Below are 57354 nucleotides of genomic sequence, written 5' to 3' on the forward strand. Positions count from 1 at the left end.
TGTTATTGGGCCTACCTCCTTAGAGGTAGACGGGCTAAGCATAGGCCAATACCCCCCAGGCGGACGTTGATCTGGGTCAAGTTCCTGGAGGGCCTCGCCCCTAACCTGCGCTCATGGAATCACTTCTGGGAGCGCAAACCGTGACTCAACCCCGTGTAAGACAGGGCCTGGTGCTGGGCATGAGTACACTGGCCTTCACCGTGTGCTTTATGGTCTGGATGATGTTCGCCGTCCTCGGCGTGCCGATCAAAGAGCTGCTGCAACTCAACGAAACCCAGTTCGGCCTGCTGGCCGCCACCCCGGTACTGACCGGCTCCCTGGTGCGCCTGCCCCTGGGCCTGCTGACTGACCGCTTCGGCGGGCGCATCGTGTTCTTTGTCTTGATGCTCACCTGCGTGCTGCCGCTGTACCTGATCACCTACGCCACCGCCTTCTGGCAATTCCTTGTGCTGGGGCTGTTTGTCGGCCTGGCCGGCGGCTCGTTCTCGGTGGGTATCGCCTACGTCGCCAAGTGGTTCGACAAAGACAACCAGGGCTTTGCCATGGGCGTGTTCGGCGCCGGCAACGCGGGGGCTGCAGTCACCAAGTTTCTGGCGCCGGCCCTGATTGCCCTGGGGACCTGGCACCTGGTGCCGAAAGTGTTCAGCGCGATCCTGTTTATCACCGCGCTGCTGTTCTGGTTCCTCACCAGCGAGAACAAGGCCCACCGCAGTTCCGGCGGCGCGACCTTGCGCGAGCAACTGCTGTGCCTCAAGGACCCGGCCGTGTGGCGCTACTGCCAGTACTACTCGATTGTGTTCGGCGGCTACGTGGCCCTGGCGCTGTGGGCGACTAAGTACTACGTGCAGGAATACGGCTTCAGCCTGCAAAGCGCCGCGCTGTTGGCTGCGTGCTTTTCCCTGCCCGGTGGCGTGCTGCGCGCTGTGGGTGGCTGGATGTCCGACCGCTGGGGCGCACAGAGCGTGACCTGGTGGGTGCTGTGGGTCAGCTGGATCTGCCTGTTCCTGCTCAGCTACCCGCAGACCCAGTTGCAGGTGCAAACCGTCAATGGCCCGCTGGACTTCCATATCGGCCTCAACGCCACCCTGTTCACCGTGCTGCTGTTTGTGATGGGCATCGCCTTCGCCTTCGGCAAGGCCTCGGTGTTCAAGTACATCGCCAATGACTATCCGCAAAACATGGGCGCGGTGTCCGGCATCGTCGGCCTGGCGGGCGGCCTTGGCGGCTTTGTCCTGCCAATCATGTTCGGCGCCCTGGTGGACCTCACCGGCGTGCGCTCCTCCTGCTTCATGTTGATGTACGGCGTGGTCTGGGTATCCCTGACCTGGATGTACTTCAGCGAAATCCGCAAGCAACCGCTGCTTGGTAAAGCGGCGGCCCAGCCTCTCCAAGGAGAATCCGCATGACTATCGCGCAAAAGCCCAACTCGGGCCCGGTGATCCACGACTGGCGCCCTGAAGACCCGGCGTTCTGGGGCGCCAGCGGCAAGCAGACCGCGACCCGCAACCTGTGGATCTCGATCCCGGCGCTGCTGTTGGCCTTCGCCGTGTGGATGGTGTGGAGCACGGTGATCGTGCGCCTGAACGCCATCGGCTTCAGCTTCACCACAGACCAGTTGTTCTGGCTGGCGGCGTTGCCCGGCCTGTCTGGCGCCACCTTGCGCGTGTTCTATTCGTTCATGGTGCCGATCTTCGGTGGCCGCCGCTGGACGGCCCTGAGCACCGCGTCGCTGCTGATTCCGTCACTGTGGATGGGCTTCGCGGTACAAGACCCGAGCACCTCCTACAGCGTGTTTGTATTGATCGCGCTGCTGTGCGGCTTCGGCGGCGGCAACTTCGCCTCGAGCATGTCCAACATCAGCTTCTTCTATCCCAAGTCCCAGCAAGGCACGGCCCTGGGCCTGAACGCCGGCCTGGGTAACCTGGGGGTGTCGGTGATGCAGTTCTGCGTGCCGCTGGTGATTACCTTCGGTGTGTTCGGCCTGATTGGCGGCCAGCCCCAGACCCTGGAAGACGGCAGCCAGTTGTGGCTGCAGAACGCCGGGTTTATCTGGGTACCGTTCATCATCACCGTGACCCTGTTTGCCTGGTTCGGCATGAATGACCTGTCCAGCGCCCGCGCTTCGTTCAGCGAGCAGGCGGTGATCTTCAAGCGCAAGCACAACTGGCTGATGTGCTGGTTGTACCTGGCCACCTTCGGCTCGTTCATTGGCTTCTCGGCCGCCTTCCCGATGCTGATCAAGACCTCGTTCCCAGACGTCAACGCCTTGAAATTCGCCTTCCTCGGCCCGCTGGTAGGTGCCCTGGTACGCCCATTGGGTGGCTGGCTGGCCGACAAACTGGGCGGTGCGCGGGTGACCTTGTGGAACTTCGTGCTGATGATCGTGATGGTGTTCGGCGTCCTGCACTTTTTGCCCCTGAACGGCGAGGGCGGCAGCTTCTACGGCTTCCTCGGCATGTTCATGCTGCTGTTCATCACCACCGGCATCGGCAATGGCTCCACCTTCCGCATGATCCCGGTGATCTTCCGCACCCAGCATGAAAAGGCCAGCGCCGGCGAACCTGCCGCCGTGCGTGAGCAAGCCCTCAAGGATGCCAGCAAGGAGTCGGCAGCAGTGCTGGGTTTCAGCTCGGCAATGGGCGCCTTCGGTGCGTTCTTCATCCCCAAGACCTTTGGCTCGTCCATGGCCTACACCGGCAGCCCGGCCATGGCGTTCTACATGTTTGTCGGCTTCTACCTGACCTGCATCGTCGTGACCTGGTGGTGGTATGCGCGCAAAGGCGCCGAGACCCCCTGCTGAGTCGACCCCGAATTCAAACCTTGCGTGGGCGGGGCACAGAACCCCGCAGCAAGCCTGAGAGGAAAGCACCATGAGTCATTTACTGGATCAACTGCGGTTCTTCAATCGCAAGCAAGACGAGTTCTCCGAAGGTCACGGCGAGACCCGCAAGGAGTCCCGCGACTGGGAAAACGTCTACCGTTCGCGCTGGCAGTACGACAAGATCGTGCGCTCCACCCACGGGGTGAACTGCACCGGCTCGTGCTCGTGGAAGATCTACGTGAAGAACGGCCTGATCACCTGGGAAACCCAGCAGACCGACTACCCGCGCACCCGTAACGACCTGCCCAACCACGAGCCGCGCGGCTGCCCCCGTGGTGCCAGCTACAGCTGGTACATCTACAGCGCCAACCGCCTGAAGTACCCGAAGATCCGCAAGCCATTGCTCAAACTGTGGCGCGAGGCGCGCCTGACCCTGTCGCCGGTCGAGGCCTGGGCGAGCATTGTCGAGGACAAGGTCAAGGCCGACTCCTATAAAAGCAAGCGTGGCATGGGGGGCTTCATCCGTTCCAACTGGGATGAAGTCAACGAGATCATCGCCGCGTCCAACGTCTACACCATCAAGCAATATGGCCCGGACCGCATCGTCGGCTTCTCGCCGATCCCGGCCATGTCCATGGTCAGCTACGCCGCAGGTTCGCGTTACCTGTCGCTGATCGGCGGTGTGTGCCTGAGCTTCTATGACTGGTACTGCGACCTGCCGCCAGCCTCGCCGATGGTCTGGGGCGAGCAGACCGACGTGCCGGAATCGGCCGACTGGTACAACTCCAACTACATCATTGCCTGGGGTTCCAACGTTCCGCAGACCCGTACCCCGGACGCGCACTTCTTCACCGAGGTGCGCTACAAGGGCACCAAGACCGTGGCGATCACGCCTGACTATTCGGAAGTGGCCAAGCTCACCGACCTGTGGCTCAACCCCAAGCAGGGCACCGACGCGGCACTGGCCCAGGCCTTCAACCATGTGATCTTCAAGGAATTTCACCTGGATAAACCGAGCGCCTACTTCACCGAATACGCCAAGCGCTATACCGACTTGCCGGTGCTGGTAATGCTCAAGCCGATGACCGGTTTTGCGCCGGGTGCAGGCTTCCAGCCGGACCGCTTCCTGCGCGCCTCGGACCTGGTCGACAACCTGGGCCAGGACAACAACCCGGAATGGAAAACCATCGCCCTCGACGAAAGCGGCGAGCTGGTTTCGCCACAAGGTTCCATCGGCTATCGCTGGGGCGAGAAGGGCAAGTGGAACATCCTGGCCAAAGAAGGCGGTGAAGGTCGCGAGATCGACCTGAAACTGAGCCTGATCGGCGATGACGTCGCCGAAGTGGCGTTCCCGTATTTTGCCGGTGAAGCCCACGACTACTTCCAGCACGTGGCCGGCGATGCCGTGCAATTTCGCCGGGTACCGGTACACAGCGTGACCCTGGCCGATGGCACGGTGGCCAAAGTGGCGACGGTGTTCGACCTGTCGGCGGCCAACCTGGCCATCGACCGTGGCCTGGGCGGCAACAACGTGGCCAAGGACTACAACGACGCCAGCGTACCGGGCACGCCAGCCTGGCAGGAGGCAATCACCGGGGTCAGCCGCGAGAAGGCCATCCAGATCGCCCGGGAGTTTGCCGACAACGCCGACAAGACCCGTGGTCGCTCGATGATCATCGTCGGCGCGGCGATGAACCACTGGTACCACATGGACATGAACTACCGCGGGCTGATCAATATGCTCATGCTCTGCGGTTGTGTCGGCCAGACCGGCGGCGGTTGGGCGCACTACGTGGGCCAGGAAAAACTGCGTCCGCAATGCGGCTGGCTGCCCCTGGCATTCGGCCTGGACTGGAACCGTCCGCCACGCCAGATGAACGGCACCAGCTTCTTCTACGGCCACAGCTCGCAATGGCGCCACGAGAAGATGAGCATGCACGACATCCTCTCGCCGCTGGCCGACAAGTCGCAGTTCCCGGAGCACGCCCTGGACTACAACATCCGTGCCGAACGCGCCGGTTGGTTGCCCAGCGCGCCACAACTCAATACCAACCCGCTGCATATCTGCCGTGATGCGGCGGCTGCCGGTATGGACCCCAAAGACTACGTGGTCAAATCCTGGCAGGACGGCACCCTGCGCTTTGCCTGCGAGCAGCCGGACAGCCCGGTGAACTTCCCGCGCAACATGTTTATCTGGCGCTCCAACCTGCTCGGCTCGTCGGGAAAGGGCCACGAGTACATGCTCAAGTACCTGCTCGGCACCAAGAACGGGGTGATGAACGAAGACATCGGCCACAGCACCGAATGCAAGCCAACCGAGGCCGAATGGGTCGAAGACGGCGCCATCGGCAAGCTGGACCTGGTGACCACCCTGGACTTCCGCATGTCCTCGACTTGCGTGTATTCCGACATCGTCTTGCCGACCGCGACCTGGTACGAAAAAGACGACATGAACACCTCGGACATGCACCCGTTCATTCACCCGCTGTCGGCGGCGATTGATCCGGCGTGGGAATCGCGTTCGGACTGGGAAATCTACAAAGGCATCGCCAAGGCGTTCTCGGCCATGTCGGTCGGCCACCTGGGTGTGGAACAAGACCTGGTCACCGTGCCGTTGATGCATGACAGCGTGGGTGAACTGGCCCAGCCGTTTGGCGGCACTGACTGGAAAAGCGCCGGTGTGGCGCCGGTACCGGGCAAGAATGCGCCGAACATGGCGGTGGTGGAACGGGACTACCCGAACATCTACAAACAGTTCTCGTCCCTCGGCCCGATGCTGGAAAAACTCGGCAACGGCGGCAAGGGCATCAACTGGAACACCGATGAAGAAGTGCAGTTCCTCGGTGAACTCAACCACCACGAAGGCGACGCGGGCATCAGCCACGGCCGGCCAAAAATCGACACGGCGATTGACGCGGCCGAGGTGATTCTGTCCCTGGCTCCGGAAACCAACGGCAAGGTCGCCTTGAAAGCCTGGGCGGCGCTGTCGGAATTCACCGGCATCGACCACAGCCACCTGGCGATTTCCAAGGCCCACGAAGCAATCCGCTTCCGCGATATCCAGGCACAGCCGCGCAAGATCATCTCCAGTCCCACCTGGTCGGGCCTCGAAGACGAACACGTGAGCTACAACGCCGGCTACACCAACGTCCATGAAAACATCCCATGGCGCACCATCACCGGTCGCCAGCAGTTCTACCAGGATCACCCGTGGATGCAGGCGTTCGGCGAGCAGTTGATGAGCTACCGGCCACCGGTCAACACCCGCACCATCGAAGGCGTGAAGGGCAAGCGCAGCAATGGCGAGACCGAGATCGTCCTGAACTGGATCACGCCGCATCAGAAATGGGGGATTCACAGCACTTACAGCGACAACCTGCTGATGCTCACCTTAAGCCGTGGCGGCCCGATTGTGTGGCTCTCGGAAATCGACGCCAAGCGCGCCGGGATCGAGGACAACGACTGGATCGAATGCTTCAACGTCAACGGCGCGCTGACCGCCCGTGCGGTGGTCAGCCAGCGGGTCAAGGAAGGCATGGTGATGATGTACCACGCCCAGGAACGCATCGTGAACGTACCGGGTTCGGAAACCACCAAGACCCGCGGCGGCCACCACAACTCGGTCACCCGTGTGGTGCTCAAGCCGACCCATATGATCGGCGGCTATGCCCAGCAGGCCTACGGTTTCAACTATTACGGCACGGTCGGCTGCAACCGCGATGAATTCGTGGTGGTGCGCAAGATGGTCAAGGTCGATTGGCTCGATGGCTCCAGCGGTGATGATCTGCCGCGTCCATTGCCGACCGATATCGAGGAGAACTGAGATGAAGATCCGCTCACAAATCGGCATGGTCCTGAACCTGGACAAATGCATCGGCTGCCACACCTGCTCGATCACCTGCAAAAACGTGTGGACCAGCCGTGAAGGCATGGAATACGCCTGGTTCAACAACGTCGAATCCAAGCCCGGGATCGGCTACCCGAAAGAATGGGAAAACCAGGACAAGTGGAAGGGCGGCTGGATCCGCAACGCCAACGGCTCGATCAACCCACGCATCGGCGGCAAGTTCCGCGTGTTGGCGAACATCTTCGCCAACCCCGACCTGCCGAGCCTGGACGACTACTACGAACCGTTCGACTTCGATTACCAGCACCTGCACACCGCGCCTTTGGGCGAGCACCAACCGACCGCGCGGCCGCGCTCGGTGGTGTCCGGCAAGCGCATGGAAAAAATCGAGTGGGGCCCCAACTGGGAGGAAATCCTCGGCACCGAGTTCGCCAAGCGCCGCAAGGACAAGAACTTCGACCAGATCCAGGCCGACATTTATGGCGAGTACGAAAACACCTTCATGATGTACCTGCCGCGCCTGTGCGAGCACTGCCTGAACCCGGCGTGCGCGGCGTCGTGCCCCAGCGGCGCGATCTACAAGCGTGAAGAAGACGGCATCGTGCTGATCGACCAGGAAAAATGCCGTGGCTGGCGCATGTGCATCAGCGGCTGCCCGTACAAGAAAATCTACTTCAACTGGAAGAGCGGCAAGTCCGAGAAGTGCATCTTCTGCTACCCACGGATCGAAGCTGGCATGCCTACCGTTTGCGCGGAGACCTGCGTCGGGCGTATCCGCTACCTCGGCGTGCTGCTGTATGACGCCGACCGCATCAGCGAAGTGGCCAGCACCGCCAACGAGCACGACCTGTACGAGAAGCAGCTGGAAATCTTCCTCGACCCGAACGACCCGGCGGTGATCCGCCAGGCCCTGGCCGATGGTGTACCGCAGTCAGTGATCGACTCGGCCCAGCGTTCGCCGGTGTACAAAATGGCCGTGGACTGGAAGCTCGCGCTGCCGCTGCACCCGGAATACCGCACCTTGCCGATGGTCTGGTACGTGCCGCCACTCTCGCCGATCCAGAACGCGGCCGCCGCTGGCACCGTGGGCATGAACGGGGTGATCCCGGATGTCGACAGCCTGCGTATCCCCCTGCGTTACCTGGCCAATATGCTCACAGCCGGTGACGAAAAACCGGTCAAGCGTGCCCTGAAACGCCTGCTGGCCATGCGCGCTTTCAAGCGTTCGCAGCAAGTGGATGGGGTTGAAGATCTGCAAGTGCTGGCCGACGTGGACCTGAGCGTGGCCCAGGTGGAAGAGATGTACCGCTACCTGGCGATTGCCAACTACGAAGACCGTTTTGTGGTGCCCAGCGCCCACCGTGAAGACGCGATGAGCGATGCGTTTGCCGAGCGTTCCGGCTGTGGTTTCAGCTTCGGCAGCGGCTGCAGTGGCAGCTCCGACACCAATATGTTCGGCGCCAAAAAGGCTAACCGCCGCGACGTGTTGAAAACCGTCCAGATCTGGGAGGACTGAGCCATGCGCATTCTTAAAGTGATCTCGTTGCTGCTGGACTATCCCACCCAAATCCTGGTCGACGGCCATGATGAGCTGGAAAAGGCGATTATCGAATCGCGGGAAATCAGCCCCAAGCAGCGCGGTGCGCTGTTTGAGCTGCTCGAACTGATCTGCAGCAATGACCTGATGGACGGCCAGGAGCACTACGGCGCGCTGTTTGGCCGTGGCCGCTCGCTGTCGCTGCTGTTGTTCGAACACGTGCATGGCGAGTCGCGGGACCGTGGCCAGGCCATGGTCGACATGATGGCCCAGTACCAGGAAGCCGGGTTTGCCATCGGCGTCAAGGAGCTGCCGGACTACATCCCGCTGTACCTGGAGTTCTTGTCCACCCGCGAAGACATTGAGGCCCGCGAGGGCCTGGCGGATGTGGCGCACTTGCTGGCCCTGCTGGCGGCGCGCCTGGACGAGCGCGAAAGCGCTTACGCCAGTTGCTTCCGTGCGCTGTTGCAGATCAGCGGCGCCGAGCCGCACCAGGCCATCGCCGAGTTGCGTGCCCAGGTCGCCGCTGAAGTCCGCGACGACTCCCTCGAAGCCCTGGACAAGGTCTGGGAAGAGGAGGCCGTGGACTTTATGCAGGCCGAGCAGCAGGACCGTTGCAGCTCGATGCCCAGCGCACCGGGCAAGGCCCGCGAAGAAAGTGCGGTGCCCTTGCACTGGGTGGATTTTCAGCACGAAGGGCTGGCCGCTGTGCCAGCCAAGGAGGTGGGTAATGTCTAAGTGGAATTTGTTGGTATTTGGCGTGTATCCGTATGTCGCCCTGGCCATTTGCCTGTTGGGCAGTTGGGCGCGGTTTGACCTGTCCCAGTACACCTGGAAGGCTGGCTCCAGCCAGATGCTCAGTAACCGTGGCATGCGCGTGGCGAGCAACTTCTTCCATATCGGTGTGCTGTTCGTGCTGGCCGGGCATTTTGTCGGTCTGCTGACCCCGGCGTCGATCTACCACCATGTGATCAGCACTGAGCACAAGCAACTGCTGGCGATGGTTTCCGGTGGTTTCTTCGGCCTGCTGTGCCTGGTGGGCCTGCTGATGCTGGTCAAGCGCCGCCTCACCGATCCACGGGTACGGGCCACGTCGAGCCCGTCGGACATCTTGATCCTGCTGGTGTTGCTGGCGCAGCTGGTGCTGGGCTTGCTGACCATCGTCGCCTCCACCGGGCATATGGACGGTTCGGTGATGGTGATGCTCGCGGACTGGGCGCAGAACGTCGTGCTGCTGCGACCTGTGGAAGCGGCCGCCGCGATTGCCCCGGTGAGTCTGATCTACAAGTTGCACGTGGCGCTGGGTTTGACCCTGTTTGTGCTGTTCCCGTTTACCCGTCTGGTGCATATGGTCAGCGCACCGATCTGGTACCTGGGGCGTCGTTATCAAATCGTGCGGCAGAAGTGAGGAGAACGTCATGACTACAGGATGCGGATGTGGTGGCGGCGGTGCGGGCGGTGGCGGTTGCAGTTCTTCGGCCAAGGCTGTGGACGTTGTGGTACCCGAAGTCGAGGTGGCGGTTGAGCCGCAACTGATCGCCAGTAGCGAGCAGGAATGGCCGATTGTCAGCGTCAACGGGGTGGTGATCACCCCGGAAAACATGGCCCAGGAGTTGCAATATCACCCGGCTGAAAGCCGCGAGGAGGCGGTCTTCCTCGCTGCCCGCGCGCTGGTGATCCGTGAGCTGTTGCAGCAGCGGATTCGCGAGTTGGGTGTGCAACTGGAAGTCGGCGCCGGCGAGAACGAAGAGGAGGCGGCGACCCGCCTGTTGCTGGAGCGCGAAGTCCAGGTGCCGGACTGCGACGAGGCCACTTGTGTGCGCTACTTCGAGAGCAATCGCGGGCGCTTTCACAGCGCGCCGTTGCTGGCGGTGCGCCACATCCTGCTGGAGTGCGCGCCGGATGATGCTGAGGCGCGTCATCAGGCCCATGCCCAGGCCGAGGTGCTGTTGCAGAGCCTGGAAGAGTCGCCCGGCCGCTTTGCCGAGCTGGCGCTGCAGTATTCGGCGTGCCCCTCCAAGGCCCAGGGCGGCTCCCTGGGGCAGGTCAGCAAAGGCCAGACCGTGCCGGAGCTGGAGCGCCAGTTGTTCACCCTGGCCCCGGGCCTGGCCGGCAAACCCCTGGAAAGCCGCTACGGCTGGCATGTGATCTGCGTCGATCAACGCATCGAAGGCCAGGCGCTGCCATACGAGGCGGTGGCCACGGCGATCCGCACCCAGTTGCAGCAAGGGGTATGGCAGAAGGCACTGGTGCAATACCTGCAAACCCTGATTGGCGCGGCCGATGTGCGTGGCATCGCGCTGCAGGGCGCCGACTCGCCGTTGGTGCAGTGACATGAGCCTGGTGGATGGTGTGGGCCGTTCCATTGACTACCTGCGGTTGTCGGTGACCGATCGTTGTGATTTGCGCTGTGTGTATTGCATGGCGAAAAACATGACGTTCCTGCCGCGCCAGCAGGTCCTGACCCTGGAGGAGCTGCAACGGCTGGCGACGGTGTTCGTCAGCCAGGGTGTGCGCAAGATCCGCCTGACGGGGGGCGAGCCGCTGATCCGTCCAGGCATTGTCGAACTGTGCCGCCATATCGCCGCGTTGCCCGGCCTGCGTGAGCTGGTGATGACCAGCAACGGCACGCAACTGGGGCGCCTGGCCCGGCCGCTGGTAGAGGCTGGGGTCAAGCGTATGAATATCAGCCTCGACAGCCTCGACCCCGAGCGCTTTCGCGCGATTACCCGCAACGGCGACCTGCGCCAGGTGCTGGACGGCATCGAGGCGGCGCGGGACGCCGGGTTCGAGCGGGTCAAGCTCAACTGCGTGGTGATGAAGGGGCGCAATTTCGATGAAGTCCCGGCGCTGGTGCAGTACGCCATCGACCAGGGCATTGATATCAGCTTTATCGAAGAGATGCCGCTGGGCGATGTAGGGCGCTCGCGGGGCGAATCCTTTTGCTCCAGCGAACAGGTGAGGGCGTTGATCGCCAAGCATCATGGCTTGCTCGACAGCACCGAAAACAGCGGCGGCCCGGCGCGCTACGTGCGCCTGGCCCGCCATCCGCGCACGCGCATCGGCTTTATCTCGCCCAACTCCCATAACTTCTGCGCCAGCTGCAACCGGGTGCGGATGACGGTGGAAGGGCAGTTGCTGTTGTGCCTGGGGCAGGACAATGCGGTGGATTTTCGGGCGTTGGTACGCCGTTATCCGCTGGATGACCGGCCGTTGGTGGAAGCGCTGCACAAGGCGTTGCGGGGCAAGCCATTGCGCCATGATTTCACCGGGCAGGGCGAGGTGCAGGTGGTGCGGTTTATGAATATGAGTGGGGGGTGAGGCTGGCCAACGGTAGTTCCCATTGTTTTGTATCAAGGGCATTCCGCTGGCCCGCGTGGCTTTTTTCGGTCGTTACCATTGCCGGTTTCTACAACGAGCACTATCGAAAAGGAGTTAGGTATGAATCGACCCCCTGACGGACTCACCGCACCACCTGAGGGATATGGCGACTGGTTGAAAGAACTGAAAAGCCGCATCCACTCTGCCCAACTGCGTGCATCTCTGGCGGTAAACCGTGAGCTGGTGCTGCTGTACTGGCAGATTGGCCAGGACATATTGACCCGACAGGCGCAGCAGGGATGGGGAGCAAAAGTCATCGAGCGTCTGGCGCGGGATTTGCGTTCAGCTTTTCCTGATATGAAAGGTTTTTCGCCACGCAACCTCAAGTACATGCGCGCATTTGCTGAAGCCTGGCCGGACGCTGAGTTTGTGCAAGGGGTGCTTGCACAATTGCCTTGGTATCACCAATTAGCGTTGCTCGATAAGCTACCCGGCCCCGAAACCCGTCGCTGGTACGCCGCCCAAGCCATTGAACACAACTGGTCACGCAACATTCTGGTCATGCAGATCGAGACCCGTTTGCTCGAGCGCAGTGGCAATGCTGTCAGCAACTTCGAAACCCTGCTGCCCAAGCCCCAGTCGGACTTGGCCCGCGAGTCGCTGAAAGATCCTTACCGTTTCGACTTTCTGGGACTGACCCTGGACGCGCAGGAGCGCGAGATCGAAAGCGCACTGGTCAGGCATGTGACCGACTTTCTACTGGAGCTGGGGGCAGGCTTTGCCTTTGTCGGCAAGCAGGTGCTGCTGGATGTGGGCGGCGAGGAGTTCTTCCTTGACCTGCTGTTTTATCACCTGAAACTGCGCTGTTACGTCGCGATCGAGCTCAAGGCGGGCAAGTTCAAACCAGAACATCTGGGGCAGTTGGGTTTTTACCTCGCAGCGGTGGACGCCCAACTCAAGCACCCACAAGACAGCCCCACCATTGGCCTGCTGCTGTGCAAAAGCAAAAACAAGATAGTGGCTGAATACGCTTTGCGTGACAGCGCTCGCCCCATCGGGGTGGCGGAGTACCAGTTGGTCGACTCCCTCCCGGCAGAACTCCAAATCAGCTTGCCCAGCATTGAACAGATTGAACGTGAACTGGCCTGTGACGATACGTCTTCGCAAACTTGACCCTGGTCAATTGCAACCCGCCATTCACTGCGTACCATCACTGCATCTTGTGCTTATACGAACTATTAAATCTATATGTAGTGTTTGGAGCCCCTAATGCAGATCACCTCAAGCCCGCTGGTCAGTACCCGCCTACACAAGCGCGATGGCACCCAGGTCGCCTTTGACGCCGAAAAAATCCGCCAGGCGATGATCGCCGCCGGTAACGCCACCGGCGAGTATCAGGAGGCCGAGGTCGATCTGTTGTTGGGGGCGGTGCTCGCCAGGTTGCGCGGGATCGCCCGGCTGGATGTGGAGCAGATCCAGGACAGCGTCGAGCGGGTGTTGATGGATGCCGGGTACTTTATGGCGATGCGCGCCTATATCGTCTACCGCGAGCAGCACGGGCGCCTGCGCCGGGATCGCAAGACCCTGGTGGAGGTCGCCACCTCGATGAACGAGTACCTCGACCGCGAGGACTGGCGCGTGCAGGCCAATGCCAACCAAGGCTATTCCCTGGGTGGGCTGGTGCTTAATGTGTCGGGCAAGGTCACGGCCAATTACTGGCTGGACGAGGTCTACAGCCAGGAGATCGGCCAGGCCCACCGTGAGGCGGACTTGCATATCCACGACCTGGACATGCTCGCGGGATACTGCGCCGGCTGGTCCCTGCGCACGCTGCTGCACGAAGGCCTCAATGGCGTGCCTGGCCGTGTCGAAGCCGGGCCACCCAAGCATCTGGGCAGCGCCCTGGGGCAGATGGTCAACTTCCTCGGCACCCTGCAGAACGAGTGGGCCGGCGCCCAGGCATTCAGTTCGTTCGACACCTACCTGGCGCCCTTTGTGCGCAAGGACCAACTGACGTTCCCCGAGATCCGCCAGGCGGTGCAGGAATTCATCTACAACCTCAACGTGCCGTCGCGCTGGGGCACCCAGACACCGTTTACCAACCTCACATTCGACTGGGTCTGCCCGGAAGACCTGCGCGAGCAGATCCCGATTATCGGCGGCGAAGAAATGCCGTTTGCCTACGGCGATCTGCAAGTGGAAATGGAGCTGATCAACCGCGCCTATATCGAAGTGATGCAGGCGGGCGACGCCAAGGGCCGGGTGTTTACCTTCCCGATCCCGACTTACAACATTACCCATGACTTCCCGTGGGACAGCGAAAACGCTGACCGCCTGTTCGAGATGACCGCGCGCTACGGCCTGCCGTACTTCCAGAACTTCCTCAACTCCGATATGCAGCCCAACCAGGTGCGCTCGATGTGCTGCCGCCTGCAACTGGACGTGCGCGAGTTGCTCAAGCGTGGCGGCGGGTTGTTTGGCTCGGCGGAACAGACCGGTTCATTGGGGGTGGTGACGATCAACTGCGCGCGCCTGGGCTACCTGTTCAAGGGCGATACCAGTGGCCTGCTGCAACGCCTGGACCACTTGATGGAACTGGCGATGGAGAGCCTGGAGGTCAAGCGCAAAGTGATCCAGCACCATATGGACGCCGGCTTGTATCCCTATACCAAGCGCTACCTGGGCACCTTGCGCAATCACTTCTCGACCATTGGCCTGAACGGCATGCACGAGATGCTGCGTAATTTCACCGGCGACGAGGAGGGCACCCATACCGCCCGTGGCCGCGAGTTTGCGCTGCAGGTGCTGGACCATGTGCGCGCCACGTTGCTGCGCTTCCAGGAAGACACCGGCCACCTGTACAACCTGGAAGCCACACCGGCCGAAGGCACTACCTACCGGTTTGCCAAGGAAGACCTCAAGCGCTACCCCGACATTCTCCAGGCCGGCAGCCTTGATGCGCCGTACTACACCAACTCCTCACAACTGCCGGTGGGCTTTACCGAAGACCCCTTCGAAGCCCTGGAGCTGCAAGACGAACTGCAATGCAAATACACCGGCGGCACCGTGTTGCACCTGTACATGGCCGAGCAGATTTCCTCGGCCCAGGCCTGCAAGCAACTGGTGCGCAAGGCCCTGGGACGCTTCCGTCTGCCATACCTGACAGTAACCCCCACGTTCTCCATCTGCCCGGTGCACGGCTACCTGGCGGGCGAACACGAGTTCTGCCCCAAGTGCGACGAAGCCCTGGGCCTGCCCCATTAATCAGTGGTTACCACAAGTGCCTGTTGCCGGTTTGGCAATAGGCTTCACCCCAAGGAGATTGACCATGCAAACCTCTCAGCCCCAACGCCAACGCTGTGAAGTCTGGACCCGTGTGATGGGCTACCACCGACCGGTTTCGGCCTTCAATCCCGGCAAGCAATCGGAGCATCGCGAGCGTGCGCACTTTACCGAAAGTGCCGCTGCGGCCGGGCGCCAATGAGCCGAGCGCTACGGGTCGGGGGCCTGGTGCCCCTGACCACCCTCGACTACCCCGGCATGCTCGCCTGCGTGCTGTTTTGCCAGGGCTGCGCCTGGCGTTGTCGGTATTGCCATAACCCGGACCTGATCCCCCCTCGCGGCAGCGATGAGGTGGATTGGCGCCGGGTTTTGCTGTTTCTGCAACGCCGCCAGGACCTGCTGGACGCCGTGGTGTTCAGCGGCGGCGAACCGACCTTGCAGGAAGGCCTGCCGGCAGCCATGGACGAAGTGCGCCATATGGGCTTTCGCATTGGCCTGCACAGTGCCGGGATCAAGCCTGCCGCGTTCGGCCACGCCCTGGTTCATGCCGACTGGGTCGGGTTTGACGTCAAGGCCCTGGCCGAGGATTGCCAGTTGATCACCCAGGTCAAAGGCAGCGGCGCCGCCAATTGGCGCAGCCTCGACCTGCTGCTGCACAGCGGCGTGGACTATGAGTGCCGCACCACCGTGCACTGGCACCTGATTGACCCGCAGCGCCTGCTGCTGCTGGCCCAGCGTTTGCAGGAACGAGGAGTCAAGCGTTTCGCCGTGCAGCTGGTGCGCACCGCGCGCATGCTCGATGAGCAGTTGCCGAGCGTTTCGGCGCAAGCCTTGCTGCCAGAACTGTGGGAAAAAATGCGGGCACTGTTCCCGGCATTTGTTTTACGGGGTTGAGCCTTTCGCACAACCCCTTTCAAGCGTGGCGACTGAACTCCCACCGGATCTACAAAGATGCTGCCCCTTGTGGGCAGGTATTCATCAGGGAGCTTATGACATGACTCGATTAACCACCGCCCGCCGCATCGCCATCGGCTTTGCTATCGCCCCCCTGGCCCTGGCCGGCATGGCGTTGTACGCCTTGCACGACCTGGGCACCCTCAAACAACAGTCGGAGCTGATCGTGCAGCAGGACTGGCCGAAAATCGCCCCGATCATGGTGATTGCCACCGGTGTGCGCGATAACGGCCGCAACACCCGTGACTTGCTGATCGACCAGGATAACCAGGCGGCCCAGCAGGCCATTGGTACTACCCGGCAACGCATCACCGACGCCTTTACCCAGTTAGAGCCGTTGTTCGATACGGCCGCCGGCCAGGCGGCCTATGCCGACCTGAAGAAACACCGCGAAGCCTATGTGGGCGCCTTTACCCAGGTGCAGGCACTGATCCGCCAGGGCGCCCATGCCGAGGGTGTGGCCCAGCTCAAGCAAAACGTACAACCCGCCGAGCAGGCGGTGTTCAAGAGCCTGGAGGCGATGATGGCCCTGCAGGGGCAGATTTTTGCCGAGCGCGAACACGCAGCGCAAACCCTGTACAGCGACGCGCGGCGCAATATGCTCGGGCTGTTCCTGCTGTGCGTGGCCCTGGTGGTGGCGGCAGCGGTGATTGTCACCCGCAGCGTGACCCGGCCCCTGGGCGGCGAGCCCGACGAGGCGGCGCGGGTGTTGAGCCAGATTGCCCAGGGCGACCTGACCACGGTAGTGCCAACGGCAGGCAGCGCTGACGGCAGCGTGATGAAGAACCTGCAGCACATGCAGCACAACCTTAACGAAATGGTGCGCCAGATCGCCGCGTCGGTGGACCGCGTGGCCAGTTCGTCCGAGGAGTTGAGCGCGGTCAGTAGCCAGACCAGCAGCAGCCTGCAGTCGCAAGGTATGGAGATTGAACAGGCGGCCACCGCGGTCAACGAGATGACGGCGGCGGTGGATGAGGTGGCGCGCAATGCCGTCAGCACCAGCGAAGCCTCGCGTCTGTCGGCGCAGACCGCCCAGCTTGGGCGTGATCAGGTGCAGGAAACGGTCGCCTCGATCAGCACCCTGGCAGAGGGTGTGAGCGGCACGTCGGTGCGCATCCAGCAACTGGCCGGGCGGGTGCAGGACATCAGCGGCGTGCTGGAGGTGATCCGCAGTATTGCCGACCAGACCAACCTGCTGGCGCTCAACGCGGCCATCGAAGCGGCACGGGCCGGGGATGCCGGGCGTGGTTTTGCGGTGGTGGCTGATGAAGTGCGGGCCCTGGCCCATCGCACCCAGGCCTCGACCCAGGAGATCGAGCAGATGATCGGCAATATCCGCCTGGACACCGAACAGGCCGTGACCGCGATGCAGGGCAGCAGCGACCTGGTGCGAGCCACCTTGAGCGTGGCACAGCGCTCGGGCGAGGCGCTGGAAGCGATTACCCAGTCGATCTCGCAGATCAACGAACGCAACCTGATGATCGCCAGCGCCACCGAAGAACAGGCATTGGTGGCGCGGGAAGTGGATCGCAACCTGGTGGGCATTCGCAACCTGTCCGAGCAGGTGTTGCTGGGGGCCCGGCATACCGATACGGCGGGGCATGAGCTGGCGCAGATGGCCAGCGAGTTGCACCTGACAGTCGCCAGGTTCCGCGTTTAGCGCTGGGCCTGTGTGCGGGCTTGCCCGAATGCCGTTCAGTTAAGCGCAGATCCCCTGTGGGAGCGGGCTTGCCCGCGAAGACGTCGGCCCAGCAACCATTGATGTTGACTGACCCACGGCTTTCGCGAGCAAACCCGCTCCCCCATTTGATCTGCGCCGCTTTGAGTATTGCGTTCGCTTGACCGAACGGCGTCTTACAGGTTCCAGCCCCAGAACTGTAGCCACCAGCCATACGCCACCAGCCCATTACCCAGTAGCAGGCAAGCCGAGGCAGCGCAGCGTCGCGCCAGGGGTAGATCGGCCAGCTGTGTCCACGCCAGCCACACACACCAACCGACAGCCCCGACCAGCAATGCGCCGCGCGCCGGTTGGACCCATTCGAGCAGCAACCCTTCGTAGCGCAACAACTTCACCGTGGTGGCCGACAGCCCGAGGAACAGCCCCGCACCGCCCAGGGGCGTCAAGGTCAACGCCAGGGCCCAATACCGTGCACGATCACCGCTGATTCTTGCGGCCAGGCGCACCAGCCCCATCAAGGCGCCGCCGATCAGCAGGCCGCTGGCGCCCAGGTACGCGACGATGCAAAAGCCGTCCAGCCAACTGAAACTGTCGTTGGCCTGGGGGTAATGGGTCAACAGCCACCAGGGCGCGCTGTCCTGCAATGGCCACAGCCAGTCGCGCTCCACCAGCCACTGCGCCAGGGACTGCTTGAGCGTGATAAACCATGGGCTGACGGTCCACTGGAAGGCGCCCATCGCCAGGCCGATCACCCCGAACAGCAACAAGCGCGTATCCCAGGCCAACGCGGGTTTGCGTGGGGCCTGGAGGATTTCGCTATTGCATGAGCGGGCAATCAACTGCACCGCGCCCCGTTGCCCGCTGCAGCGCCCGCAGGCGTGGCAATCGCTGGCGCCTTGCAGGCGGCGGATGTCCAGCAGCGGCGCGCAGTTGGGCAAGGGCAAGCGCGGGCCGTCGTTGGCTTTCCAGCGTTGTTCGTCGACCTGGAAATGCACCGGTGCCAGGCGCGCGAGCAGGGCGAACACACCGCTGACCGGGCACAGGTAGCGGCACCACACCCGTTTGCCGCGCACGAACAACAACCCCACCAGCACGGCGGCCACGGTCGAACCTCCGAGAATCAGCAGGGCCGCCTGGGCGTAGTCGTAGACACTGATCAACTGGCCGTAGAGGGTGGTCAGGCAGAAGCCTACCGTGGGCCAGCCGCCCCAGCGGATCCAGTTCGGAACGCCCAGGCCACGTCCATGGCGGCTGGCCCATTCGCTCAAGGAGCCTTCGGGGCAGAGCACGCCGCACCACACGCGGCCGAACAACACGATGGACAGCACTACGAACGGCCACCACAGGCCCCAGAACAGGAACTGTGCCAGCAGCGTCAGGTTATCCAGCAGGCGTGCCTGGCTGTCGGGTAGCGGCAGCCACGCCGGCACTACCAGCAGCCCGGCGTAGAACAGCACCACGGCCCATTGCACGCCACGAATCACCCGCCCATGGCGGCGCATGCCATCCCCCAGGCGTTGCAGCCAGGGGGTGTTCACAACGGCGCTCGCCGGGCCCGGTACAGCCCGCGGCCGACCAGCAACCAATACCCCGCCAGCACCAGCAGGGTGATAGTGCTGGGCGTCGCGCGGTAGCCGGCAAACCCTGCGAGCACGGCGCCCAGGCCGTGGCTGTCACTGAGCAGCACGCTGCTGTCCCACCAGGCTTCGCCGACCAGGGTGTAGACCCAGTTGGGCATGTCCATCGCCAGCAGTTGCCCGCCGATACGTTCCACGGCGGCCACCAGCAAGGAGGCCGCCAACAGCAGTAACAGAGCCTCGCTGAGGGCGAAAAAACTCGACCAGGAAATCAACCGGCGTGTACTGCGCAGCAGCATCACTGTGAGCCCGGCCAACACCAGGCCCAGCCCGCCGCCAATGGCGAACAGAGCCAATGCCGGGCCGTCCAGATGGGCGCCGGCGCCGTACAGAAACACCACGGTCTCGCTGCCTTCACGGCTGACCGCCAGCAGCGCCAGCAACAGCAACCCCAGGCCACCCTGGCGTGCCGCGCGCTGGTCGGCTTCGCGCAGCAGGGTATGGCGCAGGCCCGGCCCGTGGCGATGCATCCAGAACACCATCTGCACCATCAGTAGGCTTGCCAACAGGGTCATGCCGGCCTGGAACCATTCGCCGCCAGGCCCGCTCATGGCTTCGCCGGCCCACAGCATCAGGCCGGCCAGCCCGGCAGAACACAGCAGGCCCAGCACCACGCCAGCCCACAGGAGGCGCCCCAGGCGCGAGTCCTCGGGCTGCTGGCTGATCCAGGCCTGAAGGATGCCGATCACCAGCAACGCCTCGACGCTTTCGCGCCAGACGATAAACATCGATTGATTCATCAAATGCTCCTGGGCCGTTATTCGGCGAGGATGCTGCCTTCGGGCAGCTGTGAGTTGAATTCGTCGAAAAAGGGATAGGCGCCCGGTTTGAGCGGGTGGATCACCACAAAGGTGGTGACCCCCGGTGACAGCACCTTTTCCACGCGCAGTGGTGTGCTCTCGAACTCGGCCGGGCCCTGGCCAATGTTTTTCAGCACGATCTTGAAGCGTTGGCCGGCCGCCACCTTGAGTTGCGCCGGGGTGAAGTGGCCGTCTTGCAGGGTCAATTCATAGGTGGGCAAGGGCGCGGCCAGGGCCGAGCCACAGGCCAGCAGGGCGCAGAGGGCGAGGGGGCGGCGCATTCAGTAGCCGCCTTTTTTGCCGATCCCCGCGTAGACGAATTCGTAGTGCACTTCACATCGCTCGAACCACGGCGCGACCCCGGTTTCCTTATCGGTGTGTCGGCCCAGTGAGCCATGGCCGCTGGGCGGCATCACGGTGAAGGTCAGCTGATATTTGCCCGGGCCCAGCAGCTTGACGTTGTCGCCGTAGTGCGGCCCGTCGTTGGCCACCATGGCGTGGAACTCACCGATGATCGGGCTTGCGCCGCCTTGTTTCTGCAGGCGGAACGACACGTTGAGGTAGGGCACGAAACTGCCCTCCTGGAAGCCCTGCTGGTTGTCGGCGGTGGCGCGGATATCGGCTTCCAGATGCACATCCGAATCGGCGGTGGCGCGCATCATGCCTGGCGGTGCCATCTCGATCGGTTGCAGATAGACCGCGCCGACTTCCAGGCCAGGGCACATTTGTGGCTCGCCGATCGGGTATTCCTTGGCGACGGCCGCGCCAGTCGACAACAGCAGGGCCAGTGACAGCGTGAAGGGGATACGCATGGGTACTTCCTGACAGGGCAAATGAAAAGTCGAGTCTAGAAAGCTTTGCTGTAAATAATAATGATTCCTGTCAAGTTTCCAGGGATATACACATAACCATTCTTGACGTTGGTCAAGGCCGTGGGGCGGCGCCAGCCGTAGGATCCAATCACTGCCCACCGCTGTGGAGCCTGCTCATGGCCAAGCCATTCCCGCTCAACCCCAAACACCCCGAACGTATCTGCTGGGGCTGTGACCGTTACTGCGCGACCACCTCCCTGGCCTGCGGCAACGGGGCTGACCGCACCATGCATCCGGCCGAAATGATCGGCGACGATTGGTACCTGCATGGTGATTGGGGGATTGAGTTGCCGATTGCTACGGACAAAGTGCCGGAAGCTGGCTGACCGGTGGTGAGGGGACTTGCCAGGTGCCTGAGCAGTCGTTGGCATTTTTTCTGAACCCTCACGTTCACCCCTGGCCCTAAGGTATATGACCTCAGGAGGTGAACCATGCAAATCGAATACATCTGGATTATTTTGGCAACGCTGTTGGTGCTGGCTGAGTTGTGGGCGATCAACTGCGTATTGCGCAGTGCCAGTCGAGCCGAAACCAAGATGCTGTGGGTCGTGGTGATTGTATTCGTGCCCCTGCTGGGCATGATTCTGTGGGCGATCACCGGGCCCAAGGCGATTGCCAAGGAAAACGCCGGCGCCAATCGGTGAACCTCCCGCGTAAAAAAATCGTTTAAATGCCAAAAGAGTTGTCCACGAAAACCGTGGGTATCTCTGTGGATAACCTTGCGCGGGCCCGGCAGCGCTGGCGATTCAACCCGCGGTTAATATTTGATCAGGATCGTTCGCAAGCCTTTTGGCGTGCGGCTTGCGCTTGACACGCGTCGCTGAAATCGGTGCCGGATCCGCTGTTCTACAGCAAACCCTGGAGCGCCTGGCGATAGCTGCGACCACCCAGGCTCAGGCTGTTGTTATGACTGGCCCCCGGCACCAACAGCAGGTGCTTGGGCTCCAGGGCCGCATCAAACAGTTGCTGGCTGAAGCGCGGCGGCACATAGCGGTCGTCAAGGCCATGCACCACCAGCAAGGGCATATGGATCTCGGCGATCTTGTCGATGGAATCAAACTTCTGCGACAGCAACCAGCGCACCGGCAGCGAGGTATTGGCCACGGCCGCCGCCACGTCGGCCAGGGAGGTAAAGGTGGACTCGATCACCAGCCCGCGCACCGGCGGCGGCAGCTGTTTATCGGCGGCCTGCTGGCCCAACTCGGCCGCCAGGTCGATGGCGACGGCGCCGCCCAGGGAATGGCCATAGATGAGGCGCTTGCCTGGATCAGGTTGCAGCACCTGGAAGTGCTCCCAGGCAATCCGCGCATCTTCATAGACGCTGGTCTCTGACGGCAAGTCGCCCTGGCTCTGGCCAAACCCGCGATAGTCGATGGCCAGCACCGAGTAGCCCTGGGCGTGCAGTTGCTCGATGCGAAACAGCTGGCCAGTGAGGTTCCAGCGCACGCCGTGCAGGTACAGGATCGCCGGCGCGTCTTTTTTCGCCGCCGGCCACCACCAGCCATGCAGGCTCTGCCCGGACTTGAAGCTGGCCGGCTTGAGTTCGAACTCCTGTAAGCCTTGCGGCAGGCCGCGGTACCAACTGGCGGTGCCGGGCTCGATGCGAAACACCAGCTCGCGCTCCTTGTGTTGAAGCACATTGCAGCCCACGGGCAGGCCGATGATCAGCAATACCATGCACAGCAGGGGCAACCAGCGCAAACGCAGGCGCGAGAGAAAACGTGAGGGCATGGAGGTTCCAGGACAGGAGCGAAGCCGGATTTTTACCAGATGCCTGGCCAGTGAGGGGAATATTCAGACCATCGTCAGGGGGCGATTGCTTGCAAAGTGTTACAGGCGGTCTGCACGCGATTGCGCCCCTGATCCTTGGCGCGATACAGCGCCTGGTCGGCCTGGGACAGCAGGCGCGACAGATCGTGGCAGGCCGGCGTGGTGGTCACCACCCCGATGCTCACACTGAGGAACCCCGGTGCCAGCAGGTCCAGCTCGGCGAACCGCTGGCGAATGCGTTCCGCTACCTGCACGGCGCCTCGTTCATCGGTATTGGCCAGCAGGCAGGCAAACTCTTCGCCACCAATACGCGCAAACAGATCGTGCTTGCGCAAGATCGACGCGGTCAGTTGGCTGAAGGCGATCAACGCCTGGTCGCCCATGGGATGGCCAAAACTGTCATTCAGGCGCTTGAAGTAGTCGAGGTCACACAACAGCAATGTCACCGGCTGCCCGCGCTGCATGCTGTCGGCCAGCAGTTGTTCGCCATGGAGCATGAACGCCCGGCGGTTGCCGATACCGGTCAGCACGTCGGTGAAGGCGGCCGCCTTGAAGTTGAGTTCGGCGCGCTCCTTGACCATCGCCAGGGTGACGTAGGCGATGCCGATGGCATACAGCATGGATTCGAACAGCATGAACGAAAAAAGCTGTACGCCGTCGTTCATCAATGCGTTCGGGTCCTTGTACGGCATGCCGGGATCGAGCACGCCGCGCACGCAGTAAAAGGTCGTATGCAACAGCATCAGCACCACGGCTGGCAGATAGGCCACTTCCAGGTGTTGACGGTGGCGCCACAACTCCAGGGCCGACAGCACGCCGTAGCTCGAGGCTATCAGGGAATACAGGGTCACCCGGCTGGACATCGAGCCATAGAACTGCGGGACCAGGCACATCACCAGCCACAGCGCCGGCCCGGCGAGGATGCCCGGCAGGTGTGGCTTGCCCTGGACAAACAGGCGCATGGCGGTCCAGTTCATTGCCGCGCTCATCAGGAGCACCACATTGCCTATCACCAGCGCGACGAAGTCCACGCCCACCCCGCGCACGACCATCAATGCCGTGCCGAGGGAGGCCAGCAACAGCATCACGCCAAGATAGCCCAGGGTGGGCTCACGTACGCGATGCCAGGCATGCACGGTGAGCAAGCCCATCAGGCAAAAAACGAAGACGGCAACTATCAGGAGCGTCGGTATGTGCAGCATCATGTCCTTGACCCCGAAGGATGCACTGTCGAGATCACCCCGTCGGACACATGCCTGGGCGGTGATCCTGTGCACAAAGGGCGCAATTGTAGCTGGATAACCCATAACAATGCTGGCCTATGGACAGCTTGACGCTGGCAGGGCGTCACCGACATGCTGCGCGACCCTGCGACCAAAAGGCTCCCCATGGACAACAGCCCCGTACGCATCACCGCCGAAGAGTTGCTCTCGGACAACTGGTACCTGCTGAAAAAATACAGCTTCGACCTGCGTCGCCGGGACGGCAGCTGGCAAGCCCAGACCCGCGAGGTGTACGACCGTGGCAACGGTGCAACCATCCTGCTGTACAACACCTTGCAGCGCACAGTGTTGCTGATCCGCCAGTTCCGCATGCCGACCTTCGTCAATGGTCATGACGGCTACCTGATCGAAACCGCCGCTGGCTTGCTGGACAACGCCAGCCCCGAGGAACGTATTCGCCTGGAAGTCGAGGAAGAAACCGGCTACCGCGTAGGCCACGTGGAGAAAATCTACTCGGCCTTCATGAGCCCGGGCTCGGTGACCGAGCGCATTCATTTCTTTACCGGTGAGTACCAACCTGGCGACCGCGTGGGCGAGGGCGGCGGGCTGGAGCACGAAGGCGAAGATATTCAGGTGCTGGAGTTGGGATTCGACGAGGCCATCGCCATGGTTGGCCGCGGCGAAATTGTCGATGGCAAGACCATCATGCTCCTGCAATACCTGGAGCTGCGGCTGCTCAAGGCGGCGCTGACCCAGGCGTAGAAGCCAGCGCCTCCAGGGGCATTTTCTTCAATACGCACTGGCTACAGGGACGTAGCGTACAGGCCTGTCCACCTGTCATTACAAAAAAGGAAGTGCAATGAGTTTGATCATGTCCATGGCCGCCTTCGCCTTGGCGACGTCCATCACCCCCGGCCCGGTCAATGTGGTCGCCCTTGGCTCGGGCGCGCGCTTTGGTTTTGCCGCCAGCCAGAAACACGTGGCCGGCGCGGCCTTGGGCTTCACCTTGCTGCTGGTGTTGATTGGCCTGGGCCTGCACGAACTGCTGGTGCGCTGGCCGATCCTGACCCAGGGCATCCAGTGGGGCGGGGTGGCCTTTCTGCTGTACATGGCCTACAAGCTGGCGATGGACGACGGCCGGCTGGATGCGCAAGACGCGGCTGTTGCGCCGTCGATGCTCTATGGCGCGGTCATGCAATGGCTCAACCCCAAGGCCTGGCTGGCGTGTGTGGCGGGCATGGGCCTGTTTGCGGCCGATGGTGAGGCCGCGCGGGTCTGGCAACTGGCGGCGGTGTACCTGGTGATTTGCTATCTATCGGTGGCGTGCTGGGCGTATGTCGGCACGTTTTTTCGTCGTTACCTGAGCAATGCCCGAGGCATGCGCCTGTTCAATCGGGCCATGGCGCTGTTGCTGGTGATCAGCGTGGTGTACCTGTTGCTGGCGTGAGTCAGCCGCGATACTGCCCCGGCGTGGCCGCCAGGTGTTGTTTGAACGTGCGCTGCAGATGTGCCTGGTCGGCAAAACCGGCGGCCAGTGCCACATCGGCAATCAGGTGGCCGCTACGCAACTGGTTGCGGGCGAACTGGACGCGCTGGTTGATCAGGAACGCGTGGGGCGTCATGCCGTAAGCCTGCTTGAACGCGCGAATCAGGTACGACGGTGACAGCTGCGCTGCCTGGCAGATTGCTTCCAGCTTCAGCGCCTCGGTGCAATGCGCGCGGATGTACTCGGCGGCGTGTTCCAGCTTGTGATTGACCTCGCGTACAGGCTCGGCAGCCGGGTTCAGGCGCAGTTGCACCTCAGTGAAAAAACTCACCACGGCGCTGTGTTTCTGCAGGTGTTCGGTGTGCTCGTCGACCAGCACGGTGTACAGCTCCAACAGGCCGGCAAACAGCAGCGGGTCGTCGGTATGGGTCGCGTCGAAGCGGCGAAAGCCCAAGTCACTGGCAAACCCCAACTGGTGTTGCAGATCGGTCAGCCAGGGCGTGTCGATGTAGAGCATGTGATACGACCAGGGCTGGTCGTCGATGGGGTTGCAGGCATGCACATCGCCCGGGTTCATCAGCACCACAGTGCCGGCGCGGATGTGGAAGGTGTCCGGGCCATGGAGATACAGGCTTTGCCCGGCGGTGATCGCGCCAATCGAGAAGTGGTCGTGGGCATGCCGGGTGTAGCAGACCTTGCGCCCATCCTCGATGGTACGCGCCTCGATAAACGGCAGGCTGGCATCACGCCAGAAGCGTGGGGCGGCGAGGTCGGGCAGCGCCATGGTGCAATCTCCGGGGGACCTTGTAGGACCACGATGATTGCACATAAATACGCCGCCGACCTTATGTAGAAGCCGGCAAGCCCCCACATTTCTCAGGGGCGCCCCCAGGCTTAGAAGTCCCAGCGCGTCGCCAGTTGCAGGCTGCGCGGCTCGCCGTAGAACCCGGTGCCGAAGTTGCCCAGGCCGGTGTAGTACTTTTTATCCAGGGCATTTTTCACGTTCAACGTCGCGCTCAAGTGCTCGTTGAAGCGATAGCGTGCCATCAGGTCCACCAGGTAGTAGCTGTCCTGGGTGATGCGCGCGTATTGGCCAAAGTTGACCGTGTCATTCGGGTTGGGCTGGAACACATTGCCGAAGAACTCGCTCTGCCAGTTGACCCCGGCGCCGAGGGTCACCTTGTCCAGCGCGCCCGGCAGGCGATAGGTGTTGAACAGGCGCACCACTTGTTGCGGCGTGGTGGTTTGCAGCACCGAGCTGTAGACGTAATCGTCGTTGGCATCGCGGGTGTGCTGGTAGGTGTAGCCGGCCGAGACATTCCAGCCGTCCAGCACTTCGCCGGCCAGTTCCACCTCAAAGCCCTTGGTGGTGGCGCCGGCAATCGGGCGATAGATCGAGTCGCTTTCAAAGCCCGAGACGTATTGCGCGACATTGTCCTGTTCGATGCGGAACGCGGCGAAGCTGGCGTTCAGGCGGCCGTCGAAAAAGGCTGCCTTGAGCCCGGCTTCGTAAGTGTCGCCCTCAATCGCGTCGAGCAATTTGCGGTCGGCATCCTTGCTGTTTTGCGGGCGGTAGATCTTGGTGTAGCTGCTGTACACCGACCAGATGTCGTTGAGGTCATAGACCACCCCGGCGTAGGGCGTCACCACACCGGTTTGCTTGTAGCTGGTGCGGGCGTCGGTGCTCGTCGCAGCGTAGAAGTCGGTGGTGTCGGTGTTGCTGAAATTGCTGACGCGGGTACCCAGGATCACCGACAGGTCATCGGTAGGCTTGAGGCGGGTCGCCAGGTAGGCGCCGGTTTGGCGTTGCACAATATCGTTCTGGCCGCTGCGCGGGATATCCGGCTTGGCGTACTCACCACGCCAGTCATAAATGCTGCCGCCCACCGGCGGGTAGATCGAACCGTAGACCGGCACGTCCTGTTTCGAGCGGGTTGCCATAAAGCCCATGATCAACTCGTGCTCGCGACCCAACAGGCTGAATGGGCCGCTGAGGTTGACGTCGAGGGTGTTTTGCACCTGGTCGCCCTTGTACTTGCCCATGAACATGTACATGCCCTCACCAGTGACCTGGTCCGGGTTGCCGCCACTGGCGGAGGCGAGCAAGGTGTCGTGCTGGCTGCGCTTGCGGTCCAGGCTGACTTTGAGCGACCAGTCGTTGGCCAGCTTTTGCTGGACCGAGGCGAAGATCGTCTGGTTCTGGAAGTCGCGGCGGCTCCAGTCGGCGGCCGGGTTGAACGAGCGCGAGAAATTCGTGCGATTGCCATTGCTGAAATACATCGGGAAACCGGTCCAGCTGGCGCCACGGGAGCGGGTGTCCTGCTGGTCGATACCGAAGGTCAGCAGGGTGTCGGGAGTCAGGTCGGCTTCGAGGATGCCGTAGGCAATGTCCTTGGTGTGCTGGTAGTGGTCCAGGTACGACGAGCGATCCTGATAAACCCCGACAAAACGCCCGCGCACATTGCCCGATTCGGTCAGCGGCCCGGAGATATCGCCTTCGGTGCGGTAGTTGTCCCAGGAGCCCACGGTGCCGGTAACCGAGGCCTTGAAGTCCTTGGTGGGCTTTTTACGGATCAGGTTGACCGTGGCCGACGGGTCGCCCGAACCGCTCATCAGGCCCGATGAGCCCTTGATGATTTCCAGATGGTCGTACACCGCCATATCGGTGCTGGTGGTGCCGTAGTCATACACGCCGTCATAGGTGGAGTTGACGCCGTCGTACTGGAAATTGGTGATCGGCAGGCCACGGCTGGAGAACTCCCAGCGCTCGCTGTCGTAGTTCTGCACGCTGACGCCAGGGGCGCGGCGCAGGGTGTCGGCGATGTTGTTGGAACCCTGGTCATCCATCTGCTGGCGGGTGATCACGGTGACCGACTGCGGCGTCTCGCGGATCGACAGCGGCAGGCCGGTGGCCGAGGCCATCGAGCCGGTGGTGTAGGAATGACTGTCTTCGGTGGTGGCGCCCAGGGCCACGCCGGAAATGGTGGTGGCACCCAGCTCCAGCTCGCCGGTATTGAGCGGCGCCAGTTCCAGCACATAGCCATTGTTGCCCTGGGGTTGGGCCTGCAAACCGCTGCCTTGCAACAAACGCTGCAAGCCGGCTGCGGGGGTGTAGCTGCCACTGAGTCCAGGGCTGGTCTTCCCGGCTGCCAGGCTGTTGTGGCCGGCGATAAACACCCCGGACTGCTCGGCAAAGCGATTCAGCACGCTGACCAGCGACCCGGCGCCAATGTTGTAGCTGCGCGTGGTTTCCTGGGTCGACGGCGTTTCCACCGCCTGCACATTGAGCGGGCCCAGGCAGAGCAGGGTCGCGGTGATGGCCAGCGCCAGGGGGCGCAGCGTGAAAGCAGCGGGTTGCGACATGGAAGGTTCCCTACGGATTCGGCGAATATGAAAGCGTCTGCTGGGTTAACCGAACGAACGTCGAAAAGGGGAACAGGTGGAGCCAAAAAAACTGCTCGCCTTGAGCCAGGCCTGTTGTGGCGAGCGGGCTTGCCCGCGTTGGACTGCGCAGCAGTCCCATCTTTTGGGGCCGCTACGCGACCCAACGCGGGCAAGCCCGCTCGCCACAACAGCCCGGACGGTTGGCGTTAGGTAGCGTGTGTTTTGGGCCCCACGCTGACCCACCACGGCAGCACTCTGTCCACCTGGATCGGCAATGCCGCCTCCAGCAGCCGCAACGCATGCTCGCTGTCCTTGAGCGGGAACGAGCCCATCACTGGCAGATGGGCCACGGCCGGATCACAACCGAGGTGGCCGGGCCGGTAGCGGTTCAGTTCACCGATCAATTGGCCCAGGGGCAGGTTGTCGGCCAATAGCACGCCGCGGCTCCAGGCCTCGCGGGTGGCGGATGCGGGCACTGTGCTGCGGATCGTGTGCCGACCGAACACCGCCTGTTGCCCGGACTCGATAATGCGTACCTGCTGGCCGTCGGCGGTGCGCACTTCTACCCGGCCGTCGAAGACATTCAGGGTGGTGTTGTCTTCGCCGTGCAGCACACTGAAGCGCGTACCCAGGGCACGCAGGTGGCCGTGCGCAGTGTCGACCAGGAACGGGCGCTGGAGGTCCTTGGCGGTGTCGATCAACACTTCGCCAAAACGCAGGTGCAGCAGGCGCTGCTGCGCATCGAAGCGTACATCCATGGCGCTCAGGGCGTTGAGCCAGATATGCGTGCCGTCGGCGAGCAATGCATCGCGGATCTCGCCGCTGGCCGTGGCGTAGTCGGCGCTCCAGCCGCCGATCACCCGGGGCAGGGCAGTGCCGCGCCAGGTGCCCCAGGCCAAGGTCGAACCGGCGCACAGTACCAATAATGTCTTGAGGGTTTGCCGCCGCGTGCTGCGCAGGGCGCGGCCGGCGCCGATGGGTTCGTCGGTCAAGGGCGCGAAGCGTTGGCTGACGCGCTCGACATAGCGCCAGGCAGCCTGATGCTCGGGGTTCTGCCCCAGCCATGTCTGCCAATGCTGTTGTGCCTGGCTGCCGCCTTGCGGGTCCTGTAGGCGCACATACCATTGGGCTGCCTGCTGCAGGCTGGCGTGGCTAAGTTTTCCGCTGGGGTTCATTCCACCAGCAGCCCGTCGAGTTCGGCTTCCAGCACCGCGCAGTGCAACAGCGCCTGGGCCATGTATTTTTTCACCATGCGCTCACAGACCCCCAACTGCACGGCGATTTGCTTGTAAGTCAGGCCATGCAGTTGCGCCAGCAGGAAGGCGTCGCTGACCTTGCGCGGTAGGCGCGCGAGCATGGCATCGACCTCGTACAGGGTTTCGACAATGATCACCCGCTGCTCCGGCGATGGCTGCACCGCCTGTGGGCGGTCGGCGAGGCTTTGCAGCCAGGCCTGCTCCAGTTGGCGGCGGCGCCAATGGTCGATGCACAGGCCCCGGGCGATGGTGGCCAGGTACGAGCGTTCGCGCACGGCGTCAGCCTTGTCAGGCGGGCGCTTGAGCACGCGGATAAAGGTGTCTTGCGCCAGGTCGGCGGCATCCCAGCGGTTGCTCAGGCGCCGGCGCAACAGGCCGAGCAGCCAGGAGTGGTGGCTGCCGTAGAGCTGACTGAATGAAGCGGGGGAAGTCGACACAATATCCAACCGGCGCTGGCGCCACGACGTGAATAGGAATTGGTCGCGATTAAAGCAAAGGCCTGCGAGCAGCGCAAATGATATTGGTTTGCTTTTGCGAAAGGCTTTGCCTGCAGAGCTACACAAATCAAATGGGGGAGCTGGCAAGCCAGCTCCCACAAGGCGTCTCCGGCCTAAACTCAAGATCAGCTACGTGAGGTTGGCACCAGAAACGCGGCCTCCAGCAGCTGCCGGGTATAGGCATGCTGGGGATCGGCGAAGATGGTCTTGGCATCCCCCTGTTCCACCACTTGCCCCTGTTTGACCACCATCAACTGATGGCTCAGGGCTTTGACCACCGCCAGGTCATGGCTGATAAACAGGTAAGTCAGGTTGTACTTGGCCTGCAGGTTGCGCAGCAGTTCCACCACCTGGCGCTGCACCGTGCGGTCGAGAGCCGAGGTGGGCTCATCCAGCAGGATCAGGCGTGGCTTGAGCACCAGGGCGCGGGCAATGGCGATGCGCTGGCGTTGACCTCCGGAGAATTCGTGGGGGTAGCGGTGGCGGGTCTGCGGGTCGAGCCCCACCTCCTTGAGTGCGGCGATAATCGCTGCTTCCTGCTCGGCCGCGGTGCCGATCTTGTGGATGCGCAAACCTTCGCCAACGATCTCGCTGACGCACATACGCGGGCTCAGGCTGCCAAACGGGTCCTGGAACACCACCTGCATTTCCCGGCGCAATGGCCGCACCTGTTGCTGGGTGAGTTGGTCCAGTTGCTGGCCCTCAAAACGGATCCCGCCCTTGCTGCCGATCAACCGCAGGATCGCCAGGCCCAGGGTGGATTTGCCCGAGCCGCTTTCGCCGACAATGCCCAGGGTCTGGCCCTGGGGCAGGCTGAAGTGGATGCCGTCCACCGCCTTGACGTAATCGACGGTATTGCGCAGGAAGCCTTTTTTGATCGGGAACCAGACTTTCAGGTCGTCGACTTCCAGCAGTGGTGGGCCAACCGCGTTGCTCGCCGGACCGCCACTGGGCTCGGCGGCCAGCAGTTCCTGGGTGTACGGATGCTGCGGGGAGCGAAACAGTTCTTCGCAGGACGCCTGCTCGACAATGCAACCGCGCTGCATCACACACACGCGGTGGGCAATGCGCCGCACCAGGTTCAAGTCATGGCTGATCAGCAACAGCGCCATGCCCAGGCGCGCCTGCAACTCCTTGAGCAGTTCGAGGATCTTCAACTGCACGGTCACGTCCAGGGCCGTGGTCGGCTCGTCGGCGATCAGCAGTTCCGGCTCGTTGGCCAGGGCCATGGCGATCATCACCCGCTGACGCTGGCCGCCGGACAACTCATGGGGCAAGGCCTTGAGGCGCTTGTGCGGTTCGGGGATGCCCACCAGGTCCAGCAGTTCCAGGGTGCGCAGGGTCGCGGCCTTGCCGGTCAGGCCCTTGTGCAGGCCCAGCACTTCGTTGATCTGCTTTTCGATGGAGTGCAGCGGGTTCAGCGAGGTCATCGGCTCCTGGAAGATCATCGCAATGCGGTTGCCGCGAATCTGGCGCAGGGGCTTTTCTTTCAGGGTCAGCAGATCCTGCCCGGCATACTTGATCGTGCCGGACGGATGCCGCGCCAGGGGGTAGGGCAGCAGGCGCAGGATCGAGTGGGCGGTCACCGACTTGCCGGAGCCGCTTTCGCCGACCAGGGCCAGGGTTTCACCGCGGCGGATATCGAAGCTGATATTTTCCACCACGCGCTGATGCTGCTCGCCGGTGACGAACTCGACACTGAGGTCGCGGACTTCGATCAGATTGTCCTGATTCATCTCATTTCCTCGGGTCGAAGGCATCGCGAGCGGACTCGCCGATAAACACCAGCAAACTCAACATGATCGCCAGCACCGCAAAGGCACTGATGCCCAGCCATGGCGCCTGCAGGTTGGATTTGCCCTGGGCCACCAACTCGCCCAGGGACGGCGAACCGGCGGGCAGGCCGAAGCCCAGGAAGTCCAGGGCGGTGAGGGTGCCAATCGCGCCGGTGAGGATGAAGGGCATAAAGGTCATGGTCGAGACCATGGCATTGGGCAGGATATGGCGGAACATGATCGCGCCGTTCTGCATGCCCAGGGCCCGGGCCGCGCGCACGTATTCCAGGTTACGGCCGCGCAGGAACTCGGCGCGCACCACGTCCACCAGGCTCATCCAGGAAAACAGCAACATAATCCCCAGCAGCCACCAGAAGTTCGGCTGCACAAAGCTGGCGAGGATGATCAGCAGGTACAGCACCGGCAACCCCGACCAGATTTCCAGGAACCGCTGGCCGGCCAGGTCGACCCAGCCGCCATAAAAACCCTGCAGGGCCCCGGCCGCCACACCGATGATCGAGCTCAACACCGTCAGGGTCAGGGCAAACAGCACCGACACTCGAAAGCCATAGATCACCCGCGCCAGCACGTCGCGGCCCTGGTCGTCGGTGCCCAGCAGGTTATCCGCCGAGGGCGGCGCCGGCGCCGGGACTTTCAGGTCGTAGTTGATGCTCTGGTAGCTGTAGGGGATCGGTGCCCAGAGCGTCCAGGCATCCTTGGCCTTGAGCAGTTCGCGGATGTACGGGCTTTTGTAGTTGGCTTCCAGGGGGAATTCGCCGCCGAAGGTGGTTTCCGGGTAGCGCTTGAGCGCCGGGAAGTACCAGTCGCCGTCGTAATGCACTGCCAACGGCTTGTCATTGGCGATCAACTCGGCGCCCAGGCTCAGGCCAAACAGGATCAGGAACAGCCACAGCGACCACCAGCCACGTTTATTGGCCTTGAAACGCTCGAAGCGGCGGCGATTGAGGGGGGATAGCGTCATCTCAATGCTCCCGGCTTTCGAAGTCGATACGCGGGTCGACCAGGGTGTAGGTCAAATCACCGATCAGTTTCACCACCAGGCCCAGCAGGGTGAAGATAAACAGGGTGCCGAACACCACCGGGTAATCGCGGTTGATCGCCGCTTCAAAGCTCATCAGGCCCAGGCCGTCGAGGGAGAAGATCACTTCGACTAGCAGCGAGCCGGTAAAAAAGATGCCGATAAACGCTGAAGGGAACCCGGCGATCACCAGCAGCATGGCGTTGCGGAACACATGGCCGTAGAGCACCCGGTGATTGGTCAGGCCCTTGGCCTTGGCGGTGATCACGTACTGCTTGTTGATCTCGTCGAGAAAGCTGTTTTTGGTCAGCAGGGTCATGGTGGCGAAGTTACCGATGACCAGGGCCGTGACCGGCAGCGCCAGGTGCCAGAAGTAGTCGAGGATTTTGCCGCCCCAGCTCAGTTCGTCAAAGTTGTTGGAGGTCAGTCCCCGCAACGGGAACCAGTCAAAATAACTGCCGCCGGCAAACACCACGATCAACAGGATGGCAAACAGGAACGCCGGGATCGCATAGCCGACGATGATTGCCGAACTGGTCCACACGTCAAAGTGGCTGCCATGGCGAGTGGCCTTGGCGATCCCCAGGGGGATCGAGACCAGGTACATGATCAGGGTGCTCCATAACCCGAGGGAGATGGACACCGGCATTTTTTCCTTGATCAGGTCGATGACCTTGGCGTCGCGAAAGAAGCTGTCGCCAAAGTCCAGCTGGGCGTAGTTCTTGACCATGATCCACAAGCGTTCCGGCGCCGACTTGTCGAAGCCGTACATCTTCTCGATTTCCTTGATCAGCGTCGGGTCCAGGCCCTGGGCCCCGCGGTAGCTGGAGCCGGCCACCGAGACTTCGGCACCGCCACCGGCGATGCGGCTGGTAGCGCCTTCAAAGCCTTCGAGCTTGGCGATCATTTGTTCCACCGGGCCGCCGGGGGCGGCCTGGATAATCACAAAGTTGATCAGCAAAATGCCGAACAGCGTGGGGATGATCAGCAGCAACCTGCGAAAAATATAAGCCAGCATGTCAGTCGCCTCCGCTCGCCGGATCGGCCGTGGTCTGGGGTTGCGGCGTCACGGCCGGGGCCTGATGGGGCTTGATCCACCAAGTGGCAATGCCCACGTCATAGCGGGGCGGGACTTTAGGGTGGCCAAGGTGATTCCAATAGGCCACGCGGTAGGTCTTGATATGCCAGTTGGGGATCACGTAGTAGCCAAACTGCAAGACCCGGTCCAGGGCCTTGGCGTGGGCCACTAGGCTGTTGCGCGAGTCGGCATTGATCAATTGTTCCACCAATTCGTCGATGGCCGGGTCCTTGAGGCCGATGTAGTTGCGGCTGCCGGGCTTGTCGGCACTGCTCGATTGCCAGAACTCACGCTGCTCGTTACCCGGTGAAGAGGACTGCGGAAAGCTGCCGACCATCATGTCGAAGTCCCGCGAGCGCACGCGGTTGACGTATTGCGAGACATCGACCCGGCGGATCACCAGTTCGATGCCCAGGTCCGCCAGGTTGCGCTTGAACGGCAGCAGGATGCGCTCGAAGTCGGTCTGGGCCAGCATGAACTCGATGCTCACCGGCTTGCCGGTGGTGTCGACCATCTTGTCGTCAACAATGCGCCAGCCGGCCTCTTGCAACAGTTGGTAGGCTTCGCGCTGCTGGGTGCGGATCATGCCGCTGGCATCGGTTTTTGCCGGGGCGAAGGCCTGGGTGAAGGCTTCGTCAGGGATCCTGCCGCGCAGCGGTTCGAGAATCGCCAGTTCGGCAGGGCTGGGTAGGCCGGTGGCGGCCATGTCCGAGTTCTCGAAATAGCTGCGGGTACGGGTATAGGCGCCGTTGAACAGTTGCTTGTTAGTCCATTCGAAGTCCATCAACAGGCTGATCGCCTTGCGCACCCGCACGTCCTGGAACATCGGCTTGCGGATATTGAACACAAAACCCTGCATCCCGGTGGGGTTGCCGTTGGGCAGTTCTTCCTTGATCAGCCGGCCCTCGGCCACGGCCGGGACGTTGTAGGCGTTGGCCCAGTTCTTGGCCGTCATTTCCTGCCAGTAATCGAACTGCCCGGCCTTGAGCGCCTCCAGGGCCACGGTGCTGTCGCGGTAGTAATCGCTGATGCGGTAATCGAAGTTGTACAGGCCCTTGTTGACGGGCAGGTCCTTGCCCCAGTAATCCTTGACCCGCTCGTAGCGGATCGAGCGCCCTGGCTTGACCTCGGCCACTTTGTACGGGCCGCTGCCCAGGGGGATCTCCAGGCTGCTCTTGGCAAAGTCACGCCCGGCCCACCAGTGTTTGGGCAACACTGGCAATTGGCCGAGGATCAACGGCAGTTCGCGGTTGCTGGTGTGCTTGAACTTGAACAGCACGCGCAACGGGTCTTCGGCGATCACTTCGGCGACGTCGGCGTAGTAGGTGCGGTAGATCGGGCTGCCCTGGGTGATCAGGGTCTCAAAGGTGAACACCACATCTTCGGCATGCACCGGATGGCCATCGTGGAAGCGCGCTTCGGGCCGCAGGTAGAAGCGTACCCAGCTGTTATCCGGGGCTTTTTCGATCTTGCCGGCGATCAGGCCATATTCAGTGATGGGTTCGTCCAGGCCCTGCTGGGCCAGGGTGTCGTAGACCAGGGTGATGTTATCGGCGGGCACGCCCTTGCTGATAAACGGATTGAGGCTGTCGAAGCTGCCCATGGCTGCTTCGCGAAAGGTGCCGCCTTTGGGCGCATCCGGGTTGACGTAGTCGACATGCTTGAAATTGGCCGGGTACTTGGGCGGCTCGTCATACAGGGTCAAGGCATGTTGTGGGGCAGCAACGGCCTGGGCGCAAAACAACAGGCCACTGATAATCGCAGTACGCAAAGGCATCATTGGGGTTTCTCCGAAGCTTTCAGCCACCACGCGCTCAGGCCCAGGCTGTAGGGCGGCGTGGTGACGAAGGCGAACCGGTTACGGTACGCCAGGCGATGATAGTTGAGATACCAATTGGGAATACTGTAGTGCTGCCACAGCAGGACCCGGTCCAGGGCCCGGCCGGCGGCGACTTGTTGGTCGCGGGTCTGCGCGGCGAGCAGTTGCTCCAGCAGGTGGTCGACCACCGGGTTGGCGATGCCCGCGTAGTTCTTGCTGCCTTTGATCGCGGCCTGGCTGGAGTGGAAGTACTGCCACTGCTCAAGGCCAGGGCTCAAGGTCTGGTTGAGGGTCATCAGGATCATGTCGAAATCAAACTGATCGAGGCGCTGCTTGTACTGCGCGCGGTCCACCGTGCGCAGGCGGGCATCAATGCCGATGCTGCGCAGGTTTTCGACGTAAGGTTGCAGGATGCGCTCCAGGTTCGGGTTGACCAGCAGGATTTCGAAACGCAGCGGCTGGCCATTGCTGTCGAGCAGGCGCTGGCCAGAGAGTTTCCAGCCACTTTCGGCCAGCAGGCCGAGGGCACGGCGCAAGGTTTCCCGGGGGATGCCGCGCCCGTCGGTCTGCGGCAGGCTGAAGGCCTGGGTAAACAGATTGGCCGGTAGCTGGTCGCGATAGGGCGAGAGCATCAGCCATTCATGACCCACCGGCAGGCCGCTGGCCGCGAATTCGCTGTTGGGGTAGTAGCTCAGGGTGCGTTTATAGGCGCCGCTGAACAGGGTGCGGTTGGTCCACTCGAAATCGAACATCAGCCCCAGCGCTTCGCGCACTTTGGCCTGGCTGAAAGTGGCGCGCCGGCTGTTCATGAACAGGCCCTGGCTCTGGGTCGGGATCTGGTGGGCAATCTGCGCCTTGATGACTTCGCCACGGTTCACCGCCGGGAAGTTGTAGCCATTGGCCCAGTTTTTGGCCTGGTGTTCGATATAAATGTCGAATTCGCCGGCCTTGAATGCCTCGAAGGCCACGTCGCTGTCGCGATAGAACTCCACCTCGACCTTGTCGTAGTTGTAGAACCCGCGATTGACCGGCAGGTCCTTGCCCCAATAGTCCTTGACCCGCTCGAACACCAATTGCCGGCCCGGTTGCACCTGGCTGATGCGATAGGGCCCGCTGCCCAGCGGCGGCTCGAAGGTGGTGGCCTTGAAGTCGCGGTTTTTCCAGTAGTGCTGAGGCAGCACCGGCAACTCGCCCAGGCGCAGGATCAGCAGCGGGTTGCCGGCGCGCTTGAACACGAAGCGGATGCGATGGGGGTTTAGTACATCCACCCGGGCCACTTCCTGCAGGTTGGTGCGGTATTGCGGATGGCCTTCGGTCAGCAAGGTGCGGTAGGAAAACGCCACGTCGTCGGCGGTAATGGGCTTGCCGTCATGGAAGCGCGCTTGCGGGCGCAGGTTGAACACCACCCAACTGCGGTCCTCGCTGTACTCCACAGATTGGGCAATCAGGCCATAACTGGACGTGGGCTCGTCGCCGGATGGGGCGTACTGGCCGGTGCCGACCATCAGCGGCTCGTTGAGCTCGTTAACGCCGTATTGCAGGAAATTGGCGGTGGAGACCGGGCTGGAGCCCTTGAAGGTATAGGGGTTGAGGGTGTCAAACGTGCCAAATGCCATGACCCGCAAGGTGCCGCCCTTGGGCGCTGCGGGGTTTACCCAATCGAAGTGGGTGAATTTGGCCGGGTACTTGAGCGTACCGAACTGCGCATAACCGTGGTTCTCGGTAATGGTCGCATTCGCGCAAAAGCTCAAGGCCAGACTTATTAGTAGAAGGAGGGGACGCTTCAAGTCAGAGATCCGATCCGGGCGGCTTGGGCTTTATGATCGGTACAGTAACAGCTTGTTCCACTTGGAAAAAGACTGTTGAAAAGGCCATTTTCAGGCTCGGAGGGATCTTGAGCGGTGCGCAGGGCCTGTATGGGAGCTGGCTCCCATACAGGCCTGCGTGCACTCGGTTTATCTTGGCCCGGAAACCACCAGCATCTGCCCCGGCTTCAAGGCCTGGCCAGTGCGAGGGTTCCAACGCTTGAGATGTTGCATCTCGACGTTGAAGCGCTTGGCAACCATGTACAGCGAGTCACCTTTCTTGACCTTGTATTGCACCGGTTTCTTGCCGCCAGCCTTGGCCACCAGTTTGCGGGTGTCCTGCATCACCAGGGTCTGGCCAACCTTCAGGGCCTGGCCATTGAGCTTGTTCCAGCGCTGCAGGTCATGCACATCGACCTTGTTGGCCTTGGCAATCAGCGTCAGGTTGTCGCCGCTCTTGACCTTGTAGCTGCGCGAGCGCCCGGCCACGGCCTTGTGTTCGACTTCGTCAAACACCGGCTTTTTCGGGCGCAGGCTCAACAATTCCTCGGGGTTCATCGAGGACAGGCTACTGGCCAGTAACTGCGCCTTGGAGGTGGGCACCAACAAATGCTGGGGACCGTCCAGGGTGGTGCGTTGCTTGAAGGCCGGGTTGAGCTGGAACAGTTCGTCTTCGTCGATCTCGGCCAGCGCGGCGACCCGGGACAGGTCCATGCTTTGCTTGACTTCGACCATTTCGAAGTACGGCGTGTTGGCAATCGGGTTCAGGTTGACGCCGTAGGCCTCGGGGGCCAGCACCACCTGGGACAGCGCCAGGAACTTGGGCACGTAGTCCTTGGTTTCCTGGGGCAGCGGCAGGTTCCAGTAGTCGGTGGGCAGGCCGAGCTTCTCGTTGCGCTCGATGGCCCGGCTGACCGTACCTTCACCCGCGTTATAGGCCGCCAGGGCCAGCAGCCAGTCGCCGTTGAACATGTCATGCAGACGTGTCAGATAGTCCAGGGCGGCGGTGGTGGAGGCGGTGATGTCGCGACGGCCGTCGTAGGCACGGGTCTGGCGCAGGTTGAAGTAGCGCCCGGTGGAGGGAATGAATTGCCACAGGCCGACCGCATCGCTGCGTGAATAGGCCATTGGGTTGTAGGCACTTTCAATCACTGGCAGCAGCGCCAGCTCCAGGGGCATGTTGCGTTCTTCAAGGCGTTCGACGATGTAGTGAATATAGAGGCTGCCGCGTTCGCCGGCATTCTCCAGGAAGGACGGGTTGCTGGCGAACCACAGGCGCTGTTGCTCGATACGCGGGTTGACGCCGACACCGTCCTGCAGTTGGAACCCCTGGCGCATGCGCTCCCAGACATCCTGGGGGACCTGCGGGCTTGGCTTCTCTGAGAGCCAAAGGGGCTTTTGCTTGATCTTGGCTGTGAGTACGGGTTTGGGTTGCACGGTGGATTGTGCAGCGAAATGAGTGGTTTGGCAGCCCGCCAGAGTTGCGGATACGGCCACCGCAATGGCTTGAGCCAGGCGGGTCAATGCGTCTGAATGGTTGGACTTACGAATAGATGACGACATTGGCTGGAAGTTAGTTCCGGGCAAAAATGTCGGGCGATTCTAGAAAGCGCTTGGGTTCCGGTCAACCATTCAGAAATTTCGTATCAGAACCTGTCTGCTTAGAACGTGTCTTTCCACGCTCGCAAGCTAGCAAAAACCTCGCTCCCAGCGCGGTTATCGCGGTTCCCCCACTCGTCCGCTTTTTGTTTAACGGATGTTTCGGCGGTGCGCAAAAACGGGTTGGTGAGTTTTTCCAGGGCCAAGGTCGAGGGCAACGTCATCTTGCCGGCTGCCCGAAGTTGGCTGACTTTAGCCACCCGTTCGGCGATATCGGCGTTGTGCGGTTCCACGGCCTGGGCAAAGCGCAGGTTGCTTTGGGTGTACTCGTGGGTGCAGTAGACCAGCGTGTCGGCCGGCAGCGCGGCCAGGCGCTCCAGGGAGTTGTACATCTGTTGCGGCGTGCCTTCGAACAAACGCCCACAACCGGCGGCGAACAGGGTGTCGCCGCAGAACAGCAAGCCATGATGATAAAAGGCTATATGTCCCAGGGTGTGTCCCGGCACGGCGAGCACGTCGAAGCCCCAGCCCAGCACCTCGATCCGGTCGTTATCGTTGAGCGCGACGTCACGGGCCGGGATTTTTTCGCTGGCCGGGCCATAGACCTTGGCGCCTGTGGCTTGCTTGAGCTGCTCTACACCGCCCACGTGGTCATTGTGGTGGTGGGTAATCAGGATGTCGCCGAGGGTCCAGTCCGGGTGCTGCGCAAGCCACGCCATGACAGGCGCGGCATCGCCCGGATCGACCACGGCACAACGATGGCTGCGATGGTCCTGTAACAACCAGATGTAGTTATCGGTGAAGGCGGGCAGGGCACTGATCTGTATCATTCTTCTATTCGCCAAGCTGAACACATTGGTGCATCTTAGAACGTCTTGGCGAGTTGGAGAATGCAATGACTGATAAAGCGTTCGCCCAGGCCGATCCCGAGTGGCTGGCGTTGATCAGCGCAGCCCGTGAGTGGCTGTCCGGGCCGATCGGGCAATTTCTGCTGGAACAGGAGCGGCTTATGCTCGAAGAAGAGCTTGAGCGCTTCTTTGGCGGCTACCTGGTGCACTACGGCCCTTCGGCACAAACCCCGCCGCCCGCGCCCCAGGTGCAGCGCAATGTGCGCCTGGGCGCGCCGTTGCCGGGGGTCGAGATTGTCTGCGAAGAACAGGCCTGGCCTTTGAGCGAGCACGCCGCCGATGTGGTGGTGATGCAGCATGGCCTGGATTTCTGCCTGTCGCCCCATGGCTTGCTGCGTGAAGCGGCCAGCGCGGTGCGCCCGGGTGGCCATCTGTTGATCGTCGGCATCAACCCCTGGAGCTCCTGGGGCCTGCGGCATGTCTTCGCCCATGATGCGCTGCGCCAGGCCCGCTGCATCTCGCCCTCGCGGGTCAGCGACTGGTTGAACCTGCTGGGCTTCGCGCTGGAGAAACGTCGCTTCGGGTGCTATCGTCCGCCGCTTGCTTCGCCCAAGTGGCAGGGCCGGTTGGCCGGTTGGGAGCGCCGTGCCGGGGCCTGGCAGTTGTCCGGGGGCGGTTTCTACCTGCTGGTAGCCCGCAAGATCGTGGTCGGGCTGCGACCGGTGAGCCAGGTCCGGCGCGAGCCCATCGGCAAACTGGTGCCAATGCCCCTGGCCAAGGTCAACCGGCGCTCCAGCGAGCAATAACTCACTTTTTGGCATTCAGGTCGTCGTGTGCGACCTCGGGAGCTGTCGGTCGATTACCGGCAACCCGCTTTGATGGATAGCGTAATGACCGATAGCGTAGAACTCTTTACCGACGGCGCCTGCAAGGGCAATCCTGGTCCGGGCGGCTGGGGCGCCTTGCTGGTGTGCAAGGGCGTGGAGAAGGAGTTGTGGGGCGGCGAACCCAACACCACCAACAACCGCATGGAGCTGATGGGCGCCATTCGCGGCCTGGAGGAGCTCAAGCGCCGTTGCGACGTGCTGCTGGTGACGGATTCGCAGTACGTCATGAAAGGCATCAACGAGTGGATGGTCAACTGGAAAAAGCGCGGCTGGAAGACTGCAGCCAAGGAGCCGGTAAAGAACGCCGACCTATGGCAGTTGCTGGATGAACAGTGCAACCGCCATAACATCACCTGGAAATGGGTGCGCGGGCATATCGGCCACCCGGGCAACGAGCGGGCCGACCAATTGGCCAATCGTGGCGTGGATGACGTGCGCGGTTACAAGCAGAGCTGAGGTTCCCCATAGCCCTTGTTGGCGGGCGCGGTCCTGGATCTGGCAATCGCTGCAATCACAACGCCAGAATCCCCCGGGCGAGTTGCTCGTCCGTATCGCGTAACGCCGGCAAGGTGCGGCGAATGTGCTGCAATGCCGACTCCAGCTGGACACCCCGTATCTCGCCGTGGCTGGCAACAAACGCCGCGGCATCGTCCTTGGCCGCCAGTACGATCTTGTCATCCTTGAAGTTGCTGCTGGTGCCCTTGGTGGCACTCATCGACAGGCTGACCAGGGCGTCGGTGGTCATCACAAAGCTGGTGGCCTGGGCATGGGCAGCGCCCATCAGGCATAGGGCGAGCAGATAGTTTGGCTTGAGCATGGGTAGATTTTTACGCATCTGTAAGGAGCGGCGCAGGCTAACAAGGCGCTTGATAGCAAACTGCGCAAGCTTTGCTAAACCTTGTAAAAAACTGTTGGGCGAGGGCTCGCGGCGTTCCTCCAGGGGGCGCTCCGGTTATAGAGCGTGCTAATATCCCGCCCCTTGAAATACACACCGTTGAGAGCTGAACCCTGATGGCCATCCGATCCGTTGTACTCGATACCGAAACCACCGGCATGCCGGTGACCGATGGTCACCGGATCATTGAAATCGGCTGTGTCGAGTTGATGGGCCGCCGCCTTACCGGCCGGCATTTCCACGTGTACCTGCAACCGGACCGGGAAAGTGACGAAGGCGCCATTGGCGTCCACGGTATCACCAACGAATTCCTGGTGGGCAAGCCGCGCTTTGCGGAAGTTGCCGATGAGTTTTTCGAGTTCATCAACGGCGCGCAGTTGATCATCCACAACGCGGCGTTCGACGTGGGTTTCATCAACAACGAATTCGCGCTGATGGGCCAGACGGATCGGGCGGACATCACCCGTCACTGCTCGATCCTCGACACCCTGATGATGGCCCGTGAGCGCCACCCAGGCCAGCGCAACAGCCTCGACGCCTTGTGCAAACGCTATGGCGTCGACAACTCCGGCCGTGAACTGCACGGCGCCTTGCTCGACTCCGAGATTCTCGCGGACGTCTACCTGACCATGACGGGCGGGCAGACCAGCCTGTCCCTGGCCGGCAACGCCTCCGATGGCAACGGTTCGGCCGAAGGCTCGGGCAACCGACCTTCGGAAATCCGTCGCCTGCCGGCGGACCGCAAGCCCACGACCATCATCCGCGCCAGCGAGCAGGACATGGCCGAGCACGCGGCACGCCTGGAAGCCATCGCCAAGTCGGCGGGGGCGCCGGCGTTGTGGACCCAGTTGACCCAACACTAGTCGGGCCCGGCACGGTCTAAACATGTCGGAGCAGGCTTGCCCGCGATTACGGTTTGACAGCCAGTGCAGCTGTTACTGATCCACCGCCATCGCGGGCAAGCCCGCTCCCACATTGGTTCTGTATAGGCTTCGAAATCTTCATTCGCGACATTCGCTCCCAGCTTCTACCCTGAGTACATCGCTCTCAGGACGCCAAGCCCCATGTACAAAGACCTGAAGTTCCCTATCCTGATCGTGCACCGTGATATCAAGGCCGACACCGTCGCCGGTGATCGGGTCCGGGGCATCGCCCGGGAGCTGGAGCAAGAAGGTTTCAGTATCTTTTCTGCCGTGGACTATGCCGAGGGCCGGCTGGTGGCCTCGACCCATCATGGGCTGGCGTGCATGCTGATCGCCGCTGAAGGCGCCGGGGAAAATACCCATCTGCTGCAGAACATGGTCGAGCTGATCCGACTGGCGCGTCTGCGTGCGCCCAACCTGCCGATCTTTGCCCTGGGCGAGCAAGTCACCCTGGAAAATGCCCCGGCCGACGCCATGAGTGAACTCAACCAGCTGCGCGGCATTCTCTACCTGTTCGAAGACACCGTGCCATTTCTGGCCCGGCAGGTGGCCCGGGCGGCGCGTACTTACCTCGATGGCCTGCTGCCGCCATTCTTCAAGGCTCTGGTGCAGCACACGGCCGACTCCAACTACTCCTGGCATACCCCCGGCCACGGGGGTGGTGTTGCCTATCGCAAAAGCCCGGTGGGGCAGGCGTTTCATCAGTTTTTCGGGGAAAATACCCTGCGTTCGGATTTGTCGGTGTCGGTGCCGGAACTCGGTTCGCTGCTGGATCACACCGGCCCCTTGGCCGAAGCTGAAGCCCGTGCGGCGCGCAACTTTGGCGCCGACCATACCTTCTTTGTGATCAATGGTACGTCCACCGCCAATAAGATCGTCTGGCATTCCATGGTCGGCCGCGACGACCTGGTGCTGGTGGACCGCAACTGCCACAAGTCGGTGCTGCACTCGATCATCATGACCGGCGCGATCCCGCTGTACTTGTGCCCGGAGCGCAATGAGCTGGGGATCATCGGCCCGATTCCGCTGACCGAGTTCAGCCGCGAGTCGATTCTCGCGAAGATCGAGGCCAGCCCCTTGACCCGGGGCCGCGAGCCCAAGGTCAAGCTGGCGGTGGTGACCAACTCGACCTATGACGGCCTGTGCTACAACGCCGAGCTGATCAAGCAACAATTGGGCAACAGTGTCGAGGTCCTGCACTTTGACGAGGCCTGGTATGCCTACGCGGCCTTCCACGAGTTTTTCGCCGGGCGCTATGGCATGGGGACTTCGCGTACGCCCGATAGCCCGCTGGTGTTCACCACGCATTCGACCCACAAGTTGTTGGCGGCCTTCAGCCAGGCGTCGATGATCCATGTACAGGACGGCGGGGCACGGCAACTGGACCGTGACCGGTTCAATGAAGCGTTCATGATGCACATCTCTACCTCGCCGCAGTACAGCATCATTGCCTCGCTGGACGTGGCGTCGGCCATGATGGAAGGGCCGGCAGGGCGTTCGCTGCTCCAGGAAATGTTCGATGAGGCCCTGAGTTTCCGTCGGGCCCTGGCCAATCTGCGCCAGCATATTGCCGCCGATGACTGGTGGTTCTCCATCTGGCAGCCGCCTTCGGTGGCGGGCATTGATCGGGTGGCGACGGCCGACTGGTTGCTGCAGCCCGAGGCCGACTGGCATGGCTTTGGTGATATCGCCGAAGACTATGTGTTGCTCGACCCGATCAAGGTCACCCTGGTGATGCCCGGCCTTACGGCCGGCGGTGCCTTGAGTGACTGCGGAATCCCGGCGGCGGTGGTCAGTAAGTTCCTCTGGGAGCGTGGCCTGGTGGTGGAAAAAACCGGGCTCTATTCATTCCTCGTGCTGTTTTCCATGGGGATCACCAAAGGCAAGTGGAGTACCCTGCTCACGGAATTGCTGGAGTTCAAGCGCAGTTACGACGCCAATAGCAGCCTGGCCAGTTGCCTGCCATCGGTGTTCGAGCAGGGCCCGACGCGCTACCAGGGCATGGGTTTGCAAGACTTGTGCGACCAGTTGCACGGCTGCTATCGCAGCAACGCCACGGCCAAGCACCTTAAGCGCATGTACACGGTGTTACCGGAAATCGCCATGAAACCGGCCGATGCCTATGACCAACTGGTGCGCGGTGAAGTCGAGGCCGTGTCCATAGATGCCTTGCCAGGGCGTATCGCCGCCGTGATGCTGGTGCCTTATCCGCCGGGCATTCCGCTGATCATGCCGGGGGAGCGCTTTACCGAATCGACGCGCTCGATTATCGACTACCTGGCCTTTGCCCGGGAGTTCGATAGCAGCTTCCCGGGGTTTGTCGCCGATGTGCATGGTTTACAACACGAAGACGACGGCAACGGTCGTTGTTACACCGTCGATTGCATCAAGTGTTAAGGATGGTTATGCAAGCTGTAGTGAATCCGAAGTACCCGGGGCTCAGTGTACGAGTCGCCGACGAGGGATTTGACGCCTACGTGTGGGGCAATGATTTCAGCTTTGAGGTGTGCGTATATGGCACGCCGGAACTGGGCAAGCCAGTTGATCAGTGGGCGGTGGAGCAGATCCTGCCGTACCGCAAATGCTACGGCATCGATCCGGAGGAGTTCGCCAGCTATCGCGATGCCGCCGACAGCGCGGTATTCATGGCTTACCTGGATGATCGGCCGGTTGGCCATATCGTCGTCAGTACCAATTGGAACGGCTATGCCCATGTCGATGAATTGGCGGTGGTGCTGCCGGCACGCCGGCATGGCGTGGCCAAGGCTTTGCTCGACGTGGCACAGTTCTGGAGCCGCAAGAAAAACCTGCCGGGGATGATGCTGGAGACCCAGAACAACAACCTCGGGGCCTGTCGGCTGTATGAACGCAGCGGCTACGTCATGGGCGGGATCGACCATCTGCGTTATCGCGGGATTGATCCGCAGACGCGTGAGGTGGCGATTTTCTGGTATCGTTTGTTCGGCTGAGCCCCACCCAGGCGGGGGCTAATTGACCGGCGACAACAGGCCCTGCGCTTTGTGCGTGACAATCTCCAGCAACGCATTGAGCGCCGGGCTCGGGCTGCTGTCCTTGACCGTCAAGCCATACAGGCTTACCAGGATCGGCGGTGATAACGGGCAGGTATCCAGCCCGGCCTCACGCGCGCCACTGGCGGTGAAGGGATCGACCACCGCCAACCCTTCGCCGGCCTCGACCATGCTGCGCATCATCTGATAGGTCTGCACCCGTGTCTGGATTACCGGCAACGGGCGCAGCGCCTGTAATTTGCTGTCCAGCAACTGGCTCAACGGGTCCTGGCCCTCCAGGCCGATCATCGACTGGCCGGCCAGTTCTTGCAGGGCGATGTATTTCTGCCGTGGCTTGAGCCAGCCATGGGGCGCCAACAACTGCAACTTGCCCTGGGCCAGCACGGTACTGGTGATTTGCGGGTGTTCGGGATCATGCAGGCTCAGGCCCAGGTCGGCCTCTTGCAGCAACAGGCTCCTGACGATGTCGCGGGTCGGCTGGCTGGACAGGTTGCAGGGGGTGTCCTGGAAACGCCGACGCAACAGCGCAATGCTTTGCGGCAGCAATTGATTGGCCAACGGCGGTGTACAGAGCGTGCGCAGCGGCGGCGCTTGATGATGCTTGAGGCTGCTGGCCAGGCGTTGTATCGGTTCCAGGGCTTCGTAGAGATGGGCGATCTGTGCCTGCATCGCCAGGGTTTCCCGGGTGGCCTGCAACCGCCCGCGGACGCTGGCAAACAGCATGAATCCCAGTTGCTGCTCAGCGTCCTTGAGGGTGGCGTCCACATCGGACACAGCCAATTGCAACCATTCGGCGGCGGTGCCTAGGTGTCCGGTCTGCAAAATGGCTTGAATCACTTCGATATGACGTAAACGCATGCATGAAGTCCATGTTCAGCAGGTAAGGGATTCACCGGGTGAATCCTAACCCAAGTCCGCTCATATGACTTCTGCCTGGAGGCACAGCCTTATCAAACAGGCGTGTTTTCGGGCTCGCGGGTCAGCGAAACCTGCGACTGGACCAGCACAAAGGTGTTGTCATCGACTTTGTTGACCCGATCACCAATCGCCAGTTTGTAGGAAATGACAGGTTCTGAACCGCCGTCTGTCGAGGTGGACTCCTGGAATTCATGCACGGAATAAACGCGGCCTTCCGCGTCGCGGGCATGGAATTGTCCGACAAGTACTGCTGCCATCTGTTTAGAACCTCTGGAGAAAAACACCGATTTGCGGTTCTGTAGACCGTCATTAAGGCGGGTAGTTTACCTACATAGAAAAAATACTATTCGATGATGTGCTGCTTATTTTTCCTACAGGTAGATCACGGCGCAAAACAGCCGCCGATTGGGCACAACCTGCTGGTGATAGGCCGGCTAAGGCTCTATAACTACAGGTTCCTTTAGTCAGATGTCGGGAAAGCCCCATGAGCAAGGTCTACACGATTGCCGTACTGGTCGGCAGCTTGAGAAAACAGTCGATCAACCGCAAGGTCGCCCAGGCATTGGCGCAATTGGCGCCTGCAAACCTCAAGCTCAGCATCGTCGAAATCGGCGAATTGCCGCTGTATAACGAAGACCTTGATGGCTCAGCGCCGCCTGCCGCCTACAGCACCTTCCGCCAGCAGGTGGCTGCGGCCGATGCGGTGCTGTTTGTCACCCCCGAATACAATCGCTCGGTGCCGGCGGCCTTGAAGAATGCCATTGATGTGGGTTCGCGTCCTTATGGCCAGAGCGTCTGGAGCGGCAAGCCAGGTGCGGTCATCAGCGTTTCACCGGGGGCCATTGGTGGGTTCGGCGCCAACCACCATTTGCGCCAGTCCCTGGTGTTCCTGGATGTGCCGTGCATGCAGCAGCCAGAAGCCTACCTGGGAGGCGCGGGCAGTGCGTTTGATGAGGCGGGCAAACTGTCGGAGAAAACCAAACCGTTCCTGCAGGCGTTTATTGATGCCTATGGCCAGTGGGTAACGAAACAGAAGGGCTGACCGATCGGCAAGACCCAGGCATTGCGGCTGGGTCTTTTGCTGCGGTCAGCTCAGTTGGTCGGCCAGGTGCAACGCCTGCCCGCGACAAACTTGAGCCTGGCTTGCATGCAGGGTTTCTGGAAGCCCAGGGTCTGCGCCTGGCACTGTTGCGTTGGTGAAAAGAGGGCTATGGGGGTTCCCTGAACTGAAACTTAAAAGTGTTTCAAAGATAATTCGGCATTACATGTTGAAGTGTCCTACATGTATTCGAGCCTCAGATGAGTAAGATCCAAGCGCCCTGGAAGTATAAACGGCCTCGTCACTCTACTTGTGCCTAAGGTGCTTTAGTCCAATTCACTGGTTTGAAACGTCAGGAGTATTAATAAATGGAATCCTTGCTGTGTCAGGACGGCTTTCTACACCGATTTTTCGGGATATCAGAGTCCTTCCCTGAACATATCGCTATCAGGAATCTGGATGTCGACACAGGGGTTGTGACATATCGCGAGTTACGACTAAAAGCCGAGCAGTGTAACGGTGCGCTCGGCACTTTAAATATCTTGCCGGGCGACAAAGTTGCACTTGTTCTACCCAGCGGTGTTGAATTTATCGCTTATTTTTTAGCGATCGTTGGACGTGGTGCAATTCCGGTCATTCTTAACTACAAGTTGACGCCATTTGAAATGGCGAGTGTGGTGGGCAGCGCCAGGCCTGTGCTGGTTGTGACAACAGCTGCGCTCTTCGAAAAACACAGCGAAATATTCCAACTCGCCAACGGCGTTCGTCACTCCTTGTTATTGGACGTGGGTGAGTCCTCATCGCTGCCTGAGAATGCGACGCCTGATGTTCAGCTTATGTGTCGCAACGAACCGCTGGTATTGCCTGAAGGCAACCCAGTCGTCTCGATACAGTTCACTTATCGGGGCACCGGCAAACCGCTGGCGGTTCCTCACCGCTACCTTGACGTGACGCATGCAATCGACGGCATGCACGAGCATATTCATCGCCAAGGGGTCGGCTCCGTCCATCTGGTCACGCTGCCGCTGCACGCCATCTTCGGGCTGTCGGCGATGATGATCTTTCCATTGAGCGTGGGCGCCACGCTGTTGATGACCGATACCTTGCTCAACAGGGACCTGGCAGAAGTTCTGTCCCGGTATAAGGTCACCTATACCTGCCTGGTGCCTGATGTCATTCGCTATTTCAATAGCCGACTGGCCAAGCGCAAAGGTGCGCTGTTGCCGATGCACCCTCAACTGATGATTTACTCAGGCGGTAGCCATCTACCCGCGGACGAAGCGGAGAAACTGGGGCGGTTGCTGGGCTGCAAACCGGTATTGCAGGGCTACGGCTTGACCGAGAGCATGCCCGTGCTGCTACAGAGTACGCTTGGCGTCGCGCAGCGCGGTGCCATGGGGCAGCCGATCAGGGGCGTGGAGCTGCGCGTCGTCGATGCTCAAGGGCAAGACGTCGCACCAGGGCGGATCGGCGAATTGCTGGTACGCGGGTCGATGGTGATTGACGGTTACGACGATGCCGAAGAAGCCAATAAGCGGTTCTTCCGTGACGGCTGGCTGCACACGGGGGACCTGGTTTGGCGCGATGACGATGGGCATGTGTTTTTCTATCGTCAACGCTTACGCATCTCAAAGATCAAAGCGCAGATGGTCGATCTGTTGGAGGTCGAATCCGTCGCCATGCAACATCCCAATGCGGTGCGTGCAAAAGCCTACATCGTTCCCGACCACAAAGAGGTCAACGCATTGCACCTGTGTGTCGAGGGGCGTGCCGGGCTGACTCAGAGCGCAATTTCCACGCTGCTTTCTCAGCACCTCTCGGGGTTCAAACTGCCCAAGACCATTGAGATCATGGTTCTCAAGGAGCACAGCCATGCAAGCTGATGGCACGCCACCGGTATTGGCGGTGTTTGACTTTGACGGCACGCTCTCCGACCGGCATACGTTCTGGCGCTATATGCGTTACGTCGCGGGAACAAAAATGTTCTGGCTCAAAATGATCTGGCTGCTGCCAAAAGTGTTCAGCGTGATTCTGGGCGTGACCCCGTTGATGCAGGCTCGATTGGCGTTTATTGCGCGTTACCTGGGTGGCGTGTCGGTGGAGCAGGAGCGTGAGCACGCGCGGCATTTCGTGACTGAGCAATTGCCACGCTGGATCAGGCCCGAGGCGCTGCGCCGGCTGCAATGGCATCAATCCATGGGGCATGTCACGGCGCTGGTCAGCAACTCGCCAGAGAACTACCTGGCTCCCTGGGGGGCGGCAGTGGGGTTCGACTATGTGTGCGGTACTCGCCTGGAAACCGAGAACGACAGGCTGACGGGGGGCATCTCAGGCACCAACTGTGTTGGGCCGGAGAAAGTCATACGGCTCAGAGGCTGCCTGGCCAACCTTGATGACTACTACATTTACGCCTACGGCGACTCATCCGGCGACGATGCCCTGCTCGGTATTGCCAACGCCCCCTTTTATCGAAACTGGTACTGACTTATGGGCGCCTCGAACACTTCGGTCCCCGGGCCATGCGCTGTGCCGACGACGGTCATGATCGTGGGTGCCGGACCTGTTGGCCTGCTACTGGCAAACCTACTGCAGAAATGGGGCGTTTCTTTTCGCCTTATTGACAAGAATGCCGGCCCTTCGACCGCCACCACGTCACGGGTCGTGCATTCAAGAACCCTGGAAATGCTCCGGCACCTGGGGGTTGCCGAACAGGCTGTCAGCAACGGTTTTACGCTCAAGCAGTTTTCGCTGCAGGCGAACAGCAAACGGGTACCGAACGATAACTTCTCCTATCTGGATGCCTGTTACCCTTTTTTACTCAGCTTGCCAGCGTCGACGCTAGAGCAAATCCTGCTTGAGCGTCTTGATGCATCGGGCCTGGGTGTTGAGTGGAATACCGAACTGGTCGAACTGCAGAACCAGCCGCAATCCGTGCAGATGCTCCTGCATCATGCTGATGGCCGCGACGAACGTTTGAGCGCTCGCTGGATGGTCGCCTGCGACGGTGCTCATCGCCGCATTGCCACGTCCCAGCCGCGTCGTGTGCAGGCACTGCAGCACGATGCCGTGTTCCTGGCAGGCGATTCGGCGCCTATCGGCCACCCTCTGGCGGATCAGGCGATTAACCTGGGGATGGGGGAGGCCTATAACCTGGCGTGGAAAATCGCCTATGTCGATCAGGGCCTGGCAGCCCCCGCATTGCTGCAGAGCTATAACGAAGAGTGCTTCCCGACAACCTTGCGAGCCGAGAGCATGGTGTACCGAGTGCTTGTCTGGCTGCGGGATAACATCCTGCCACTGCTGGGTGACTGGCGCCCGCTCCAGCGCACGTTGGCCTCGATGATTTGCGCTCATCATTACCGCTACGGCAAAAGTGCCGGTATTCAAGAGTCCCTGACGAACAAGCAGCGCGCGCATTGGAATAAAAAGGGCAGGAAGTCGCGGTTCCCGACCACAGCGCCTCGTGCCGGCCAACTGGCTCCCGATATTGAGTTATGGCAACCCCCGGGTACGCCGCCAAGACGCTTGATGGATCTGTTCCAGGGAACGTTCACGTTACTGGTCTTCAGTGCGGCCGATCAATTTTCCTCTTTACTGCCGGGTTATTACGCACTGGCTGATGCAGTGCAGACGGATTACCCAGGTATCAAGGCCTACTGCGTTATTGATGCCCTCGGCAGTGCAGGGACGCCGTTTCAATATTCGACGTTATTGGACCCGGACTGGCGCTTGCACAAGCGTTATCACGCGCGGGCAGGCACATTGATGCTGATTCGTCCTGACGGCTATATCGCTTTTCAGGGGCTGGATATAACTACGCTGATGACGTATCTGCACGTGCGATCCGGGCTGGTCAAGGTGAAAAAAAAGCAACTTCCAACAAGAATGATTTAACGGCGCTGCCGATTTAAACCTGTGTGTGCAGTTCATTAGTTTGCGCAAGGCCCGCGTTGGCCATGAACTGATAGTTTGTTTTAAATAACCAAATTTAACTTCGGTTAGGAGGTCTCCATGCGCCTTGAACTTGGCGATGTTGTGCAGGAATTTATCGTGTCCAATGGAAAAATGGTCCAGAGTTATTTCTCTCTATCAGAGAGGATCATTGATTCGCTGGGCGACTCGGATACAGCGAAAGAATCAATATTGATGCGTTTGCTGGCTCAGGCCGAAACCGTCACGGTGCAGTATCTCAATGCTCACAAACAAGTACTTGAGGGCGCGTTTTCCCGTCGGGTTGAAGTACCGATTAATCCAACGCTTGCACAGCTGGAAACGTCGTACTTGAACTCAGCCACACTGGCAACGGCCACTCTTGATGAGCCAGGCAGTGCGCAATTGCCAGCCGTGGATGTCGAGGCCTCGGTGCTTGAACAGCTGGCAATTATCACCGGTTTTACCGTAGATCAGATCGACCAGGAACAACCCTATGAAAGCCTGGGGCTGGACTCCCTGGTGCAGATGGAATTCCTCGAGTCGCTCGTCGACCTGTGGCCGGAACTCAAAGCCAGCGGCACTCAATTGCTCAACGCCAAGTGCCCGCAACACACTATCGCACTGATTAAAGCGGCTCTGGCCGCGCCCGAGTCGCCCCCTACGCCGGCAAGTGCTGCGCAAACGCCTGAGGCCCAGAGCGCCGAGCCGGCCTTCAGCCAACAACTGTTCGACGCCTTGGTACCGCTGATCCCGGGCGAGCCAAAAGCGTTCGATATTGATACGCCCTTCACCGAGCTGGGACTCAATGGTTTTGCCCGCGAAGCATTTTGCCAAGTACTGGCACAGCAGTGCTCTGCCAGCCAGTTTGCCGGTGAAGCGTTGATGTCATGTCGTACGCCGCGGGACACGCTGTGGTTTTTGGAAAGGCTGAGCTGAGACTCGCCCCGCTGCAATTTTGGCAATCAGGAGGAAACGACATGCAGAGCACGGTGACACCAGAGGGGGATTTTTGCTTCAGCTCCATGGCTGGCGAGTTCCCTGGGGCGCCATCAGTGGATGCGCTTTGGCACTTGCTGGCACAAGGGCAGATCGCGCCTCTGAATTCGATGCTGCCACGCTGGGAGCTGGATAAAGCGTCGATCTATTCAGCCACGGTCGGGGAAAAAAACCGCACCTACCTGGACAGTGCCTATTGCCTGTCTGATAGCGCAGCGACCCCTTCACGGTATGAAGGAAGGCAGGTCGCCATTGGCCGGAAAGTGCTGCAGGCACTCCTTGCCCAATTGACTGCACAAGGTTCGGTGTTGATCAGGGAGCGCACGGCGTTGGTCGTCGCGACGTCCTGGAGCGACGAGAGTTTTTTCCTTGCCCCCACATCGACTGAGGCCCGTGTGCCACAGGGCTATGCGCCCGGCGAACAAGTGGCGGAGCTGGCGTTGGCGCTGGGGCTGGGAGGGCCGGCGTTGTCCGTCGATACCGCCTGCAGTTCGTTCCCTTACGCGCTGAACATGGCCCAGGCCCTGGTCAACAGCGGGCAAGCGGATAACGCTATCGTGATGGCGTTGAACACGGTACTGCCGCTTCCACTTTTCCTGGGGTTTTCCCAGTTGACGGCGTTTTCACCCAGGGCCCGGATGCAGGCGTTCGGTCGCGACGCGGACGGTATTGTGCCGGGTGAGTGCGCGGTGGCTTTCCTGGTCGAGCCGGTATCCCAGGCCCTGCAGGCGCAGCGCCGCCCTCTGGGTATACTGCGCGCATTGGGGCTGTCGGCCGATGGCGCAGAGGGTTCAGTGTTTGCACCCGGCAAACAGGCCCAATATACGGCGTACCAACGCGCCTATCTCGGCCTGGACCCCGGCGCGGTGGACTATATCGAGACCCATGGCACGGGCACCCCGCTGGGTGATGCGACAGAACTCGACTCGCTGAACAGTTTCTTCGGTGCCTATCGTACCGAGGGTAAAAAATTACCCATAGGCTCGATCAAATCTGTCATTGGGCATCCCTTGGCGGCCGCAGGAGGTGCTTCGCTCGCCAAGACGTTGATGATACTGGCTCAAAAAACCATTCCACCCCAGCCCGACTACTCGCCAAGCGCCAAGGTCGATGAATCCTGCCTGCAACTTGCGAGCGGGCAGGGACAGCCCTTGGCTGATCGCCAGTCGGCGATTCGCATCGGCATCTCCAGCTTTGGTTTTGGCGGTGCCAACGCGCACCTGGTGGTGGATCAATACCTGCCCGGCAACCAGCCCATGGCCTCCCGAGTCAGCCCCGGCGTGCTGCTACTGGACCTGGGCATTGTCGAGGCGGAGGCGGCGATCGGCAGCCACTTCTCGTTACACTCACTCAAGCAACAACTTGATCAGCCTGCGGCCCCCTTGGTTGGTTTTCCCCACGGGCGCTTTGTTGATTACCCGGCCACTTCGGTTCAGCCGTTGCCAGGGCGATTCCTGGCGCAGGACCACGTCATTGATATCGATGGCTTCGGCATGGGCCCCAAACTGCTGGCCAGTGTCGATCCGTTCAAACTGTTGATCACCGATCGCATCAATCACTTACTGCGCCGCCTGCCAGGGGTAGCCGGCTCACCCGAGACCGCGATGGTCATGTGCTGTAACTTGGGCGGCGCGCACTTCAGTAACGCCTATAGCCGTATTCACAACTTCTTCGGTCGGGCACAGGGCATGCCACCCGAGCAGGATGCGGCGGACGTGGCAACCAGTTTGCCGAGCATGTTGTCGGGGTACCCGGCGAAAATTTTCGACTTCAAGGGATTTCATCAGACATTGGTCGGCACGCCTGGGCTGTTCTGGCACGCCCTGCTGGCCTCGCAACAATGGTTCAAGGAAGGCATCACCACGCTGTTGCTCGGTGCGGGGCGCTTCATCAGTGCGCCAGCCGAAATCGAGCGCGTTCGGCAGTCACCGACCCTGCAGGGGGAGGGCATGGGGGTGTTCGCTTTGCGGCCCTATCGAGCGCAAACCAGTGACACACCTGTGCTGGTGATCCGCGCAGCGGTCTTGGGCCATGTCGCCACCTCCCTGGAAGCGGCGTGCGCACGGCTGGGCCGGGCGCGAAGCGATGTCCAGCATATTGAGGTGTGTGAGTTGCAGCCGACGGCAGCCCCTGTCGGCGGTTCATGGCAAGCCATGACCGGTTGCCTGGCTGAAGCCACCGGCGTCGAAACCCTGTTGGCCGTAATGATGAGTGCTTCGGTTCACTCGGTGATCGAGGTGCGCCAGGCCGGCAAGCCGGTGATGTGGTTATTCACCGAGAAACTGCGGGAGTGGGGGATCACCGCCCCCGAATGCCCGCCAGCCATCAAGCGCCCCTTTGAATTGCGCTTCGCGCACCCGCAGCCTCAGGCGTTGCAGTCATTCATCGGGCCTGACCGTCCTGCCAGCCCTGTGGTTGATTTGCAAAACGATGAGACAGGCGTGCTGGCACTCAGCGATCAACTGACAGAGACACTGCTCTCGGCGCTGCGTGTCAGGGTGCGTGCCATCGAAGCGCTTTGCACCCTGCGCCGCGACGCTCATGCCCGGCCTGTCGAGCACTGGCAGCGCAGCCCGGAAAACATCGTGATCAGCAATGTTCAACGCAGTGCGCAGTCACTGCACGCGCAATTGCTGGTGAATGAAGCGCACCCCTATTTTTTTGATCACCCACTGGATCACGTCCCCGGCATTCTATTGATCGAGGGGGTATTGCAATTGACCGAACTCGCCATGCCTCCACGCAGTGGCCGGGTCGCGTATGTCAACGACCTGACGATCAAGTTCCAGCGGTACGTACAAAAAGAAGGGGCAATTGACCTGCAACTGGAATACGACCAAGACCTCCAGGTATTTCGCGCGAAGGTCCGGCAAGCCGGCAAGCTCATGTGCACCTGCACCCTGGGCATTGCATACAGCTCGGCACACGAGGCGTTGCCCGCCGCCCCGTTCACTGCGACCGCCTGCCGCGACAAGGCTCTGCTGCACAAGGACAGACAAGAAAACGTTCTGGTCAGCGACATGAGCGATGTCGCTCGGGGCTTGAGCGTCGAAACCCTTCAACCGGCCAACGAGCACTTTTTCCGCAAGGGCGGCCCCAAGCATTACTCGATGGTGTATTTCCTTGAAGTTGCGCGCCAGTGCTTCATGCAGATTGCTCACACCCACCGACGCATCCCGCTGGGCACCCCGATGAACCTGCTGGCCTTAAGTTTCACGCTGGATCGACCGATTCCGACGAACAGCCCGTTGCTACTGGCGCCACAAGGCAGCTTCGAGGCCCCTGAGCCGTCATTCAAAACCAACCAGGTCTGTATTGATCTGTTCAATCGGGGAGAAAAAATCGGTCAAGCCGACATTACCGCTCAATTGCTGAGTCGGGCTCACGTTGGCGCATAACCGCGCTTGCCCTCAACCCCGGCAAAGCCGTGTCCGCACGGCGTAAAACCAAAAAAGCCCTGACAGGTCAGGGCTTTTTCATTGGCTGGCGCTTAGCGCCGACGGAACAGCGGCAGCGGTTCATCCGTAGCCGCCTGGTACGTCACCGAAAAGTCCTTGAGACTTTCCAGCGCTTCATACGGGTCTTTGTCAGCGCGCAAGGCGTAGGCATCGAAGCCGCAGCGATGCAGGTAGAACAACTGGTCGCGCAGCACATCGCCAATCGCCCGCAGTTCGCCCTTGTAACCGTAGCGGTCACGCAGCAGGCGCGCGTTGGAGTAGTTGCGCCCGTCGGTGAAGGCCGGGAAATTCAGGGCGATGACCTGGAAGTGTTGCACGTCATCGCCGATTTCCTCGGCTTCTTCATCGGCGTCCAGCCACACACCCAGGCCGCCATCGCGGGCCTTGAGGGCATGACCATGCTCGCGCCACAGGGCCAGTGGCACGATCAGGTCGTCGCAGTTGGAGATGCCATCGAACGTCGCGTCCTTGGGCAACAGGTGCCAGGTTTCGTCGACGACTTCGTTGTTCTTAATGATTCGCTGCATAGACGCGCTCCTTGAACAGGTCAATGCCAATGCGCTGGTAGGTGTCGATGAAGCGCTCATCTTCGGTGCGCTGTTCGATATAAACGTCGATCAGCTTGCCGATCACCTCGGGCATGGCTTCCTGGGCGAAGGATGGGCCGAGGATCTTGCCCAGGCTCGCATCGCGGCTGGCGCTGCCACCCAGGGACACTTGGTAGAATTCTTCGCCTTTCTTGTCCACCCCGAGGATGCCGATGTGGCCGACGTGGTGGTGACCACAGGCGTTCATGCACCCGGAGATGTTCAGGTCCAGCTCGCCGATGTCGAACAGGTAGTCCAGGTCGTCGAAACGGCGCTGGATCGACTCGGCAATGGGAATTGACTTGGCGTTGGCCAGGGAGCAGAAGTCGCCACCCGGGCAGCAGATGATATCGGTCAGCAG

Annotated in this window: 50 protein-coding genes (1 of these 50 cut by a window edge); 28 read left to right on the forward strand and 22 right to left on the reverse strand. The window is 61.3% G+C overall.

All coding sequences use genetic code 11. The features are described 5' to 3' along the window. Positions 1–140: 140 nt before the first annotated feature. The 13 genes from HBR93_RS15930 to HBR93_RS15990 all read left to right on the forward strand — a co-directional run bounded on the left by HBR93_RS15930 (position 141) and on the right by HBR93_RS15990 (position 17422). Positions 141–1406 (forward strand): MFS transporter, encoded by a 1266-nt coding sequence (locus tag HBR93_RS15930; protein WP_169960673.1) that lies wholly within the window; start codon positions 141–143, stop codon positions 1404–1406. Next, on the forward strand, positions 1403–2800 hold the full coding sequence (locus HBR93_RS15935; RefSeq protein ID WP_169960674.1) for a NarK family nitrate/nitrite MFS transporter: 1398 nt from the start codon (positions 1403–1405) through the stop codon (positions 2798–2800). The genes HBR93_RS15930 and HBR93_RS15935 overlap by 4 nt, the downstream gene beginning before the upstream one ends. Positions 2801–2870: 70 nt before the next feature. Further along, the gene (locus tag HBR93_RS15940) at positions 2871–6644 is read left to right on the forward strand and encodes a nitrate reductase subunit alpha (protein WP_057959378.1); all 3774 of its coding nucleotides are present in this window, start codon (positions 2871–2873) and stop codon (positions 6642–6644) included. Position 6645: 1 nt separating this feature from the next. Then, on the forward strand, positions 6646–8184 hold the full coding sequence (narH, locus tag HBR93_RS15945) for a nitrate reductase subunit beta (RefSeq protein ID WP_029291316.1): 1539 nt from the start codon (positions 6646–6648) through the stop codon (positions 8182–8184). Between the two features lie 3 nt (positions 8185–8187). Next, the gene (gene narJ, locus HBR93_RS15950) at positions 8188–8943 is read left to right on the forward strand and encodes a nitrate reductase molybdenum cofactor assembly chaperone (RefSeq protein WP_057436843.1); all 756 of its coding nucleotides are present in this window, start codon (positions 8188–8190) and stop codon (positions 8941–8943) included. Next, on the forward strand, positions 8936–9613 hold the full coding sequence (narI, locus tag HBR93_RS15955) for a respiratory nitrate reductase subunit gamma (protein WP_057436841.1): 678 nt from the start codon (positions 8936–8938) through the stop codon (positions 9611–9613). The genes narJ and narI overlap by 8 nt, the downstream gene beginning before the upstream one ends. A gap of 10 nt (positions 9614–9623) precedes the next feature. Then, positions 9624–10538 (forward strand): peptidylprolyl isomerase, encoded by a 915-nt coding sequence (locus tag HBR93_RS15960; protein WP_169960675.1) that lies wholly within the window; start codon positions 9624–9626, stop codon positions 10536–10538. Between the two features lies 1 nt (position 10539). Continuing rightward, positions 10540–11526, forward strand: coding sequence for a GTP 3',8-cyclase MoaA (gene moaA / locus HBR93_RS15965; RefSeq protein WP_057445054.1), 987 nt, complete (start codon positions 10540–10542; stop codon positions 11524–11526). A gap of 120 nt (positions 11527–11646) precedes the next feature. After that, complete coding sequence (locus tag HBR93_RS15970; protein ID WP_057436837.1) at positions 11647–12699, forward strand: PDDEXK nuclease domain-containing protein; 1053 nt, start codon at positions 11647–11649, stop codon at positions 12697–12699. A gap of 96 nt (positions 12700–12795) precedes the next feature. Further along, positions 12796–14790 carry a ribonucleoside triphosphate reductase gene (locus HBR93_RS15975; RefSeq protein WP_057436835.1) on the forward strand — a complete coding sequence of 665 codons (1995 nt, stop codon included), beginning with the start codon at positions 12796–12798 and terminating at the stop codon, positions 14788–14790. A gap of 64 nt (positions 14791–14854) precedes the next feature. Beyond that, complete coding sequence (gene nrdD / locus HBR93_RS15980) at positions 14855–15010, forward strand: anaerobic ribonucleoside-triphosphate reductase (RefSeq protein WP_038441552.1); 156 nt, start codon at positions 14855–14857, stop codon at positions 15008–15010. Continuing rightward, positions 15007–15702: an anaerobic ribonucleoside-triphosphate reductase activating protein gene (locus tag HBR93_RS15985; protein ID WP_057436833.1), complete on the forward strand. Its 696-nt coding sequence runs from the start codon at positions 15007–15009 to the stop codon at positions 15700–15702. Before nrdD ends, HBR93_RS15985 begins: the two co-directional genes overlap by 4 nt. Positions 15703–15802: 100 nt before the next feature. Beyond that, entirely contained in the window at positions 15803–17422 is a 1620-nt protein-coding gene (locus tag HBR93_RS15990; protein ID WP_169960676.1) for a methyl-accepting chemotaxis protein, read from the forward strand. 194 nt (positions 17423–17616) lie between these two features. On the opposite strand, the gene HBR93_RS15995 is transcribed toward HBR93_RS15990, so the two are convergent. The 4 genes from HBR93_RS15995 to HBR93_RS16010 are packed head-to-tail and all read right to left on the reverse strand — an operon-like array spanning position 17617 to position 20689. Further along, positions 17617–18942: a 4Fe-4S binding protein gene (locus HBR93_RS15995; RefSeq protein ID WP_169960700.1), complete on the reverse strand. Its 1326-nt coding sequence runs from the start codon at positions 18940–18942 to the stop codon at positions 17617–17619. A gap of 32 nt (positions 18943–18974) precedes the next feature. Next, positions 18975–19817, reverse strand: coding sequence for an FTR1 family protein (locus tag HBR93_RS16000; protein ID WP_169960677.1), 843 nt, complete (start codon positions 19815–19817; stop codon positions 18975–18977). 17 nt (positions 19818–19834) lie between these two features. Next, positions 19835–20158, reverse strand: coding sequence for a cupredoxin domain-containing protein (locus HBR93_RS16005; RefSeq protein WP_057436827.1), 324 nt, complete (start codon positions 20156–20158; stop codon positions 19835–19837). After that, positions 20159–20689 carry an iron transporter gene (locus tag HBR93_RS16010; protein ID WP_115128326.1) on the reverse strand — a complete coding sequence of 177 codons (531 nt, stop codon included), beginning with the start codon at positions 20687–20689 and terminating at the stop codon, positions 20159–20161. It lies immediately after the preceding gene. Positions 20690–20865: 176 nt separating this feature from the next. On the opposite strand from HBR93_RS16010, the gene HBR93_RS16015 reads away from it, so the two are divergent. After that, on the forward strand, positions 20866–21075 hold the full coding sequence (locus HBR93_RS16015; RefSeq protein WP_057436825.1) for a DUF3079 domain-containing protein: 210 nt from the start codon (positions 20866–20868) through the stop codon (positions 21073–21075). 105 nt (positions 21076–21180) lie between these two features. Continuing rightward, positions 21181–21393: a PLDc N-terminal domain-containing protein gene (locus HBR93_RS16020; RefSeq protein ID WP_057959387.1), complete on the forward strand. Its 213-nt coding sequence runs from the start codon at positions 21181–21183 to the stop codon at positions 21391–21393. A gap of 202 nt (positions 21394–21595) precedes the next feature. Here the strand turns inward: HBR93_RS16020 and HBR93_RS16025 are convergent, their stop codons facing one another. Then, positions 21596–22480: an alpha/beta fold hydrolase gene (locus HBR93_RS16025; protein ID WP_169960678.1), complete on the reverse strand. Its 885-nt coding sequence runs from the start codon at positions 22478–22480 to the stop codon at positions 21596–21598. A gap of 74 nt (positions 22481–22554) precedes the next feature. Continuing rightward, positions 22555–23724 (reverse strand): GGDEF domain-containing protein, encoded by a 1170-nt coding sequence (locus HBR93_RS16030; protein WP_169960679.1) that lies wholly within the window; start codon positions 23722–23724, stop codon positions 22555–22557. A gap of 183 nt (positions 23725–23907) precedes the next feature. Here HBR93_RS16030 and HBR93_RS16035 point away from each other — a divergent pair, with 183 nt between their 5' ends. Together HBR93_RS16035 and HBR93_RS16040 are read left to right on the forward strand one after the other, a co-directional pair. Next, positions 23908–24504, forward strand: a complete 597-nt coding sequence (locus HBR93_RS16035; protein WP_169960680.1) for an NUDIX domain-containing protein — start codon at positions 23908–23910, stop codon at positions 24502–24504. 97 nt (positions 24505–24601) lie between these two features. Then, the gene (locus HBR93_RS16040) at positions 24602–25189 is read left to right on the forward strand and encodes a LysE family translocator (protein ID WP_057445062.1); all 588 of its coding nucleotides are present in this window, start codon (positions 24602–24604) and stop codon (positions 25187–25189) included. A gap of 1 nt (position 25190) precedes the next feature. Here HBR93_RS16040 and HBR93_RS16045 read toward each other — a convergent pair whose 3' ends face one another. The 11 genes from HBR93_RS16045 to gloB all read right to left on the reverse strand — a co-directional run bounded on the left by HBR93_RS16045 (position 25191) and on the right by gloB (position 40310). Next, on the reverse strand, positions 25191–26012 hold the full coding sequence (locus HBR93_RS16045; RefSeq protein WP_057436815.1) for an AraC family transcriptional regulator: 822 nt from the start codon (positions 26010–26012) through the stop codon (positions 25191–25193). 110 nt (positions 26013–26122) lie between these two features. Continuing rightward, complete coding sequence (locus HBR93_RS16050) at positions 26123–28591, reverse strand: TonB-dependent siderophore receptor (protein ID WP_169960681.1); 2469 nt, start codon at positions 28589–28591, stop codon at positions 26123–26125. A 227-nt stretch (positions 28592–28818) separates the two neighbouring features. Continuing rightward, the gene (locus tag HBR93_RS16055) at positions 28819–29787 is read right to left on the reverse strand and encodes a FecR domain-containing protein (protein WP_057436813.1); all 969 of its coding nucleotides are present in this window, start codon (positions 29785–29787) and stop codon (positions 28819–28821) included. Beyond that, positions 29784–30314 (reverse strand): sigma-70 family RNA polymerase sigma factor, encoded by a 531-nt coding sequence (locus HBR93_RS16060; RefSeq protein WP_169960682.1) that lies wholly within the window; start codon positions 30312–30314, stop codon positions 29784–29786. Before HBR93_RS16060 ends, HBR93_RS16055 begins: the two co-directional genes overlap by 4 nt. A gap of 176 nt (positions 30315–30490) precedes the next feature. After that, positions 30491–32101 (reverse strand): ABC transporter ATP-binding protein, encoded by a 1611-nt coding sequence (locus tag HBR93_RS16065; protein ID WP_169960683.1) that lies wholly within the window; start codon positions 32099–32101, stop codon positions 30491–30493. A 1-nt stretch (position 32102) separates the two neighbouring features. After that, positions 32103–33122, reverse strand: coding sequence for an ABC transporter permease (locus HBR93_RS16070; protein WP_057436809.1), 1020 nt, complete (start codon positions 33120–33122; stop codon positions 32103–32105). A gap of 1 nt (position 33123) precedes the next feature. Then, positions 33124–34197: a microcin C ABC transporter permease YejB gene (locus HBR93_RS16075; protein ID WP_057436807.1), complete on the reverse strand. Its 1074-nt coding sequence runs from the start codon at positions 34195–34197 to the stop codon at positions 33124–33126. Position 34198: 1 nt separating this feature from the next. After that, positions 34199–36037: an extracellular solute-binding protein gene (locus HBR93_RS16080; RefSeq protein ID WP_057436805.1), complete on the reverse strand. Its 1839-nt coding sequence runs from the start codon at positions 36035–36037 to the stop codon at positions 34199–34201. Beyond that, entirely contained in the window at positions 36034–37863 is a 1830-nt protein-coding gene (locus tag HBR93_RS16085) for an extracellular solute-binding protein (RefSeq protein WP_169960684.1), read from the reverse strand. The genes HBR93_RS16080 and HBR93_RS16085 overlap by 4 nt, the downstream gene beginning before the upstream one ends. A 168-nt stretch (positions 37864–38031) precedes the next feature. Continuing rightward, positions 38032–39444, reverse strand: coding sequence for a lytic transglycosylase domain-containing protein (locus HBR93_RS16090; protein WP_115128317.1), 1413 nt, complete (start codon positions 39442–39444; stop codon positions 38032–38034). A gap of 98 nt (positions 39445–39542) precedes the next feature. Continuing rightward, positions 39543–40310, reverse strand: a complete 768-nt coding sequence (gene gloB / locus HBR93_RS16095; protein WP_057436801.1) for a hydroxyacylglutathione hydrolase — start codon at positions 40308–40310, stop codon at positions 39543–39545. A 65-nt stretch (positions 40311–40375) separates the two neighbouring features. On the opposite strand from gloB, the gene HBR93_RS16100 reads away from it, so the two are divergent. After that, positions 40376–41134, forward strand: a complete 759-nt coding sequence (locus HBR93_RS16100; protein WP_057436800.1) for a methyltransferase domain-containing protein — start codon at positions 40376–40378, stop codon at positions 41132–41134. A gap of 84 nt (positions 41135–41218) precedes the next feature. Continuing rightward, positions 41219–41671 (forward strand): ribonuclease HI, encoded by a 453-nt coding sequence (gene rnhA / locus HBR93_RS16105; protein WP_057436798.1) that lies wholly within the window; start codon positions 41219–41221, stop codon positions 41669–41671. Positions 41672–41726: 55 nt separating this feature from the next. Here rnhA and HBR93_RS16110 read toward each other — a convergent pair whose 3' ends face one another. Continuing rightward, a complete protein-coding gene (locus tag HBR93_RS16110) occupies positions 41727–42032 on the reverse strand; it encodes a DUF2388 domain-containing protein (protein ID WP_057436795.1) in 306 nt (101 codons plus the stop codon). A gap of 200 nt (positions 42033–42232) precedes the next feature. Between HBR93_RS16110 and dnaQ the strand changes: the two genes are divergently transcribed. The 3 genes from dnaQ to HBR93_RS16125 all read left to right on the forward strand — a co-directional run bounded on the left by dnaQ (position 42233) and on the right by HBR93_RS16125 (position 46002). After that, positions 42233–42973 (forward strand): DNA polymerase III subunit epsilon, encoded by a 741-nt coding sequence (dnaQ, locus tag HBR93_RS16115; RefSeq protein WP_162947798.1) that lies wholly within the window; start codon positions 42233–42235, stop codon positions 42971–42973. A gap of 201 nt (positions 42974–43174) precedes the next feature. Further along, complete coding sequence (locus tag HBR93_RS16120) at positions 43175–45430, forward strand: Orn/Lys/Arg decarboxylase N-terminal domain-containing protein (RefSeq protein WP_115128315.1); 2256 nt, start codon at positions 43175–43177, stop codon at positions 45428–45430. Between the two features lie 8 nt (positions 45431–45438). Next, complete coding sequence (locus HBR93_RS16125; RefSeq protein WP_057436789.1) at positions 45439–46002, forward strand: GNAT family N-acetyltransferase; 564 nt, start codon at positions 45439–45441, stop codon at positions 46000–46002. An 18-nt stretch (positions 46003–46020) separates the two neighbouring features. Here the strand turns inward: HBR93_RS16125 and HBR93_RS16130 are convergent, their stop codons facing one another. Next, positions 46021–46920 carry a LysR substrate-binding domain-containing protein gene (locus HBR93_RS16130; protein WP_169960685.1) on the reverse strand — a complete coding sequence of 300 codons (900 nt, stop codon included), beginning with the start codon at positions 46918–46920 and terminating at the stop codon, positions 46021–46023. Positions 46921–47012: 92 nt separating this feature from the next. Further along, positions 47013–47237 (reverse strand): hypothetical protein, encoded by a 225-nt coding sequence (locus HBR93_RS16135; RefSeq protein ID WP_057436787.1) that lies wholly within the window; start codon positions 47235–47237, stop codon positions 47013–47015. Positions 47238–47464: 227 nt separating this feature from the next. On the opposite strand from HBR93_RS16135, the gene HBR93_RS16140 reads away from it, so the two are divergent. The 6 genes from HBR93_RS16140 to HBR93_RS16165 all read left to right on the forward strand — a co-directional run bounded on the left by HBR93_RS16140 (position 47465) and on the right by HBR93_RS16165 (position 56346). After that, a complete protein-coding gene (locus HBR93_RS16140; protein WP_057436785.1) occupies positions 47465–48022 on the forward strand; it encodes an NAD(P)H-dependent oxidoreductase in 558 nt (185 codons plus the stop codon). Positions 48023–48387: 365 nt separating this feature from the next. Further along, on the forward strand, positions 48388–49902 hold the full coding sequence (locus HBR93_RS16145) for a class I adenylate-forming enzyme family protein (protein ID WP_169960686.1): 1515 nt from the start codon (positions 48388–48390) through the stop codon (positions 49900–49902). Then, a complete protein-coding gene (locus HBR93_RS16150; protein WP_169960687.1) occupies positions 49892–50503 on the forward strand; it encodes an HAD family hydrolase in 612 nt (203 codons plus the stop codon). The genes HBR93_RS16145 and HBR93_RS16150 overlap by 11 nt, the downstream gene beginning before the upstream one ends. A 3-nt stretch (positions 50504–50506) precedes the next feature. Beyond that, a complete protein-coding gene (locus tag HBR93_RS16155) occupies positions 50507–51913 on the forward strand; it encodes an FAD-dependent monooxygenase (RefSeq protein WP_169960688.1) in 1407 nt (468 codons plus the stop codon). 117 nt (positions 51914–52030) lie between these two features. Continuing rightward, positions 52031–52888 carry a polyketide synthase gene (locus HBR93_RS16160; protein WP_169960689.1) on the forward strand — a complete coding sequence of 286 codons (858 nt, stop codon included), beginning with the start codon at positions 52031–52033 and terminating at the stop codon, positions 52886–52888. 41 nt (positions 52889–52929) lie between these two features. Further along, complete coding sequence (locus tag HBR93_RS16165; protein WP_169960690.1) at positions 52930–56346, forward strand: beta-ketoacyl synthase N-terminal-like domain-containing protein; 3417 nt, start codon at positions 52930–52932, stop codon at positions 56344–56346. A 92-nt stretch (positions 56347–56438) separates the two neighbouring features. Here HBR93_RS16165 and HBR93_RS16170 read toward each other — a convergent pair whose 3' ends face one another. Both HBR93_RS16170 and HBR93_RS16175 read right to left on the reverse strand, forming a co-directional pair. Continuing rightward, positions 56439–56933, reverse strand: a complete 495-nt coding sequence (locus HBR93_RS16170; protein WP_029291397.1) for a DUF934 domain-containing protein — start codon at positions 56931–56933, stop codon at positions 56439–56441. Continuing rightward, positions 56917–57354, reverse strand: the final stretch of a protein-coding gene (locus HBR93_RS16175; protein ID WP_057436776.1) for a nitrite/sulfite reductase. Its footprint extends 1221 nt past the window's final position; 438 of the gene's 1659 nt are visible here — the last part of the coding sequence; its start codon lies beyond the right edge, outside the window; the stop codon is at positions 56917–56919. Before HBR93_RS16175 ends, HBR93_RS16170 begins: the two co-directional genes overlap by 17 nt.

The organism is Pseudomonas sp. WS 5411 (genome assembly GCF_012985595.1).
Classification (GTDB): domain Bacteria; phylum Pseudomonadota; class Gammaproteobacteria; order Pseudomonadales; family Pseudomonadaceae; genus Aquipseudomonas; species Aquipseudomonas shahriarae.

Excerpts from the sequence above, each read along its gene's own strand:
- HBR93_RS16160 (WP_169960689.1), top strand. The coding sequence starts at position 52,031 with ATGCGCCTTGAACTTGGCGATGTTGTGCAGGAATTTATCGTGTCCAAT.
- HBR93_RS16165 (WP_169960690.1), top strand. The coding sequence starts at position 52,930 with ATGCAGAGCACGGTGACACCAGAGGGGGATTTTTGCTTCAGCTCCATG.
- rnhA (WP_057436798.1), top strand. The coding sequence starts at position 41,219 with ATGACCGATAGCGTAGAACTCTTTACCGACGGCGCCTGCAAGGGCAAT.
- HBR93_RS16125 (WP_057436789.1), top strand. The coding sequence starts at position 45,439 with ATGCAAGCTGTAGTGAATCCGAAGTACCCGGGGCTCAGTGTACGAGTC.
- HBR93_RS15990 (WP_169960676.1), top strand. The coding sequence starts at position 15,803 with ATGACTCGATTAACCACCGCCCGCCGCATCGCCATCGGCTTTGCTATC.
- HBR93_RS15975 (WP_057436835.1), top strand. The coding sequence starts at position 12,796 with ATGCAGATCACCTCAAGCCCGCTGGTCAGTACCCGCCTACACAAGCGC.
- gloB (WP_057436801.1), bottom strand. The coding sequence starts at position 40,310 with ATGATACAGATCAGTGCCCTGCCCGCCTTCACCGATAACTACATCTGG.
- HBR93_RS15970 (WP_057436837.1), top strand. The coding sequence starts at position 11,647 with ATGAATCGACCCCCTGACGGACTCACCGCACCACCTGAGGGATATGGC.
- narI (WP_057436841.1), top strand. The coding sequence starts at position 8,936 with ATGTCTAAGTGGAATTTGTTGGTATTTGGCGTGTATCCGTATGTCGCC.
- HBR93_RS16155 (WP_169960688.1), top strand. The coding sequence starts at position 50,507 with ATGGGCGCCTCGAACACTTCGGTCCCCGGGCCATGCGCTGTGCCGACG.
- HBR93_RS16145 (WP_169960686.1), top strand. The coding sequence starts at position 48,388 with ATGGAATCCTTGCTGTGTCAGGACGGCTTTCTACACCGATTTTTCGGG.
- HBR93_RS15935 (WP_169960674.1), top strand. The coding sequence starts at position 1,403 with ATGACTATCGCGCAAAAGCCCAACTCGGGCCCGGTGATCCACGACTGG.
- HBR93_RS16130 (WP_169960685.1), bottom strand. The coding sequence starts at position 46,920 with ATGCGTTTACGTCATATCGAAGTGATTCAAGCCATTTTGCAGACCGGA.
- HBR93_RS16065 (WP_169960683.1), bottom strand. The coding sequence starts at position 32,101 with ATGAATCAGGACAATCTGATCGAAGTCCGCGACCTCAGTGTCGAGTTC.
- HBR93_RS16020 (WP_057959387.1), top strand. The coding sequence starts at position 21,181 with ATGCAAATCGAATACATCTGGATTATTTTGGCAACGCTGTTGGTGCTG.
- HBR93_RS15940 (WP_057959378.1), top strand. The coding sequence starts at position 2,871 with ATGAGTCATTTACTGGATCAACTGCGGTTCTTCAATCGCAAGCAAGAC.
- HBR93_RS16070 (WP_057436809.1), bottom strand. The coding sequence starts at position 33,122 with ATGACGCTATCCCCCCTCAATCGCCGCCGCTTCGAGCGTTTCAAGGCC.
- HBR93_RS16040 (WP_057445062.1), top strand. The coding sequence starts at position 24,602 with ATGAGTTTGATCATGTCCATGGCCGCCTTCGCCTTGGCGACGTCCATC.
- HBR93_RS15960 (WP_169960675.1), top strand. The coding sequence starts at position 9,624 with ATGACTACAGGATGCGGATGTGGTGGCGGCGGTGCGGGCGGTGGCGGT.
- HBR93_RS16170 (WP_029291397.1), bottom strand. The coding sequence starts at position 56,933 with ATGCAGCGAATCATTAAGAACAACGAAGTCGTCGACGAAACCTGGCAC.
- HBR93_RS16015 (WP_057436825.1), top strand. The coding sequence starts at position 20,866 with ATGGCCAAGCCATTCCCGCTCAACCCCAAACACCCCGAACGTATCTGC.
- HBR93_RS16035 (WP_169960680.1), top strand. The coding sequence starts at position 23,908 with ATGGACAACAGCCCCGTACGCATCACCGCCGAAGAGTTGCTCTCGGAC.
- narH (WP_029291316.1), top strand. The coding sequence starts at position 6,646 with ATGAAGATCCGCTCACAAATCGGCATGGTCCTGAACCTGGACAAATGC.
- HBR93_RS16150 (WP_169960687.1), top strand. The coding sequence starts at position 49,892 with ATGCAAGCTGATGGCACGCCACCGGTATTGGCGGTGTTTGACTTTGAC.
- HBR93_RS16010 (WP_115128326.1), bottom strand. The coding sequence starts at position 20,689 with ATGCGTATCCCCTTCACGCTGTCACTGGCCCTGCTGTTGTCGACTGGC.
- HBR93_RS16050 (WP_169960681.1), bottom strand. The coding sequence starts at position 28,591 with ATGTCGCAACCCGCTGCTTTCACGCTGCGCCCCCTGGCGCTGGCCATC.
- HBR93_RS16110 (WP_057436795.1), bottom strand. The coding sequence starts at position 42,032 with ATGCTCAAGCCAAACTATCTGCTCGCCCTATGCCTGATGGGCGCTGCC.
- HBR93_RS16135 (WP_057436787.1), bottom strand. The coding sequence starts at position 47,237 with ATGGCAGCAGTACTTGTCGGACAATTCCATGCCCGCGACGCGGAAGGC.
- HBR93_RS16075 (WP_057436807.1), bottom strand. The coding sequence starts at position 34,197 with ATGCTGGCTTATATTTTTCGCAGGTTGCTGCTGATCATCCCCACGCTG.
- HBR93_RS16000 (WP_169960677.1), bottom strand. The coding sequence starts at position 19,817 with ATGAATCAATCGATGTTTATCGTCTGGCGCGAAAGCGTCGAGGCGTTG.
- HBR93_RS16120 (WP_115128315.1), top strand. The coding sequence starts at position 43,175 with ATGTACAAAGACCTGAAGTTCCCTATCCTGATCGTGCACCGTGATATC.
- HBR93_RS16045 (WP_057436815.1), bottom strand. The coding sequence starts at position 26,012 with ATGGCGCTGCCCGACCTCGCCGCCCCACGCTTCTGGCGTGATGCCAGC.
- narJ (WP_057436843.1), top strand. The coding sequence starts at position 8,188 with ATGCGCATTCTTAAAGTGATCTCGTTGCTGCTGGACTATCCCACCCAA.
- HBR93_RS16030 (WP_169960679.1), bottom strand. The coding sequence starts at position 23,724 with ATGATGCTGCACATACCGACGCTCCTGATAGTTGCCGTCTTCGTTTTT.
- HBR93_RS16100 (WP_057436800.1), top strand. The coding sequence starts at position 40,376 with ATGACTGATAAAGCGTTCGCCCAGGCCGATCCCGAGTGGCTGGCGTTG.
- nrdD (WP_038441552.1), top strand. The coding sequence starts at position 14,855 with ATGCAAACCTCTCAGCCCCAACGCCAACGCTGTGAAGTCTGGACCCGT.
- HBR93_RS16140 (WP_057436785.1), top strand. The coding sequence starts at position 47,465 with ATGAGCAAGGTCTACACGATTGCCGTACTGGTCGGCAGCTTGAGAAAA.
- HBR93_RS16005 (WP_057436827.1), bottom strand. The coding sequence starts at position 20,158 with ATGCGCCGCCCCCTCGCCCTCTGCGCCCTGCTGGCCTGTGGCTCGGCC.
- HBR93_RS16090 (WP_115128317.1), bottom strand. The coding sequence starts at position 39,444 with ATGTCGTCATCTATTCGTAAGTCCAACCATTCAGACGCATTGACCCGC.
- HBR93_RS15995 (WP_169960700.1), bottom strand. The coding sequence starts at position 18,942 with ATGCGCCGCCATGGGCGGGTGATTCGTGGCGTGCAATGGGCCGTGGTG.
- HBR93_RS16025 (WP_169960678.1), bottom strand. The coding sequence starts at position 22,480 with ATGCCCTCACGTTTTCTCTCGCGCCTGCGTTTGCGCTGGTTGCCCCTG.
- HBR93_RS16080 (WP_057436805.1), bottom strand. The coding sequence starts at position 36,037 with ATGATGCCTTTGCGTACTGCGATTATCAGTGGCCTGTTGTTTTGCGCC.
- HBR93_RS16055 (WP_057436813.1), bottom strand. The coding sequence starts at position 29,787 with ATGAACCCCAGCGGAAAACTTAGCCACGCCAGCCTGCAGCAGGCAGCC.
- moaA (WP_057445054.1), top strand. The coding sequence starts at position 10,540 with ATGAGCCTGGTGGATGGTGTGGGCCGTTCCATTGACTACCTGCGGTTG.
- HBR93_RS15985 (WP_057436833.1), top strand. The coding sequence starts at position 15,007 with ATGAGCCGAGCGCTACGGGTCGGGGGCCTGGTGCCCCTGACCACCCTC.